The sequence below is a fragment of the Pseudomonas sp. EZ-C24 genome (genome assembly GCF_014525325.1).
Classification (GTDB): Bacteria; Pseudomonadota; Gammaproteobacteria; order Pseudomonadales; family Pseudomonadaceae; genus Aquipseudomonas; species Aquipseudomonas shirazensis.
Map to the genome: position 1 here is coordinate 110,127 of NZ_JACDIU010000006.1, position 57,671 is coordinate 167,797.

Annotated in this window: 47 protein-coding genes, 1 tRNA gene and 1 pseudogene; 25 read left to right on the top strand and 24 right to left on the bottom strand. The window is 60.9% G+C overall.

Translation table 11 applies throughout. From position 1 onward, the window contains the following. Positions 1 to 52 precede the first annotated feature (52 nt). The 4 genes from IDM28_RS02875 to IDM28_RS02890 are packed head-to-tail and all read left to right on the top strand — an operon-like array spanning position 53 to position 2,608. Positions 53 to 835: an energy transducer TonB gene (locus tag IDM28_RS02875; RefSeq protein ID WP_181108172.1), complete on the top strand. Its 783-nt coding sequence runs from the start codon at positions 53 to 55 to the stop codon at positions 833 to 835. Next, on the top strand, positions 832 to 1,287 hold the full coding sequence (rimI, locus tag IDM28_RS02880; RefSeq protein WP_101316416.1) for a ribosomal protein S18-alanine N-acetyltransferase: 456 nt from the start codon (positions 832 to 834) through the stop codon (positions 1,285 to 1,287). The genes IDM28_RS02875 and rimI overlap by 4 nt, the downstream gene beginning before the upstream one ends. Positions 1,288 to 1,338: 51 nt before the next feature. Then, complete coding sequence (can, locus tag IDM28_RS02885; RefSeq protein WP_101316418.1) at positions 1,339 to 1,977, top strand: carbonate dehydratase; 639 nt, start codon at positions 1,339 to 1,341, stop codon at positions 1,975 to 1,977. A 46-nt stretch (positions 1,978 to 2,023) separates the two neighbouring features. Then, a complete protein-coding gene (locus IDM28_RS02890; protein ID WP_188035325.1) occupies positions 2,024 to 2,608 on the top strand; it encodes a D-Ala-D-Ala carboxypeptidase family metallohydrolase in 585 nt (194 codons plus the stop codon). Here IDM28_RS02890 and IDM28_RS02895 read toward each other — a convergent pair. Continuing rightward, positions 2,548 to 3,465 (bottom strand): LysR substrate-binding domain-containing protein, encoded by a 918-nt coding sequence (locus IDM28_RS02895; protein WP_188035326.1) that lies wholly within the window; start codon positions 3,463 to 3,465, stop codon positions 2,548 to 2,550. The genes IDM28_RS02890 and IDM28_RS02895 overlap by 61 nt on opposite strands. A 142-nt stretch (positions 3,466 to 3,607) precedes the next feature. On the opposite strand from IDM28_RS02895, the gene IDM28_RS02900 reads away from it, so the two are divergent. Further along, complete coding sequence (locus IDM28_RS02900; RefSeq protein WP_188035327.1) at positions 3,608 to 4,225, top strand: LysE family translocator; 618 nt, start codon at positions 3,608 to 3,610, stop codon at positions 4,223 to 4,225. Positions 4,226 to 4,227: 2 nt separating this feature from the next. Here IDM28_RS02900 and IDM28_RS02905 read toward each other — a convergent pair whose 3' ends face one another. Both IDM28_RS02905 and IDM28_RS02910 read right to left on the bottom strand, forming a co-directional pair. Then, positions 4,228 to 5,589 (bottom strand): sensor histidine kinase, encoded by a 1,362-nt coding sequence (locus IDM28_RS02905; RefSeq protein WP_188035328.1) that lies wholly within the window; start codon positions 5,587 to 5,589, stop codon positions 4,228 to 4,230. Further along, the gene (locus IDM28_RS02910) at positions 5,586 to 6,248 is read right to left on the bottom strand and encodes a response regulator (RefSeq protein ID WP_150570026.1); all 663 of its coding nucleotides are present in this window, start codon (positions 6,246 to 6,248) and stop codon (positions 5,586 to 5,588) included. Before IDM28_RS02910 ends, IDM28_RS02905 begins: the two co-directional genes overlap by 4 nt. Positions 6,249 to 6,395: 147 nt before the next feature. Between IDM28_RS02910 and IDM28_RS02915 the strand changes: the two genes are divergently transcribed. The 5 genes from IDM28_RS02915 to IDM28_RS02935 are packed head-to-tail and all read left to right on the top strand — an operon-like array spanning position 6,396 to position 11,115. Then, complete coding sequence (locus tag IDM28_RS02915; RefSeq protein WP_188035329.1) at positions 6,396 to 6,662, top strand: PepSY domain-containing protein; 267 nt, start codon at positions 6,396 to 6,398, stop codon at positions 6,660 to 6,662. Further along, positions 6,662 to 7,207 carry a cytochrome b/b6 domain-containing protein gene (locus IDM28_RS02920; protein WP_188035330.1) on the top strand — a complete coding sequence of 182 codons (546 nt, stop codon included), beginning with the start codon at positions 6,662 to 6,664 and terminating at the stop codon, positions 7,205 to 7,207. Before IDM28_RS02915 ends, IDM28_RS02920 begins: the two co-directional genes overlap by 1 nt. 22 nt (positions 7,208 to 7,229) lie before the next feature. Beyond that, on the top strand, positions 7,230 to 8,498 hold the full coding sequence (locus IDM28_RS02925; protein ID WP_188035331.1) for a sialidase family protein: 1,269 nt from the start codon (positions 7,230 to 7,232) through the stop codon (positions 8,496 to 8,498). Further along, positions 8,498 to 9,097, top strand: coding sequence for a hypothetical protein (locus IDM28_RS02930; protein WP_188035332.1), 600 nt, complete (start codon positions 8,498 to 8,500; stop codon positions 9,095 to 9,097). Before IDM28_RS02925 ends, IDM28_RS02930 begins: the two co-directional genes overlap by 1 nt. Next, positions 9,097 to 11,115, top strand: coding sequence for an LTA synthase family protein (locus tag IDM28_RS02935; RefSeq protein WP_188035418.1), 2,019 nt, complete (start codon positions 9,097 to 9,099; stop codon positions 11,113 to 11,115). Before IDM28_RS02930 ends, IDM28_RS02935 begins: the two co-directional genes overlap by 1 nt. A 98-nt stretch (positions 11,116 to 11,213) precedes the next feature. Here the strand turns inward: IDM28_RS02935 and IDM28_RS02940 are convergent, their stop codons facing one another. From IDM28_RS02940 to IDM28_RS02965, 6 genes are all read right to left on the bottom strand, one after another. Then, positions 11,214 to 13,676 (bottom strand): TonB-dependent siderophore receptor, encoded by a 2,463-nt coding sequence (locus tag IDM28_RS02940; protein WP_188035333.1) that lies wholly within the window; start codon positions 13,674 to 13,676, stop codon positions 11,214 to 11,216. A gap of 102 nt (positions 13,677 to 13,778) precedes the next feature. Then, positions 13,779 to 14,726, bottom strand: coding sequence for a FecR domain-containing protein (locus IDM28_RS02945; protein ID WP_188035334.1), 948 nt, complete (start codon positions 14,724 to 14,726; stop codon positions 13,779 to 13,781). Beyond that, positions 14,723 to 15,235, bottom strand: a complete 513-nt coding sequence (locus tag IDM28_RS02950; RefSeq protein WP_150572722.1) for a sigma-70 family RNA polymerase sigma factor — start codon at positions 15,233 to 15,235, stop codon at positions 14,723 to 14,725. Before IDM28_RS02950 ends, IDM28_RS02945 begins: the two co-directional genes overlap by 4 nt. Positions 15,236 to 15,298: 63 nt before the next feature. Then, positions 15,299 to 16,525, bottom strand: coding sequence for an MFS transporter (locus IDM28_RS02955; RefSeq protein WP_188035335.1), 1,227 nt, complete (start codon positions 16,523 to 16,525; stop codon positions 15,299 to 15,301). A gap of 313 nt (positions 16,526 to 16,838) precedes the next feature. Then, positions 16,839 to 16,915, bottom strand: a tRNA-Met gene (locus IDM28_RS02960). Positions 16,916 to 17,011: 96 nt separating this feature from the next. Next, positions 17,012 to 17,947, bottom strand: coding sequence for a FecR family protein (locus tag IDM28_RS02965; protein WP_262499969.1), 936 nt, complete (start codon positions 17,945 to 17,947; stop codon positions 17,012 to 17,014). A 181-nt stretch (positions 17,948 to 18,128) separates the two neighbouring features. Between IDM28_RS02965 and IDM28_RS02970 the strand changes: the two genes are divergently transcribed. From IDM28_RS02970 to IDM28_RS02980, 3 genes are all read left to right on the top strand, one after another. After that, positions 18,129 to 19,343: an MFS transporter gene (locus IDM28_RS02970; protein ID WP_101316450.1), complete on the top strand. Its 1,215-nt coding sequence runs from the start codon at positions 18,129 to 18,131 to the stop codon at positions 19,341 to 19,343. Between the two features lie 160 nt (positions 19,344 to 19,503). Next, a complete protein-coding gene (locus tag IDM28_RS02975; RefSeq protein WP_188035336.1) occupies positions 19,504 to 21,579 on the top strand; it encodes a TonB-dependent receptor in 2,076 nt (691 codons plus the stop codon). 381 nt (positions 21,580 to 21,960) lie between these two features. Further along, positions 21,961 to 23,121: an MFS transporter gene (locus tag IDM28_RS02980; RefSeq protein WP_150570037.1), complete on the top strand. Its 1,161-nt coding sequence runs from the start codon at positions 21,961 to 21,963 to the stop codon at positions 23,119 to 23,121. Between the two features lie 15 nt (positions 23,122 to 23,136). Here IDM28_RS02980 and IDM28_RS02985 read toward each other — a convergent pair whose 3' ends face one another. From IDM28_RS02985 to IDM28_RS02995, 3 genes are all read right to left on the bottom strand, one after another. Further along, a complete protein-coding gene (locus IDM28_RS02985; protein WP_188035337.1) occupies positions 23,137 to 25,596 on the bottom strand; it encodes a TonB-dependent siderophore receptor in 2,460 nt (819 codons plus the stop codon). A gap of 95 nt (positions 25,597 to 25,691) precedes the next feature. Next, positions 25,692 to 26,648 carry a FecR domain-containing protein gene (locus tag IDM28_RS02990; protein WP_101316459.1) on the bottom strand — a complete coding sequence of 319 codons (957 nt, stop codon included), beginning with the start codon at positions 26,646 to 26,648 and terminating at the stop codon, positions 25,692 to 25,694. Further along, positions 26,635 to 27,150 (bottom strand): sigma-70 family RNA polymerase sigma factor, encoded by a 516-nt coding sequence (locus IDM28_RS02995; RefSeq protein WP_101316461.1) that lies wholly within the window; start codon positions 27,148 to 27,150, stop codon positions 26,635 to 26,637. The genes IDM28_RS02990 and IDM28_RS02995 overlap by 14 nt, the downstream gene beginning before the upstream one ends. A gap of 126 nt (positions 27,151 to 27,276) precedes the next feature. Here IDM28_RS02995 and IDM28_RS03000 point away from each other — a divergent pair, with 126 nt between their 5' ends. The 3 genes and pseudogenes from IDM28_RS03000 to IDM28_RS03010 all read left to right on the top strand — a co-directional run bounded on the left by IDM28_RS03000 (position 27,277) and on the right by IDM28_RS03010 (position 31,299). Beyond that, positions 27,277 to 27,909, top strand: a complete 633-nt coding sequence (locus IDM28_RS03000; protein WP_188035338.1) for a DNA-3-methyladenine glycosylase family protein — start codon at positions 27,277 to 27,279, stop codon at positions 27,907 to 27,909. A 128-nt stretch (positions 27,910 to 28,037) separates the two neighbouring features. Then, positions 28,038 to 28,841 (top strand): annotated as a pseudogene (gene ada, locus IDM28_RS03005) (bifunctional DNA-binding transcriptional regulator/O6-methylguanine-DNA methyltransferase Ada); the annotation flags it as partial. A 55-nt stretch (positions 28,842 to 28,896) separates the two neighbouring features. Continuing rightward, entirely contained in the window at positions 28,897 to 31,299 is a 2,403-nt protein-coding gene (locus IDM28_RS03010) for a DUF3772 domain-containing protein (RefSeq protein ID WP_188035340.1), read from the top strand. A gap of 42 nt (positions 31,300 to 31,341) precedes the next feature. On the opposite strand, the gene IDM28_RS03015 is transcribed toward IDM28_RS03010, so the two are convergent. The 3 genes from IDM28_RS03015 to IDM28_RS03025 all read right to left on the bottom strand — a co-directional run bounded on the left by IDM28_RS03015 (position 31,342) and on the right by IDM28_RS03025 (position 34,778). Continuing rightward, complete coding sequence (locus IDM28_RS03015) at positions 31,342 to 32,772, bottom strand: aldehyde dehydrogenase family protein (protein WP_188035341.1); 1,431 nt, start codon at positions 32,770 to 32,772, stop codon at positions 31,342 to 31,344. A gap of 14 nt (positions 32,773 to 32,786) precedes the next feature. Further along, entirely contained in the window at positions 32,787 to 34,289 is a 1,503-nt protein-coding gene (locus IDM28_RS03020) for a purine-cytosine permease family protein (RefSeq protein WP_188035342.1), read from the bottom strand. Between the two features lie 99 nt (positions 34,290 to 34,388). Next, complete coding sequence (locus tag IDM28_RS03025; protein WP_188035343.1) at positions 34,389 to 34,778, bottom strand: YybH family protein; 390 nt, start codon at positions 34,776 to 34,778, stop codon at positions 34,389 to 34,391. 235 nt (positions 34,779 to 35,013) lie between these two features. On the opposite strand from IDM28_RS03025, the gene IDM28_RS03030 reads away from it, so the two are divergent. The 7 genes from IDM28_RS03030 to IDM28_RS03060 all read left to right on the top strand — a co-directional run bounded on the left by IDM28_RS03030 (position 35,014) and on the right by IDM28_RS03060 (position 42,190). Beyond that, the gene (locus tag IDM28_RS03030; RefSeq protein ID WP_188035344.1) at positions 35,014 to 35,256 is read left to right on the top strand and encodes a hypothetical protein; all 243 of its coding nucleotides are present in this window, start codon (positions 35,014 to 35,016) and stop codon (positions 35,254 to 35,256) included. Positions 35,257 to 35,411: 155 nt separating this feature from the next. Next, complete coding sequence (locus tag IDM28_RS03035) at positions 35,412 to 35,735, top strand: YceK/YidQ family lipoprotein (RefSeq protein ID WP_262499973.1); 324 nt, start codon at positions 35,412 to 35,414, stop codon at positions 35,733 to 35,735. A gap of 1,364 nt (positions 35,736 to 37,099) precedes the next feature. Beyond that, on the top strand, positions 37,100 to 37,678 hold the full coding sequence (locus tag IDM28_RS03040) for a fimbrial protein (protein WP_188035346.1): 579 nt from the start codon (positions 37,100 to 37,102) through the stop codon (positions 37,676 to 37,678). A gap of 60 nt (positions 37,679 to 37,738) precedes the next feature. Beyond that, the gene (locus tag IDM28_RS03045) at positions 37,739 to 38,443 is read left to right on the top strand and encodes a molecular chaperone (RefSeq protein WP_188035347.1); all 705 of its coding nucleotides are present in this window, start codon (positions 37,739 to 37,741) and stop codon (positions 38,441 to 38,443) included. A gap of 24 nt (positions 38,444 to 38,467) precedes the next feature. Then, positions 38,468 to 41,068: a fimbria/pilus outer membrane usher protein gene (locus tag IDM28_RS03050; protein WP_188035348.1), complete on the top strand. Its 2,601-nt coding sequence runs from the start codon at positions 38,468 to 38,470 to the stop codon at positions 41,066 to 41,068. Between the two features lie 119 nt (positions 41,069 to 41,187). Then, a complete protein-coding gene (locus IDM28_RS03055; RefSeq protein ID WP_188035349.1) occupies positions 41,188 to 41,667 on the top strand; it encodes a fimbrial protein in 480 nt (159 codons plus the stop codon). A 16-nt stretch (positions 41,668 to 41,683) separates the two neighbouring features. Next, positions 41,684 to 42,190, top strand: coding sequence for a fimbrial protein (locus tag IDM28_RS03060; protein ID WP_188035350.1), 507 nt, complete (start codon positions 41,684 to 41,686; stop codon positions 42,188 to 42,190). Between the two features lie 157 nt (positions 42,191 to 42,347). Here IDM28_RS03060 and IDM28_RS03065 read toward each other — a convergent pair whose 3' ends face one another. From IDM28_RS03065 to IDM28_RS03085, 5 genes are all read right to left on the bottom strand, one after another. After that, positions 42,348 to 42,995, bottom strand: a complete 648-nt coding sequence (locus IDM28_RS03065; protein ID WP_188035351.1) for a response regulator — start codon at positions 42,993 to 42,995, stop codon at positions 42,348 to 42,350. Between the two features lie 40 nt (positions 42,996 to 43,035). Further along, positions 43,036 to 45,930 (bottom strand): ATP-binding protein, encoded by a 2,895-nt coding sequence (locus tag IDM28_RS03070; RefSeq protein ID WP_188035352.1) that lies wholly within the window; start codon positions 45,928 to 45,930, stop codon positions 43,036 to 43,038. A 117-nt stretch (positions 45,931 to 46,047) separates the two neighbouring features. Beyond that, entirely contained in the window at positions 46,048 to 47,244 is a 1,197-nt protein-coding gene (locus IDM28_RS03075; protein WP_150572742.1) for an EAL domain-containing protein, read from the bottom strand. Beyond that, the gene (locus IDM28_RS03080) at positions 47,241 to 50,063 is read right to left on the bottom strand and encodes an ATP-binding protein (protein WP_188035353.1); all 2,823 of its coding nucleotides are present in this window, start codon (positions 50,061 to 50,063) and stop codon (positions 47,241 to 47,243) included. The genes IDM28_RS03075 and IDM28_RS03080 overlap by 4 nt, the downstream gene beginning before the upstream one ends. Before the next feature lie 93 nt (positions 50,064 to 50,156). Continuing rightward, a complete protein-coding gene (locus IDM28_RS03085) occupies positions 50,157 to 50,492 on the bottom strand; it encodes a hypothetical protein (protein ID WP_188035354.1) in 336 nt (111 codons plus the stop codon). Between the two features lie 368 nt (positions 50,493 to 50,860). Here IDM28_RS03085 and IDM28_RS03090 point away from each other — a divergent pair, with 368 nt between their 5' ends. Next, a complete protein-coding gene (locus IDM28_RS03090; protein ID WP_150572745.1) occupies positions 50,861 to 52,186 on the top strand; it encodes an HDOD domain-containing protein in 1,326 nt (441 codons plus the stop codon). Between the two features lie 106 nt (positions 52,187 to 52,292). Continuing rightward, entirely contained in the window at positions 52,293 to 54,395 is a 2,103-nt protein-coding gene (locus tag IDM28_RS03095; RefSeq protein ID WP_150572746.1) for a putative bifunctional diguanylate cyclase/phosphodiesterase, read from the top strand. A 161-nt stretch (positions 54,396 to 54,556) separates the two neighbouring features. Here IDM28_RS03095 and IDM28_RS03100 read toward each other — a convergent pair whose 3' ends face one another. The 4 genes from IDM28_RS03100 to IDM28_RS03115 all read right to left on the bottom strand — a co-directional run bounded on the left by IDM28_RS03100 (position 54,557) and on the right by IDM28_RS03115 (position 57,578). Beyond that, the gene (locus IDM28_RS03100) at positions 54,557 to 55,114 is read right to left on the bottom strand and encodes a histidine phosphatase family protein (RefSeq protein WP_150572747.1); all 558 of its coding nucleotides are present in this window, start codon (positions 55,112 to 55,114) and stop codon (positions 54,557 to 54,559) included. Positions 55,115 to 55,196: 82 nt separating this feature from the next. Further along, complete coding sequence (gene ychF / locus IDM28_RS03105; protein ID WP_188035355.1) at positions 55,197 to 56,297, bottom strand: redox-regulated ATPase YchF; 1,101 nt, start codon at positions 56,295 to 56,297, stop codon at positions 55,197 to 55,199. 22 nt (positions 56,298 to 56,319) lie between these two features. Beyond that, entirely contained in the window at positions 56,320 to 56,904 is a 585-nt protein-coding gene (pth, locus tag IDM28_RS03110) for an aminoacyl-tRNA hydrolase (RefSeq protein ID WP_101316482.1), read from the bottom strand. Between the two features lie 77 nt (positions 56,905 to 56,981). After that, complete coding sequence (locus tag IDM28_RS03115) at positions 56,982 to 57,578, bottom strand: 50S ribosomal protein L25/general stress protein Ctc (protein ID WP_150570046.1); 597 nt, start codon at positions 57,576 to 57,578, stop codon at positions 56,982 to 56,984. Positions 57,579 to 57,671 lie beyond the last annotated feature (93 nt).

A 57,671-nucleotide genomic window follows, 5' to 3' on the forward strand; every position in this document is an offset into this window, starting at 1 on the left:
GGCGGTCAACGGCGTTAGAATGCGCGACTGACTTTTCCCGGATGACCGTGCTGTGCTGATCGAGTCCCGCCGCCGCGCTTACCTGTCCGCCATGCAAGTGGTGCACTGGCTGCCGCGTGCCGAACTGCCGTTCGCCGCGCCGTCGCGCCCCGAGCTGCTGCTGCCGCAGGCGCCGGTCGAGGAGGTCGAACTCGAAGCCCTGGCGCCAGCGCCCGCCGCCGCACCGATCGCGCCGCAGGCACGCAGCATCGAACGGCCGAAAATCGAGATTCCGCGCCCAGCCAGCAGCGTCAAGCCAGCGGTCAAGCCGACCGAGACCGAGGCTGAGCCAGTGGTGGCCCGTGCGGCGCCGGTGCCACCGCCACGGTTTGCCCTGCAGTTGCTGCGCGCCGGCAGTTGCCTGGTGCTGGTCGAGCTGGCCACCGGGCAGCCGTTCCAGAGCCGCGACCCATCCTACCTGCTGCTCAAGGACATGCTCCGCGCCGCCGGCCTGCCGGATGCGCCGCAGATCATCGGCGAGCCGATCCGTTGGCCGCTGCTGGTGCGCGGCAACATGGACCAAGGCCCCGAGGCTGCGCGTGACTTCGTCCAAGGCTTTATCCAGGCACGCCTGGAAGAATCACCCTGCACCTGCCTGTGGCTGATCGGCCTGCCGGCGCTGCGCTTTGCCGCCCAGGCCGAGGCACCGGCCTATTACCAAGAACTGCAGGTCGAAGCGCTGGGCACTGCCTGGGCGCTGCCTGGCCTGGAACTGTTGATGGACGAGCCGCAGCGCAAGGCGGACGTCTGGCAAGCGATGCGCCAGCTGATGGCGCGCTGGAAGAGCGTTGAATGAGTGATTCGATCAGTTTCCGCCCGATGACCGAGGCGGACCTGGATGCGGTGCTGAAGATCGAGTACGCCGCGTTCAGCCATCCCTGGACCCGCGGGATTTTTCTGGATGCGCTCAAGTCATACCAGATCTGGTTGATGTTCGATGGCGCCCAGCAGGTGGGTCACGGCGTGATCAACGTGATCATTGACGAAGCGCACCTGCTCAACATCACCGTAAAACCGGAAAACCAGGGCCGCGGCCTGGGCCTGCGCCTGCTGGAAAAACTCATGGCCGAGGCCTACAAGCTCAATGGTCGCGAGTGCTTCCTCGAGCTGCGCGCGAGCAACCAGTCGGCCTATCGTCTGTATGAACGCTTCGGCTTCAACGAGATTGGCCGGCGCCGCGACTACTATCCAATGGCTGGTGGCCGCGAAGATGCCCTGGTAATGGCCTGCACCCTGTTCGACGAGTGACCTTGCGCCGTCAGGTCCAGTCACACAGGCATAACCTGATGAGGCAAGACCATGCACGACCTGCAGGAACTGATCGACAACAACGAGCGCTGGGCAGACGCGATCACCCAGCGTGACCCGGACTTCTTCGCCAAGCTGGCCCGTCAGCAGACGCCGGAGTTTCTCTGGATCGGCTGCTCCGACGCACGCGTGCCGGCCAACGAGATCGTCGGCATGCTACCGGGCGATCTGTTCGTCCACCGCAACGTCGCCAACGTGGTGCTGCACACCGACCTTAACTGCCTGTCGGTGATTCAGTACGCGGTCGAAGTGCTCAAGGTCAAACACATCCTGGTCACCGGCCACTATGGCTGCGGCGGCGTGCGCGCGGCCATGCAGGACCGTCAACTCGGGCTGATCGACGGCTGGCTGCGCTCGATTCGTGACCTCTACTACGAAAAGCGCGGTGAGCTGGCCAAGCTCGACACGGACGAGGCGCGGGTCGACCGCATGTGCGAGCTGAACGTGATCCAGCAGGTGGCCAACGTTGCCCACACCAGCATCATCCAGAACGCCTGGCATCGCGGTCAGGAGCTGTCTATCCATGGTTGCATCTATGGCATCAAGGATGGCCGCTGGAAGAGCCTGGACACCACCATAAGCGGCTTTGCCCAATTGCCGCCGCAATACCGCCTGCGCCCGCAGGAGTAGGCTTAACTCTAAGCCAGTAGCCGCCAACTGGCTGAAGGGGTGAGCAATGAAAACTGCAAGGATGCTGCTCTGTGCAGCTGGCTTGAGCATCGCCAGTGTTGCTCAGGCCGACCCGCGCGACCTGTGGATGTTCGCCCAGTGGGCCGGCGACCATCAGACCCGACCGTTTCGCGAAATGCTGGTCGAGGCACGGCTGTATGGTGTGGTGCCTATCCATCAACTACTACGCTCGGCATCGGACTGGCGCCAGTGTCGTGCCTCGCCGTTCGCGGTGCCGCCACAGGCGCAATGGCCGGCGGTGCGCTCGACCCTGGCATTGCTGAAAACCTTGGGTGGGCAGGGCGCCCTGGGTCAGTTCGAGGTGGTCTCGGCATACCGCAATCGGCAACTCAACGCCTGCGCTGGCGGCGCGGTGGACAGTGCCCACATGCGCGCCTTTGCCGTTGATCTGTTGCTGCCGGTATGGGCCGACCCCAATCCGCTGTGCCGCTTCTGGCAGCAGCATGGTCAGGCTTGGAACATGGGCCTGGGCCGCTACCCGTCGGGGCGCATCCATATCGACACGGCCGGCTATCGCACCTGGGGCGGTGATGGCCGCTCGGGTTCGTCGTTTTGTGCCAAACCCAGCTGAGCCAGGCAGGCCTGAGATTGGCAGCGCACCCAGTCGGCAAAGCGCTGGCGCTTGCAGCCGGGCAGAAACGCCTGCGGGCTGAGCAGGTGATACGCCGAGCCATCCGCGATAAACCCGGCGGGCGCGTGCAATTGGCCGCTGGCAATCTCGTCGCTGACCATCAAGGCTGACGCCATGGCCAGCCCAAGGCCGGCGCTGGCCGCCTGGATCGACAGATAGAAGTGCTCATACTCGCTGCCTGCGCGGTGCCGTACCCCTTCGCCGCGCAACCGATGCCAGTCAGACCAAGCCTTGGGACGGGTGCGGCTGTGCAGCAAACGAGGGTTTTGCGCCGCTTGCTGGCTGCTCGCTCGACAGACCGGCCCCATCCATTCATCGCAGATCTTCACGCTGTGCAGCGTGCGTTCCCAGTGAAAATCGTCACGCCGCAAGGCCAGGTCAATGCCGCTACGGGCAAAGTCCACCGCTCCGCCAGCTGCGACCAGTTGCAGCTGGATATCCGGGTGCGCGGCATGAAAGTCCGGCAGCCGTGGGATCAGCCAGCGCATGGCGATGGTCGGCTCGCAGGACAGCACCAGCACGTTGTCCTGAAGCGGTTGTTGCAAGCGCTGCACGGTGTCTTCGATCTGCTCGAAGATGGCCTGGGTGGTGCTCTGCAGGGCGCGCCCGGCGGCTGTCAAAAACAGCGCCCGGTTGCGCCGCTCGAACAGTTCGACCCCCAGACTTTGCTCTAGCAAGCGTACTTGCCGGCTAACCGCGCCATGGGTGACGTGCAGGCGCTCGGCCGCGCGCACAAAGCTCTCGGTCTGGGCGGCAACGTCGAAAAAACGCAGGGTGTTGAGCGGCGGCAGTTTCATTGAAAATCTCGGCGCAAGTGAACGCTGCATATCTGTGAGAAAAACTAGCGGATCTGCACGACTATAAATCGATTTTGACCTGTGGATAAGCCCTCGATAATCGACGATCTGTGGATTTTCATCGTCTATCGAGGTTGCCTGAGTGAATGAACTGATTGCCGTCGCCGTGTTTACCGTACTTGCCGTGATCAGCCCCGGCGCTGACTTTGCCATGGTCACCCGCAGCAGTTATGCACAGGGGCGCAAGGCCGGCCTGGCCGCTGCGGTCGGCATTGCCTTGGGTGTGCAGGTGCATGTGCTGTACACGGTGCTGGGCATTGCCGTGATCATCAGCCGAAGCCCGGCGCTGTTCATGGCAATGAAGGTGCTGGGCGCGGGCTACCTGATTTATCTGGGCTACCAGTCGCTGACCAATACCAAGCGGATCCACCTCGACGACGTCGGCCAGGGGCAGGGCAGGGGTAGCTTGAGGGCGTTACGCACAGGATTTTTCACCAACGCGCTGAACCCCAAGACCATGCTGTTTGTGATCAGCGCCTACACCCAGGTGGTGCAGCCGGGCAGCTCGCTGGCGCAGGACTTTGCCTACGGCGCATTCATGTCCTTCGCCCATTGGCTGTGGTTCAGCCTGGTGGCGGTGTTTTTTTCCAGCGCAGCGCTGCGCCTGGCAATGATCGAGCGCCAGCGAGTGGTTGATCGGCTGATCGGCGTGGCGCTGATCAGCCTGGGTCTGACCGTGCTGGTGGCGGGCGTGCGCTGAGCTCAGCTGGCGCGCGCCTGGCTCAGCGTCAGTTCGGCGCAGAGCCCGCCTTGGCGCAGGTTGTACAGACGCAAGTCGCAGCCGATCTTGTCGACAATCATTTCCACGATCGCCAGGCCCAGCCCGGCGCCATTGGCGTTGCCCCGGCTGTAGAAGCGTTCGAACAGGCGCTCCATGTCTGCCTCGTCAATACCCGGGCCCTGATCCTCGACGCTGAGGCGGTTGTCGCCGATCACTACCTTCACTTCGCTGCCCGGCGGGGAGAAGTTGAGTGCGTTGGTCACCAGGTTCTGCAGGGCGATGGCCAGTGCCACCGGCTCGGTCTCGACCCAGCACTCTTCGTCACCTTCGAGGACCAGGTCGACACCCTTGTTCAGCGCCAGCGGGGTCAACTCGGCCAACTCTTCACGCACCAGCTCGGTCAATTGCACGCGGCTGCGCTGGGGGTCGCTCAGTTGCGGCTCGATACGGGCCATGGTCAGCAACTGGCTGCCGATGCGGGTAGCGCGGTCGACGCCGCTGACCAGAAAATCCAACGCTTCGTGGCGTTGCTCGGCGGTGGCGGCGTTGCGTGCGTTTTGTGCGTGAATGCGCAGAATCGCCAGCGGCGTGCGCAGTTCGTGGGCGGCGTCGGCGATAAAACGGCGCTCGCGTGCGAGCAGCTCTTCGACTTGCAGCAACAGCCGGTTGAGCGCGGTCTGCATCGGTTCCAGATCGCTCGGCAGCGGCTTGAGGCGCAGTGGATGGAGGCTGCCGGTCTGCCGCACGCGGAGCTTACGGGCCATGCTGCGCAAGGGCTTGAGGCCCCAGCCGATCACCAGCCAGATCACCAGCGTCAGCAACGGCACGCCGATCAGGGTTGGCCACAGAGTGTGACGCATGATGCGCTGGATCAGGTCCTGACGAATGTCGTCGCGCTCGCCCACCCAGATCAGCAAGCCTTGCTGCGAGTCGGCGAGGAGAAACGCGCACCACTCGTTGCCGTTATCGAGCAAGTCATGGGCACCGAGGGTCGCGGGCGGCGCCGCCAGCACCGGCGCCTCGGCCGAGCGCACCAGCAACTCGCCATCGCTGCGCCAGACCTGGAAGGTGAGGCGGGTTTCGTAAGGGTGGGCGACGCCGTCGACACCGACCCGGCTCATGGCCTGGTCGAAGGCCTGATACAAGCGCTCCCAGTCGGCCTCGCCAGCATCGCCCTGGCGCAGTACACCCTGCAGCAGACGGGCGCTCTGGGCGAGCTGGGCGTCGTAGACTTCTTCGATTTCGTGATGGCTGTCGCGCAGCACCAGCCAGCTGATCAACGCGTCGCCGAGCAGGATCATCACCAGTACCGGGACCAGAATGCGCGCGCGGACCGAGATCATGCCTGCACCGCCAGCACATAACCGACACCGCGTACGGTGCGGATCAGCTCGCTGCAGAGCTTTTTGCGCAGGTTATGAATCAGCACTTCGAGGGTATTGCTCTCGACCCGATCCTGCCAGCCATACAGCGCACGGGACAGGCGCTCGCGGGTGACGACCTTGCCGGGGCGCACCATCAGTTGATGCAGCAATTGGTACTCCATGGGCGTGACGATGACCTCGGCGTGCAGGTAGTGCACTTGTTGTGTGGCTGGGTCGAGGCTGATCCCGGCGTGCTCCAGCAGCGGTTGCGCACGGCCCTGACTGCGGCGCAGCAGGGCGCGCACGCGGGCCTTGAGTTCGTCGACGTCGAACGGTTTGATCAGGTAGTCGTCGGCGCCGGCATCCAGCCCGGCGATACGCGCGGCGGTGCCATCGCGGGCGGTCAGGATCAGCACCGGCAGGTCCTGCTGCTCGGCGCGCAATTGCTGCAACAGGTCGAGGCCGTCCAGGCGTGGCAGGCCGAGGTCGAGCAACAACAGATCGAAGCTCTCGGTGCGTAAAGCGTGCAAGGCGGCCACCCCATCCTGCAGCCAGTCGAGGGTATAGCCTTCGGCGCCCAAGGCCACGCGAATACCCTGGCCGAGGGCTCGATCATCTTCGACGAGGAGTAGGCGCATGGTGCAGTCTCTGAAGTAATCGGCGGCATCATGCCGGGTTCTGCACAGGCGGATTTCAGCAAAGATGTAACTGCTCGTTACCGGCTAAGGTTGGCCTAAGGTTGCTTTTGCATTGTGGGCCCACCCACATCTGCCGAGAGCTTTTCCATGCGCAAAATTCTTCTGCTGTCCCTGATCATCGCCAGCCCCCTGGCCGTCGCCGGCCCGCAGTGCACCACCGCCGAACGCTCGCAGTGGCAGGACCAAACTGCCTTCCAGGAAAAGCTCAAAGCCGAGGGTTACCAGATCAGCAAGTTCAAGGTCACCGACGGCAACTGCTACGAGATCTACGGCTTCGACAAGGACAAGCGCAAGGTCGAAATCTACCATGACCCGGTCACCGGCAAGGCAATCAAGACCGAGATCAAAGACTGATGCAGGGCGAATCCCTGCGCCTGTGGGACCCTTTGGTAAGGCTGTTTCATCTGTCTATCGCTGGGGTCTTCGTCGCCAACTACTTCTTCAATGAAGCCGGCGACGACTGGCATGTCTGGCTCGGCTACTACGCCACGGCCTGGCTGCTGGTACGCAGCGTGTGGGGATTCGTCGGGCCGCGCAGTGCGCGCTGGGCAGACTTCTGGCCGACCCCGCAACGGCTCGCCGCGCACCTGCGCTCACTGCTCAAGGGCAAGCCGCAACACCGTCTTGGCCATTCGCCTATTGGCGCGCTGGTGATGTTGTTAATGCTGCTGGCGCTGCTGGTGATTGGCAGCAGCGGGTTCCTGATGCGAGAAGTCGATGCCCTGTGGGGCGCCGATTGGCCGCTGCAAGTCCACGAGACTGCCGCCGATGTGTTGTTGGCGCTGGTCTGTGTGCATGTGCTGGCCGCAGTGTTTGAAAGTATCCAGGTGCGGGACAACCTGCCGCTCTCCATGCTCACCGGCCGCAGGAAGCGCCTGCCGGAAGAGCGTGCGCAGTAATACTCCCATCGACAGGTTCTCTATGCGCTCTGCCTTAATGATCTGCGGCGTGCTGGCGGTGTTTTTTGCTGCCTGGCAAAGCCATCCGCCCCATGTGCTGGCGCCGTTTGCCCAGCTCAGCTCGAACGACACAGGCACGCCGGCCCCGGCGCAATTCAGTAGCCGCTTCGTTTCCAGCCAGCTGACCGACTTTGTCCATTCATCCTCGGTCACGGCCATGCCCGATGGTGGCTTGATGGCCGTGTGGTTTGCCGGTTCGCGCGAAGGTGCGGCCGATGTTCAGGTGCGCACGGCGCGCTTTGATCCGCGCACTGACGAGTGGGGCGCCGAACAGGTGCTGGCCACCCGTGAAAGCACCCGCGACGGCACCCAGCGCTATATCCGCAAGCTCGGCAATCCGGTGATCGCGCTCGGCCCGGACAACCGCTTGTGGATGTTTTATGTCTCGGTTTCCGTGGGTGGCTGGGCCACCAGTGCGATCAACCTGATGGTCTCCGATGACCTCGGAAGCAGCTGGTCGGCGCCACGGCAACTGGTGACTTCGCCGTTTTTCAATATCAGCACCCTGGTGCGCGCCGCGCCGGTGTTTCACGCCGATGGCTCGATCGGCCTGCCGGTGTACCACGAGTTCATGGGCAAGTTTGCCGAGTACCTGTACTTGAGCGCCGAGGGTGAGGTGGTCGACAAATTCCGCATAAGCCGCGGCAAGCACTCGCTGCAACCGACCATCGTCCCGCTCGATGGCCAGCGCGCCGTGGCGATGTTGCGCTATGCCGGCGAAACCCATCACCGCGTGCTGGCCAGCCGTACCGAAGACGCCGGCCAGACCTGGAGCGAACCGTACCCGCTGGAACCGGCCAACCCCAATTCGTCGCTGGCCGCAGTCGGCACTGACGACGACGGTCTGCTGGTAGCCCTGAACGACCTGCAGGATGGCCGCTTCAAGCTCAGCCTGTACGGCACTGATGCCGACCTCAACGAGTGGCGCAGTGTGGTGGAGCTGGACCAGTCGCCGGATCCGCTTGGCCAGCCGTTCTCGCCCGAGGCCTATAAAGCGATCATTGGTGAGGGCTTTCGCGCCTCCAGCGGTGCGCGCCGGCTGCCGCTCGAACAGCGCTTCCTGAGTAACCTCGACTACCGCGTATGCAAACCGCGTGGCTGCGATTTCGAGTACGAGTACCCGTACTTCAGCCGCAGTGCAGATGGCATGTACCACCTGGTCTACTCGTGGAACAACACCTTCATCAAACATGTCAGCTTCAACCAAGCCTGGCTGGCGGGGCGCCTGTGATGGTTTCGGTATGGCAGGCCCACTTGAGTTTCGTCCTGATCGGCTTTGTCGCGTTCAGCGCGCTGCGTTTTACCGCGCCGTGGCGGCCCTGGCTGCTGCCGCTGTTGGTGGTGGCCAGCTTCATTCCGCTCAGCCAACTGTCGCTGGCAAGCTATGTGCGCAGCTTTACCGATGATCTGGCGTTCAGCACGCTGGTCCTGCTGGCCTGGGTGAGCCTGACCCGCCTGGGTCTGCTGCAACCACTCGAGCGCACGCAGCGGATGCAGTTGCTGCTGGCGTTCACGCTGCTGAGCCTGCTGCTGTACCCGGCCACGCTGGGGCTGACCTATTTTGATCCGTACCGCTGGGGTTTCAATCCGCGGCCAATGATTGTGCTGGTGGCAGGGCTGGCGTTGCTGATGCTGTGGCTGCGCAACACGCTGGCCGTCGCGATGCTGGCACTGGGCACCCTGGCGTTCGCCCTGCGCTTGAAACCTTCGGAAAACTACTGGGATTACCTGCTCGACCCGTTGCTGACGGGGTACTGCCTGATCGCCGCAACCGCGCTGCTGATCGGCAGTGCATGGCGGCCCTTGATGAAATGGCATAGAGGTCAATGATGGGAGTGTTGCAGTCTCGCCGCCTGCGCTACGGCGTGGGCGCAATCGGTTTGGTGTTCGCGTTGCTGGTGGCCTTGCGGCTGGTGTTTCTGCTGGGTTTTTCCGGGTTTGAACTGACCACCCCGGCGCTGCTGGAGACCCTGGGCATCGGCCTGCGCTTCGACCTGCGCCTGGCGCTGCTGATCCTGCTGCCGCTGGCCGTGCTGGCGTGGCTGCCACGCTGGAACCTGACTACCCTGCCGGCCATGCGCTGGCTGGCGCGGGTTTATCTGGCCGTGGTGCTGGCCGCGGTGGGCCTGGTCTATATCATCGACTTCGGCCACTACGCCTACCTCGGCGTGCGGATCAACGCGACGGTGCTGCGCTATCTGCAGGACGCGCAAATCTCGCAGCAGATGGTCTGGGAAACCTATCCGGTGCTGTGGATAACTGCCTGTTGGCTGGCAGCAGTCGGCTTGTGGGTATGGGCCTTGGTATGCCTGGAACGGCTGACCCTGGACGCTGTGCGCAAGCCGATCAAGCGCTGGGCGCTGGCCTCGGTTTCGTTGATTGGGGTAGTTGCAGTGCTGCTGGCCCTGCTCGGGCGGGTTGCCAACCTCAACCTGGAAAACCCGGTGCCTTTGCGCTGGAGCGATGCATTCTTCTCCGGCAACAGTCAGGTTGCAGCGGTGGGTCTGAACCCGGTGCTGTTCCTCTATGACACGCTAAAGGCCGGCCAGGCTCAGTACGATGAAGCCAAAGTGCGTGAGTACTATCCGCAGATCGCCCAGTACCTGAGCGTGGATCAACCAGACGCTGGCCGTCTCGACTTCATCCGCAAGCAGCCGGTGCAGCCCTACAAGCTGGCCGGCGAGCGCCCGCCGAATGTCATCTTCGTCATGCTCGAATCACTCGGCACCAGCGCCGTCGGCGCCTACGGCAACCCGCTCAATCCAACGCCGAACCTGGACAAGCTGGCCAGCCAGAGCTGGTTCTTCAAACACTTCTATGTGCCCGTTACCGGCACTGCAAAAACGGTGTGGGCGAGCATCACTGGCGTGCCTGACGTCACCCGGCAAGAGACGGCCACGCGCAATCCGCTGATCACTCGGCAACACACCTTGATCAACGCCTTCGAGGGTTATCAGAAGTTCTACATGATCGGCGGCAATGCCGGCTGGGCCAACATCAACGCGCTGATCCGCCAGAGCATCGACGGCGTGCAGTTGTATGAAGAGAGCGACTGGCAATCGCCGCGGGTCGACGTCTGGGGGATTTCCGATCTGGATCTGTTCAAGGAAAGCGACGCGCTATTGCGTGCCGTGCCCAAGGACCAGCCGTTCTTCGCCTATCTGCAGACCTCCGGCAACCACCGGCCCTTCACCATCCCCAGGCACAACGACGGTTTCCAGGTGGTCGACGTAACCCTTGAGCAAGTCAATGCTGCCGGCTCGCGCAGTGTCGAGCAGTACAACGCCGTGCGCCTGCTCGACTACAACATTGGCCGCCTGATGGAGATCGCCAAGGCCGGTGGTTACTACGACAACAGCATCTTTGTGTTCTTCGGTGACCACAACACGCGCATCAGCCAGATCCCGCACATGGCGCCGGCGTTTGAACAGCTGGGCCTTGAAAGCAACAATGTGCCGTTGCTGATTCATGCCCCAGGTCTTGAGCCGCGGGTGATCGAACAAGCGGTGGGCCTGGTTGACCTGTTGCCGACCGTAGCCGGCATGGCCGGCGTGCCCTTCGTCAACGGCGCGCTGGGCCGCGACATCCAGCAGCCAGCGCCGGAAGGCGAGCGGGTGGTGCCGCTGGTATTGCGCGAGGGCACCTTCCCGATCATCGGCGGCGTGACCAGGGACTTCCTGCTGCAGATGCAGCACGACGGCAGCGCACCGACCCTGCACGATCTGGCCTCGGCAACGCCGCGTGATGATGTCGCCGCGCAGTATCCCGAGGAATTCCAGCGTTTACGCACGCTCACCCATGGGCTGCATGAAAGCGCGCGGTTGATGCTCCATCGCAATGTCCGCTAGCTGCGCCCAGCGCTGTACCGGCCGCTCCAGGCAGATCGGCGCTGCGCCGGGCAAGCGCTGTCAGAACTTGGCCCGCACATCGCCAGCGCGCTTCTGACTCAAAGGGACCACTTCACGGTCAATGCGGCATTGCGCGGTTCGCCATAAACGTTGAAACCGTTCCAGGTATTGCTGTTGATGCTCTGGTAGTACTTCTTGTCGAAGACGTTATTGACGTTCAAGCGCAGGTCGACGTTGTCCGAGACTTTGTAGCCGGCCATCAGGTCGAGCACCTGGTAGGCCTTCTGCTCGATGCGGTAGCCGCTGCCCTGGTTGTAGATGGTGTTCTGCGCGCTGATGGCGCCGCCGACACGCCAGCGTTCGAGCGTGCCAGGCAGTTGGTAGGTAGTGCTGGCCTTGAACAAATGGCGGGGCAGGTCGCTGGCGAACAGCCGGCCTTCGTTGTCCGGGTTGGCATCCTTGCGGTACTTGGCGGCGTTGTAGGTGTAGCCAGCCGCCATTTGCCAGCGCTCGTTCAGTGCGCCGCTGACTTCGAGTTCCAGGCCTTGGCTGCGCACTTCGCCGGAGGCCTGGTAGCAGGCGACACCGGCGGGTGTCTGGCAGACGCCTGGGGTATTGATCACCGAGGCGCGGTTTTGCTGGTCGATCCGGAAGACCGCGGCGCTGGCGTTCAAGGCGCCGTCGAAGTATTCGGCCTTGATACCGGCTTCATAGTTCTTGCCGACGATTGGTTGGATGGCCTTGTTCTGGCTATCGACCACACCTTGCGGGGTGAAGATATCGGTGTAGCTGACGTACACCGAGTAAGTATCGTCGAGGTCATAGATGAGCCCGGCGTACTTGGTCAGGTTGCGGCTGACGTCGTATTGGCTGGAGGTCGGCTGGACTCCGGCAATATTGCTCGAGTTGTCGATCTGGTAGTCGTACCAGTCCAGGCGTGCACCCAGAATCAGGTGCAGCGGTTCGGCCAGGCTGAAGCGGCCAGTGAGGTACGCGCCGGTTTGTTCGGTTTCGCTTTGTTGCTGCCAGGCGCCCATGTTGAACGCTGGAATCGCGGTTACGTGGGGGTTCCAGTTGTAGATGTTGATATCGGCAGCCGACAAGACTGTGGTGCCGTTGCCGTGGAAGGTTTCCTTGCGGCGGCTGGCGCCGATCACCAGTTCATGTTCGCGCTCGAACAAGCTGAACGGGCCGCTGGCAAATACGTCATAGCTGCTCTGCTCATTGCTGTATTTGAACTTGCCGGTCATCTGGTTGAAGCTGCCGTCGACTGCACCGGCGCTGACGTAGGACGCCAGCAGATCAAGCTTGGACCACATCCTGGTCGCTGCCAGGCGCAGCTTCCAGCCATTGTCGAAGCGCTGTTCGATCTCACTGAAGAGGCTGTTGTTGTCCTGATCCCAGCGGCCCCAGTCATTGCCCAGATAGGTCGAGCGCGACAGCTTGAGGTCGCCGCCATCGCTGGCGGTGGGCACGCCGCCCCAGGCGGTGTTGTTGTTCAGGTTCTGATTCGAGGCGCCTACGGTCAGGGTAGTGCTGTCGCTCAGGTCTGCCTCGGCGATGCCGTAGAACAGTGCGTGCTCTTTGTTGACCACGTCCTGGAAGCTGTCCTTGACCTGATAGCTGGTGACCGCCCGGCCGCGCAGGCTGGCGCTGTCGTTGAGGGCGCTGGAGGCATCCAGCTCGCCGCGATAGTTGTCCCAGCTGCCGGCAGTGGCAGTCACGCTGACCTGAGCGTCCTTGGTCGGGCGCTTGCGCACCAGGTTGATTGCCGCAGAGGGACTGCCGGAACCACTCATCAAGCCGGTGGCGCCGCGTACCACTTCGACCCGATCGAGCATGGCGGTGTCGGCGGCGGCGATGGTGTCCCGGGCGGTGTAGCTGGACACGGTGGTCGGCAGGCCGTCGTACATGATGTTGTCGACCTGAAAACCACGGGCGTAGTAGGTCGGGCGCTCGGGGCCGTCCTTTTCCACGGTGACCCCGGGGACGTCCTTGATCACGTCGTGCAGGTCCTGCATGCCACGGTCATCCATGCGCTGGCGGGTAACTACCGAGACCGACTGTGGCGTCTGGCGCATGCTCAAGGCCAGCTTGGTGGCGGTCTGCATAGGGCCGGTCGTATAGGAGCCGGTATGTTCGCTGGTGGCGCCAAGAGTCGCGCCGGTGATGGTGGTGGCACCAAGTTCCAGCGCTGCATCGCTTGGCGCGCTGACCAGGGTGTAGCGTTGCGGCCCTTCCTGGCGTGCCTGTAATCCACTGTTGGCTAGCAGCCGGGCAATACCCTCGGCAAACGTGTGACGACCGTTCAGACCGGGGCTGAACAAGCCTTCGGTTTGAGTCGACGCGAACGATAACGTCACCCCGTTGCTGGCGGCAAAGTGGCTGAGCGCGGTATCCAGAGGCCCGGCTGCAATTGCATATTCACGTTGTTCCGCAGCTTGTTGCGACCAGGCCGGAGTGGCTACCGCGCCAGCACAAAGCGCACCGCCGAGGCTGATGCGCAGCAGTGTGGAGTTGAGGCGAAAGCGCAAAGCTGCGAGAGGGGTGGGGGGGCTCATGCGTGACTTCCTATGCCGTTGCAGTAATGGCGGCTGAATGACCGCTCTACTGATGAGCCGAACGAAACTCGCAATCGGCAAGCTGCAACGGGTGAAATCTGTTTACGCTTCTATCCGTACCCAGTACCGCGAAAGCTGGCGCACCTTCACCGGCAACGAAACCTGCAGGTTGGCCAGTACTCCATCGATATCATCCAGGCGAAACGCGCCGGATATTCTCAAGTCCGCGACCTGCTCGGCGCAGCCCAGATAGCCCGCACGGTAGCGCGACAGCTCGCCAATGAAGTCCGCCAGGCGCCAGTCAATCGCCACCAGCACGCCTTGGGTCCAGGCGCTGTTGCCGGCAGAGCCAAGGCGTAGATTGCCCATGTGGGCCGCGCCAAAGGTTAGCGCCTGGCCGTGCTCGACCCGTTGCACCTGACGGGGCGCGTCGCGGCTGCTGACCTCGACTGCATGCTGCTCCACCTCAACCGTGCTGAAACCTGACAGCACGCGGACATCAAAGCGGGTTCCTAGCGCAAGAACCCTTCCGTGAGGTGTCTGCACTGCAAGCGGTCGCGCGGGCGCCTGCTCGGACGCAGTCGTCACAAAGATTTCGCCCTGACGTAGAACGATCAATCGCTGCTGTGCGCTGTAGGCAATATCAACCTGAGTGTCGGTGTTCAAATCCAGGCGGCTGCCATCAGGCAACTTCACGTGCCGGCGCTGGCCAGTACCAGTGGCGAAGTCGGCGCTGTAGGGCGAGCTGCGATAACCGGCGAAAGTTGCGGCGCCAGTGGCCAGCAGGAGCAGCAGCTTGAGACCTTGGCGGCGCTGCACGCCCATCTGCGACAACACCGGCAAGGCCAGCTCACCAGGCACGCCGCGCAATTGTTGCTGGAGCTTTTCTATCCGCGCCCAGGCATTGACGTGTGCAGGGTCAGCATCGAGCCAGCGTTGCCAGGCCTGATGCTGGTCTGGCGTGACCTCGTTGTCATTGAGCGCGAGATACCACGCTACTGCCGCCTGCAGATGATTTTTGTCGGGCACAGAGGCGGGTGCGCTGGTCATGCGTCCATCAACACAATGCACTGCATCAATGCCTTGCTCAGGTGGTTCTTGACCGTTGTCACCGAGAGGCCAAGACGCTTGCCCACCTCGACATAGCTCAGGCCTTCGAGTTGCACCATGAGGAAGATCTGCCGGGTGCGCTGGCCCAGGCCATCGAGCAGGGTGTCGATGGCCAACAGCGATTCGATGATCAGATGGTAGGTTTCCGGCGAAACCTCAAGCGGCTCCGGTCGCGCCGCCAATACCTCCAGGTACGCCCGCTCAAGGGTTTGCCGACGGGCTTTGTCGATCAGCAGGCCTCGAGCGATAGTTACCAGGTAATGACGGGGTTCGCGCAGAGCAGGCATTTGCCGCAAAGTCAGCATACGCATGAAGGTATCCTGAGCCAGGTCGGCTGCATCGGCGCTGTTGCAAGTGCGCGTGCGCAGCCAGGCTTTGAGCCAGCCATGGTGCTCGCCATAAAGGTGGCCGATATTCAGTGAGTTTGAAGCCTTGAGCCCTGCGTCCATGACTGATCGCTACGGATGATAATATATCTCATTATTATCCAGGCGAGGGTGCATGACAATCTGCTATTGGCACTGGAGCGGTGGTGAGCCCACATCAGCATTTGCAGCCCTGTGCTCAGCTAGGCATATACCGAGCGCCAGCAGCAGGGCAATAGTTGCGAACCCAGCCGCCAGCCAAAGATTCCCTGTAAGGCCTACCTTGTCCAAAACCAGGCCACCGGCCCATGCCCCCAATGCGATGGCAACATTGAAAACCCCTACATAAAGCGCCGTAGCGACTTCCACGGCACCTGGTGCGGCCTTCATCATCCACGTCATCAGGCCTACCGACACACCGCCATAGGCCAGCCCCCAGACCAGCAACAGCATGCCGCCGCCGAGGTTGGAATTGCCGATGAGCAGGAACAGCACCGGCGTCAGCAACAGCCCGGTCGAGATCGCCAGCAACGTGCGTGCTGTGCGCCGCGCGGCGATGACGCCGGCAAGGAAGTTGCCGACGATGCCGGCGAAGCCATAGGCGAACAGCAGTGCGCTGACCCATTGGCTATCGAAGCCTGACACCGACATCAGCAATGGCCGCACGTAGGTGAACAGCATGAAGTGCCCGGCGACCAGTGCCAGCGTCAGCAGCAACCCCACTTGCAGTTTGCGGCTACCCAGCTGCTGGGCAAACTGGCGCATGGTCACCGAACTGGTTACCGGTAGCCCGGGGATCACCGCAAGGTGCAGCGCCAGCACCAATGCGCTGAACAGGGCCATGCCGGCAAAGGCCCAGCGCCACCCGGCATAGTCGCCGATCAACGCACCCAGCGGCACGCCCAGCACCGAAGCAGCGGCCACCCCGCCGAAGATGATCGAGGTCGCCAGGCCAACCGAGTGCGCCGCCACCAGCCGCCCCGCCAGCCCCCCGGCGATCGCCCAGATCCCCCCCATGCAAAAGCCGACCAGTACACGCGCGGCCAGCATCCAGGCCATGCTCGGGGCCAACGCCGAGGCGATGTTGACGATCACCAACAGCCCCAGCAAGCCGCAGAGGATCCTGCGCCGATCAATGCCGCCGGATGCGATGACCACCAGCGGGGCAAAAAACGCTGCCAGTAGTGCAGGCAGTGAGATCATCAGCCCTGCCGTGCCGGTGGAAGTATTCAGCGATTCGGCAATCGGTGGCAGCAGCCCGACCGGGAGCATTTCAGTGGTGACCACGGAAAATGTCGCAAGGCCGACTGCGCTGACGGCCAGCCAGGGGTGCTGCGCGGAGGTTGCTGTGAGTTTGGGTGAAGACGTGCTCATGGTTCAGGTCCTTTGAATTTTCAAGCAAGCCTTGTCGTCTGGCAGTGTTACCTGGAGCAGAACATACGCGGCGTATGAAAGGGACCCTATATTGATACGTGGTGAATGTAAATAATCATACGCACTGAATGTAAGTGCGTTGACTTCTCGCGGCATCGGCACTGAGAGGGCAGGCGGGGAAATTTGCCCAGAGGAATACGCAGAGGAGTTGCAGGGCGATTCAAGGACAGAACGCCAGAAACAAGAAAGCCCGCACTAGGCGGGCTTCTTGTTAGATCTACAGACCTCGTGAGAAATCTGTAGATCTGAAGGGTGGTGGCTACACAGGGACTTGAACCCCGGACCCCAGCATTATGAATGCTATGCTCTAACCAACTGAGCTATGTAGCCAACTGGCGCGCATTATTCGCTTCAGACGCCCCTCTGTCAACACCCGGATCAAAAAAAATTTACACGGTTTCAACCGCTTAGCCGGCACGTGCGGTTTCAGCGGGCGATCAGCCACTGGCCGAACAGGCTATACAGCTGCAATTGCTGCTCGGCGGCGAGCTGATCGAGGCTGGCCTGGGCGCGGTCGAGGTTGAAATCACCGCTGACCCGGCGATAAGCGGTTTGCTCATCCATCAGCCAGACGCGCTGGCCTTGATAGCCGGCCAGGCGCTCGAGCACGCTGGCCAGGGACTGATCCTTGGCCTGCAAGTGCCCGCTGCGCCAGGCCTCGACGCGCTGCACGTCGATTTTTTGCACAGGGTCGATGCGCTGTTCGGTGAAGGTTACCCGTTCGCCGGCCGAGAGCAGGCGTTGATCGCCGCCTTGAATGATCATGGCTTTGCCGTTGAGCACGACCAGTTCGTCATGTTGGCTGCTGCGGGCGATCATCAGGCGAGTGCCATAGACCTGAATGCGCGCCTGGCCGACTTGCACTTCCAGGGCGCGGCCATCGAGCACCACTTCGAGCGAAACCTGACCTTGCACCAGTTGCAACTGGCGGGTGCGCCCGCGCAGGTCGGCGTTCATCGCGCTGGCGCTGTCCAGGTGCATCGTTGAACCGTCGGCCAGGCGCACACTGCGGCGCTCGCCGCTGGCGGTGTGCAGTTCACTGGCCAGGCGCTGCATCAACGGCCAATACAGATAGGCAAGGGCGGCGAGGATCAACAGAAACAGCGCGGCGAGGGTTTTGCCGAGATAGCTGCGGCGGGTTTTCAACTGACGCGGGCGCGGCCTCGCTGGAGGCGGAGTGAGCTGCTGCCAGTAGGCTTCCAGTTCAGCGTAGGCGCGGGCGTTGGCTGGGTCCTGCTGCTGCCACGTGGCGAACGCCTGCCGCTGCTGCTCATCGCAACCTGGCTGACGGAGCATGGAAAACCACTCCAGTGCCTCGCGATCGGCGTCGGGCGTGGGCTGCTGGGCGGGCATTGGGTTCATTAATCGGTCTGCTCGCAGGTGAGGCGGAAGCGGCGAAAGGGAGTGGGGCAATGTGCCATGGATGCTAATTATATTGAGAACCATTTACAAGTACGTGTCGGACCGATGGTAAAAAAGCTAGCTATGTATCGATTTGTTTCCCGATAATCGGATCCCAAACCCGCGGACGGATGTCGAGCCCATGGCCATCAGCAGTTCTCAAACCACCTCCAGCGCAACTACGGCTTCAGGTGCCAACCCTCTGGTGATGCGCATCATCGGCTTCTGTGCGCTGGCGCATCTGATCAACGACCTGATCCAGGCCGTGCTGCCGGCGATCTACCCAATGCTCAAGGCCAATTACAACTTGAGCTTCGCCCAGATCGGCCTGATCACTCTGACGTTCCAGATCACTGCGTCGCTGTTGCAGCCGTGGGTGGGCTTTTTCACCGACAAGCGGCCGACGCCGAATCTGCTACCGCTGGGCACCCTGTGCACCTTGGTCGGGATCGTAATGCTGGCATTTGTTGGCAGCTTCCCGATGATTCTGGTGGCTTCGGCGCTGGTCGGCATCGGTTCGTCAGCATTCCACCCCGAGACATCGCGGATTGCCCGGCTGGCTTCGGGTGGGCGCTTTGGCCTGGCCCAGTCGACCTTCCAGGTCGGCGGTAATGCCGGCTCGGCGCTGGGCCCGCTGCTGGCAGCAGCGATCGTCATTCCGTTCGGCCAGACCCATGTCGCCTGGTTCGGCCTGGCTGGCTTGTTCTTCTTCGGCGTAACCCTGCTGCTGCGCCGCTGGTACAAGGAGCACCTCAACCAGGCCAAGGCGCGCAAGGCGGTAGAAGCGACTCATGGCCTGTCGCGCCAGCGCGTGATTGGCGCATTGGTGGTGTTGGGCTTGCTGGTGTTTTCCAAGTACTTTTACATGGCCAGCTTCACCAGCTATTTCACCTTCTACCTGATCGAAAAGTTCGACGTTTCGGTGGCCAGCTCGCAGTTGCACCTGTTCCTGTTCCTTGGCGCGGTGGCGGCGGGGACGTTCTTTGGTGGGCCGATTGGCGACCGCTTCGGGCGCAAGGCGGTGATCTGGTTCTCGATTCTCGGAGTAGCGCCGTTCACTCTGGCGCTGCCGTACGCCGATCAGTTCTGGACCACCATCCTCAGTGTGGTGATCGGCTTTATCCTCGCCTCGGCATTCTCGGCCATCGTCGTTTACGCCCAGGAGCTGGTGCCGGGCAATGTTGGCATGATCGCCGGGATCTTCTTCGGCCTGATGTTCGGCTTTGGCGGCATCGGCGCGGCGCTGCTGGGCTATGTGGCCGACCTGCGCGGGATCGAATACGTGTATGCGCTTTGTTCGTATCTGCCGCTGTTTGGCCTGCTGGCAATATTGCTGCCGTCTACCGGCAAACGCTGACAAGTGCAATGGGGTCGCAATGCGGCCTCACTGCAAGTTAATAAGAGTCATTATCAATCTTATTCCTATAACGCTCACTTTCACTTAGAATCCGCCCCGCTGGCCGCAACGAGCTGTGGGCCTGCGCAAAACAACAATATCTGGCGTAGTGGAGCGGGTCGTGAATTTCAAGAAGAATACGCTTGCCCTGGCTGTGGGCGCTGCCGCGTGCCTGGCCAATAGCGGCTGGGCCGCTGAAACATCGAACGCTGGATCACCAAACGTGGTCGAGATGGCGCCAATCACGGTGACCGGCGAGAAGATCGACCGCACCCTCGAGCAGACCCAGTCCAGCGTTGTGGTCGTCACCGAGCAGCAACTGCGCGACAAGGCCGATCACAGCCTGGTTGATGTGTTTGCGCGAACGCCTGGGGTATACAGCCAGGCCGGCAACGAGAACTGGGGCATCCGTGGTGTGCCGGTGTCCGGTTTCGATGACCAGGGGCCGTCGACCATGAACGGTGCCGTGTCGGTCTATATCGATGGCGCTGTGCAGCCCAACCGGGCGCTGACCTTGAGCCCGAACCCGCTGTGGGATACCGAGCAGGTCGAGGTGTTTCTTGGCCCGCAGTCCACCACTCAAGGGCGCAACTCGCTGGCCGGTGCAGTGGTGATCAAGACCAAGGATCCGACCTTCGACCCAAGCTTCTCTGCCCAGACCAACGTTGGCAACTACGGTGAAAAAGGCCTGGCCGTTGCTGGTGGTGGCGCCATTGTCGAGGGCAAGGTCGCCGGGCGTATCGCTGTGGACCGCCAGGACGGCGACGGCTATATCGACAATATCGCGCTGGGCAAGGATGCCAACCCGCATCGCACCAGCAATGCCCGCGGCAAGTTGCTGATCCTGCCCAATGACGATCTCGATGTACTGCTGACTTATGCCCACAGCGAGCACCGTCAGGGCGACAACTCGGTCATGCGCGAGAACGACAAAGTCCGCTACTACAAGGTGTCGTCCAATACCCAGGCCTTTGACAACCTCAAGCAGGACACCGTCAGCGCCAAGGTCGACTATCGCCTGAGCGACGCCTGGTCGCTGACCAGCATGACCGTCAACACCCGCTCCGATTACAGCAACCGCCTGGACTTCGACCAGACCGCCGAGAGCAACGACGTCATCCTCCGTGCACACGATGGCAATTTGTTCAGCCAGGAACTGCGGCTGAACTACAGCTCGGATGACGTGAAGAGTTTCATCGGCGCCTATTACGGCCACAGCACCAACAAATTCCATGACCGCCTGTTGTTCGATGACACCTTGTTCGCCACCGTCAAAGGCGACACGACAATCGATAACAAGGCTATATTCGGTGAGGTCAACTGGACCTTCGCGCCGCGCTGGACGTTGATCACCGGCCTGCGTTACGACCACGAAACCAATGACACCGACGTCAAGCAGGATGACCTGTCCAGTCCGGGGCAAGTCAGCGAATCGTTCAACGCCCTGTTGCCCAAGCTGGGTCTGAACTATGAACTGGCGGCCAATCAGTTCCTCGGCTTCATGGTGCAGAAAGGCTATCGCGGCGGCGGCGTCAACGTGCGCTCCGGCAGTGGTCACGAGTCGTATGACCCGGAGTACACCACCAACTATGAGCTGTCCTATCGCGGGACATTTATGGAAGGCAGCCTGCGCACTCGCGCCAACCTCTATTACACGGACTGGAAAGACCAGCAGGTCAGCGTACGGCAGGACAACAGCAACGTAATCAATGTGTATAACGCCGGTCGCAGCACCATCAAAGGCCTGGAAGTGTTTGTCGAAAAAGACCTCAGCGAGCAACTGACGCTGACCTTGGGTGGCTCGGTCACCGATGGCAAGTACAAGGACTTCGTTGCCGGCAACGGCCAGGACCGCAGTGGCGAGGCGTTCCTCTATGCGCCCAAGTACAAGATGTCGCTGGGCGCGCTGTATCGGGTCAATGAACGCCTTACCTTCAACACCGACCTGACTTACCAAAGCACGGCGCCGTCGCAATACGACTTCAATACCGCGGGCCAGGTTATCGGTGAGCGCAGAAGCGACAACTACGTGCTGGCCAACTTCAGCAGCGAGTACAAGGTCACCAAGAACATCGCGGTGTCCGGCTTTGTCAAAAACGCCTTCGACAAGGAGTACGTGACCAACAACCGTGGCGGCGACATCATCGATGCCGGTGCGCCACGTACCTTTGGCCTGGCGCTGCGTTACGACATGTAAGCCTGGAGGCGGTGAAGCGCACGGTTCGTTTCACCGCCCTTGCATGCCCCGGATTGACGCGCTCGCTAGCCTTGGCCTAGAGTTCTGCTTCCTCTTTACCTGCGTAGTCGATGCAATGCGCCGTAGTCAGCGTCTCCTCCAAGCCCTTCAGCCTGCAGCCCAGGCCTGTCGGCGTGCCTGGCCGAGCGACACGGTGCTCAAGCGGCGGCGCAGCGTGCTGTTTGCCTTCACCTTCTCGCCACACCTTGCCCTGAACTGATTCGCGCCGCTGCGACCAGCGCCCTTTGCGCCTGGCCATGGGCGCCTGTGTGCAGTCATTTTTCAGGGTTATCAGCCGACGCGGCCGCAGGTGCCGCCGTGCCGGCATGCAAGGAGTGGGTAATGAACATGCGTTTGCTGGCGGGCCTTCTGTTCGCCGTATCGGTCGTGGGTTTCAGCCTCGGGGCGAGCCTGCCGCTGGTGTCGTTGCGGCTGCAGGACAGCGGTGCCAATACCCTGCAGATCGGCATCATGGCGGCGATACCGGCGGCGGGGATGATGCTCTCGGCGTTTCTGGTCGATGCCTGCTGCCGCTACCTGACCCGACGCACCATCTATTTGCTGTGCTTCAGCCTGTGCGCGCTGTCCATCGGCCTGTTGGAGTGGGCGTTCTCATCGATCTGGCTGCTGGCCTTGTTGCGACTGGGGCTTGGCCTGGGCATGGGGATCGCCATCATTCTGGGTGAATCGTGGGTCAACGAGCTTTGCCCGGAGCACAACCGCGGCAAGATCATGGCGCTGTACGCCACCAGTTTTACCGGCTTTCAGGTGCTTGGCCCGGCGATGCTGGCGCTGGTCGGCGCGCATAGCCCGTGGATCACCGGGGTGGTCACGGCCTGTTATGGCCTGGCCCTGCTGTGCATCGTGCTGACCGTACCCAACGACCACGTCGAACACGCTGAAGAAGACGACAAGAGCTTTACCCTGGCTGGTTTCTTCCGGGTCGCGCCGGCGCTGTGTGTGGCGGTGCTGTTCTTCTCGTTCTTCGATGCGGTGGTGCTGTCGTTGCTGCCGGTGTATGCCACCACTCATGGCTTTGCCGTGGCCGTAGCGGCGCTGATGGTGACCGTGGTGTTTGCCGGGGACATGCTGTTCCAGCTGCCGCTGGGCTGGTTGGCGGATCGGGTCGAGCGCACCGGCCTGCATTTGCTGTGCGGGGTGGTAGCAATGCTGATCGGTATTGGCTTGCCGTGGTTGCTGCAGATGAGCTGGCTGTTATGGCCGATGCTGGTGCTGCTGGGCGCAGTGGCTGGCGGCATCTACACCTTGGCGCTGGTGCTGATCGGCCAGCGCTTCAGGGGCCGCGACCTGGTCACGGCCAATGCCAGCGTCGGCCTGCTGTGGGGCGTCGGCAGCCTGATCGGGCCGCTGCTCAGCGGCGCCGCGATGGGCGCCGCACCGCATGGCCTGCCGATGGCGCTGGCACTGATGGCAGGGCTGTTCGTGTGCTTTGCCCGGCAGTCGTACCGCCGCGCCGGCAAGCTCAAGGCAGCCGCCGAGTAAGCCCTCGGCGAAGGCTCAGAAGCTGCCGCGCAGGGTCACCGAGACGTTGCGCGGATCACCCCAGTAATAGCCGGTTGGCGTCGGCGCGACCTGGCGGTAGTACTTCTTGTCGAAGATGTTGTTGGCGTTGAGCTGCAGCGAGTACTGCTGGTTGAAGCGGTAGTTGACCATGCCGTTGTACACCGCATAGCCCGCCTGTGACGCTTCGGCAGTGCCATTGCGGTTGTAGATATCGCTCTGCGCCTGCACCCCGCCGCCAATGGTCCACGCCTCCAGCTCGCCCGGCAGGCGGTAGCTGGTGAACAGGCGCAACATGCGCTTGGGGTCGGTGGTACGGATCGGGTTGCCGGTGCTGTTGCTGGTGTCCTTCAGGTACTCGGTGGTGTTGTAGGTGTAGCCACCGCCAACGTTCCAGCCCGGCAGCACTTCACCGGAAATCTCCAGCTCGAAGCCCTGGCTGCGGTTCTTGCCGGCAGCGACCTTGCAGTAGCCGCTGGTGTAGTTGGGCAGGCACGGGTTAGGGCCGCTGATGTCATCCAGGGCGTTGCCGACCTGATAGATGCGGAAGAACGCCAGCGAGGTATTCAACCGCCCTTCGTAGAACTCACCCTTGATCCCGGTCTCGTAGGCTTCACCAGTAGTCGGCTCGAGCACCGCGCCGCTGACCCCGGTGGCGGTCTGCGGGTTGAAGATCTCGGTGTAGCTGGCGTAGGTACTGAAGTTGTCGTTGATGTCATAGATCAGCGCGGCATACGGCACGATCTTGTTGTCGACGGCGAACTTGCCGTTGGATTTGACGTTGTTTTCCTGCTCGTAGTCGTACCAGTTGTTGCGCGCACCGATGATCGCCGTCAGCGGCTCGGCCAGCGAAATGCGCCAGGTGGCATAGGCCGCCTGCTGGGTGGTACGGGTGCGCACCGGGTGCGCGAAGATGGTGATATCCGGCTCCGGCAGGCTGGTCTTCGGGTCCCAGTCGCGCAGATCGAACTGCCCCGAGGCGACGTTGTTGGTGGCCGAAGCGTAGGAGTCGTTGCGGATGCGTTCGACGCCGAGCATCAATTCGTGGGTGCGACCGAGCAGCTCGAACGGGCCGTTGAGGGTGGCGCTGAGGTTGTTCTGGATGCTCTCGCCGCCATCCCCTTCGGTGACCTGGTAATTCATCAGGTAGGGATTGCTGGTGCCAGTGGGCCGGCTGAAGAAGGTCTGCTTGAAGCCGTGGTCGTCAAGCTCAAAGTGTGTACGCTGGGCCATCAGCTTGAGCTTCCAGTCGTTGTCGAAGCGGTGCTCCAGCTCGGCGAAAGTCTGCAGATTGCTGCGGTCCCAGCGGTTCCAGTCCGACCCCAGGTAGGTGCTGCGGCCAAACGGCAGCGGCTTGCCGTCGAAGTCGGCGGGCAGGTTGCCCCAGGCGCCGGTGGCGTCGAGCTTGGTCCATTCCAGGCCGGTGGTCAGCGTGGTGCTGTCGCTGAGGTCGAAGGCGAGTACGCCGTACAGCACCTCTTTGCGCTCCATGCGCGAGTTCTGGAAGTGATCCTTGTCGTCGTGCACGGCAATCATCCGCCCACGTACGTTGCCGGTTTCGGTCAGCGGGCCGGACACATCGGCCACATAGCGCTGGGCATCCCAGCTGCCCAGGGTCACGCTGCCTTCACCCTGAAACTCGGCAGTTGGGCGCTTGCGCACCAGGTTGACCGTACCGGACGGGTTGCCGGCACCGCGCAGCATGCCGGTGGCGCCGCGCAGGATCTCGGCGCGGTCGATGATCGCCGAGTCGCTCTGAATAAACGAGCCACCGCCGCTGCCTTGCACCACGGTGGCGCCGTCGTACTGAATGGCGTCGATCGCGTAGCCGCGGGAGTAGTACTGCACGCGCTCGCTGTCGGTCATGTTGACCACCACACCCGGGGTCTGCTCGAGCAGGTTGGTCAGGTTGGTGATGTTCTGGTCGTCGATCCGTTGGCGCGTGACCACGGTGACCGATTGCGGGGTGCGGCGGATGCTCTGGGCGGTTTTGCCGATGGTCACCGCGCCGGTGGTGTAGGAGCCGGAATGCTCGGTGGTCTCGCCCAGGCGGTCGCTGGAGATGCTGGTCGCGCCCAGCTCGAGCGCGCCACCGGCGTCGATTGCCGGGATCAGCAGGAAGCTGCTGGGGCTCTCCTGCTGGACCTGCACGTCACTGCCCTGCAGTACGATCGACAAGGCCTGGGCACTGTCATACCGGCCTTGCACGCCTCGGGTGGTCTTGCCTTGCAGGCTGTTGGCGTCGAACGACAGACTCAGGCCGCCTTGCCGGGCCAACTGGTCCAGTGCGCTGGCCAGCGGGCCGGCGGCGATGTCCCAGTCACGTTGCTGGTTCTGACTGACGGGGGCGGCCTGGACCAGCACGGGCAGAGCGGCGGCGCTCAGGCCGAGGCCGAGCAGGGCGGCCTGGACGGCATGCCGCAGGCGATCGGGGCGGTGGGGACGGCGGTGAATCATGCAGCGCTCCTGAAGATGATCAAGTCCACTTTTCGGGCTTTGTTCCTTCAGGCCGAGCGAGAATGAGATTCCACCTCATTTATTTTCAGTTTTTTTCAGGCCGCGCCGATGCTGACCCAGTAGCGTGTGCGGTAGTCGATCCGCACCGGCAGGGTGCGCGCCAGCAGCAACAGAATTTGTTCGGTATCGGCCAATTGGTAGGTACCGGACACCCTCAACCGAGCAACCTCATCTGCACAGCGCAACAGCCCTGGCCGGTAGCGCGACAGCTCGCTGATGAACTCGCCAAGGGGCATCTGCTGCACGCTGAGCACGCCGTCGGTCCAGGCCCAGGGATCGCCATGCAGTTGCACCGCTGACGCGGCGCCAGACATCGACAATTGCACTACCTGGCCCGCCTGCACCTGTCGCAACGGGTTGCTCTGCGAGTCAACAGTGACTGAGCCACGACGCACCGCCAGCAACAAGCCGGCGTCGTTTTCGCGCAACAACAATTGCCCGTTCTGCGTGCTCAGCTGACCCACCCGAGTACTGACGATGAAAGGCCGGTTATCGGCGCCATTGCTGTCCAGCGTCAGCTCGCCACGCAGCAGGCTCAACTGGCGCTGATCGCTGCTGTAGCGCAGGTCGATGGCGCTGGCGGTGTTGAGCTGGATTGTGCTGCCGTCGCTGCCTTGCACCTGGCGTTGCTCGCCGGTGCCGGTACTGCTGTCGGCGAGCAGTGCCTGCAGGCCGAGGGGTTCACGCGCCGCCCAGCCGAGGCTGCCGCCAACCGCCAGCACGGCCATCAGCTTGAGCTGATCGCGGCGGCTGATGCGCTGCCGACGGCTGCCATCGAGGGTACGCCGGCTCAAGTCGCTGGGCAGGCCGGCCAGCTCTTCGCTCAGCTCGCTGACCCGTTGCCAGGCCAGGGCATTATGCGGATGGCTGGCAAGCCATTGCTGGAACTGGCGCTGGGTGCGTGCACTTGGCTCGTCGAAACGCAGCTTGACCAGCCAGTCGATGGCCTGATCGACCTGGGCCTGCGCCGGCGTGCGCTCAGAGGTCGGCATAGCGCAACCGGTAGCAGACGCCAAGTGCCTTGGCCAGGTCGCGTTCGATGGTGGCGCGGGAAACCTCCAGGCGCAGGGCGATTTGGGTAATGCTCAGGCCATCCAGCTGTGCAAGCAAAAACGCCTGGCGCACCCGCGGCTTGAGTTGCTGCAGGGCGCGATCCAGGCGTTCGAGGGTATCGAGAATGATCAGCCGGTACTCTTCGCTGGGCGCTTCGCCCTCGGGCAGGCAGGCCAGGCTGTCCTGATAGGCCCGCTCCAGCGCACGGCGGCGAAACTGATCGATCATCAGGCCACGGGCGATGCTGCTCAGATAAGCGCGGGGTTCCTTCAGCGGTGATACCTGGCGTGCCCGCAACAGGCGGACGAAGGTGTCCTGGGCCAGGTCGGCAGCGTTCTCCATGCAGCCGACTCTAGTCCGCAGCCAGCCACGCAGCCAGGCGTGGTGGGTTTGATAGAGCAGATCGACCTCGGACGGCTTGAGCGTGTCGTTCATCTGCATCGGATCAATGGCCCTGAACTAGAGTTATATGCGTTTGTTAATGGTTCTCAATTCTATGGGTGAAGTAGGGTTCAGGTAAAGGCCTGGGCTAAGATGGGCGATCAGGCTCAACACAGGTTTTTGCCAATGATTGTGTCCGACCTCAGCGCGGCGGGGCTGCAGCAGGCCAGCGCTCATCTGGCCAGCATTGATGCTGACTGGGCCCGCCATGTTGCGACGATAGGCCCTTGCCTGCATCGCGCTACGCCCGGGCGTGAGCCCTATGAGGCGTTGGTGCGGGCGATTGCCTACCAGCAGTTGCACGCGCGCGCGGCCGAGGCGATCTTGCAGCGGATGCTCGCGTTATACCCGGAGGCGGCGTTTCCCAGCCCTCAGCAGTTGCTGGCGACCACCCCGTTGGCGCTGCGCGGGTGTGGTTTTTCGGCGAACAAGTTGGCCACTGTGCAGGGCATCGCCCAGGCCCGCCTCGACGGCGTGGTGCCAAGCCGGGCCGAGGCGCTGGGTATGGCCGATGACGAATTGATCGAGCGGCTGGTGACGTTGCGTGGGGTCGGCCGCTGGACGGTAGAGATGCTGCTGATCTACTGCCTGGAGCGCTCGGATATCCTTCCGGTCGATGATTTTGGTGTGCGCGAGGGTTATCGGCGCATCAAGGGTCTGGACAAGGCGCCGACGCCTGCGCAGATGCGCGCGTTGGCACTACCCTTGAGCCCCTATCGGACCGCTGCGGCGTGGTATCTGTGGCGTGCGGTAGGCTGACCAGTGGAACAAGCGCAAGAATCGGAGTGAACGCTGGCAGAGGCTCTGCCACGCTTTGCCCATCCCAGCCAGGAGACTGCGACATGCAGCCTGTCGACACTACCAGTACCCGGCGTACCGCATTGATTGCGCGCGCCTGCCGCCTGATCGAAACCAGTGAGAGCCTGCCCAGCCTTGACCAACTGGCGGCCGAGCTCGCGGTCAGCCGGTTTCATCTGCACCGCCTGTTCAAGGCCGAGACCGGCCTTACCCCCAAGGCCTATGCCTCGGCATTTCGCGCCCAGCGCCTGCGCGAGCGCTTGCAAGGCGAGGCGGCGACCGTGACCGAAGCGCTGTTCGATGCCGGCTACAACTCCAACAGCCGCTTCTACGAAGGCGCCGGCCAACGCCTGGGCATGTTGCCCAAGCAGTACCGCGCACGTGGTGCAGGCGCGACCATCTACTTTGCCGTTGGGCAGTGCGCGCTGGGCGCGATTCTGGTGGCACAGAGTGCGCGTGGGGTCTGCGCGATATTTCTTGGCGATGACCCTGCGCAGTTGCTCAATGACCTGCAGGATCAGTTCGCCAACGCCGAACTGATCGGTGCAGACAGCCGCTTCGAGCAGTTGATCGCGCAGGTAGTGGGCTTTGTTGAACAACCCGCGCTGGGCCTTAACCTGCCGCTGGATGTGCAGGGCACGGCGTTTCAGGAGCGGGTCTGGCAGGCCTTGCGTGAAGTCCCGGCAGGCCAGCGCGTCAGCTATACCGATATCGCCGAGCGCATCGGTGCGCCAAAAGCCGTGCGGGCAGTAGCACTCGCTTGTGCAGCCAACCGCATCGCCGTGGCCATCCCCTGTCATCGGGTCGTTCGCCGTGACGGTGATCTGAGCGGCTACCGCTGGGGAGTTGAGCGTAAACGGCAGTTGCTGGAGCGAGAAACGGCACTTCCCTAAGCCGGCAAGCGGCGTAGAATTCGCCGCCAGCAGAGTCTGTCTATAGGTGATTTCGATGAGGCGTGTAAGCCTTGACCGTTTGTGTGTGGGGTTACTGGCCCTGCTTATGTGGGTGGCGACTCCGGCCTGGTCGGCGGGCGCTACGCCGGTATCGCAACTGCTGGCCGGGGAAATGCCGGCGCTGGAAGAAAACGCCAGCCTGGAGCAGTTGACCGATCGGCTCGACCAGATCCGCCAGGGCGTTACCAGCAATGCCAATGACGACCAGCTGTCACAGCTGCGTCAGGCGGCCATGCAGGTGCAGCGCCAGGCCGATGCGCTGACCACCGTGCGCACCACCGACATTACTCGCCTGGATGATCAGCTCAAGGTGCTTGGCGATGTGCTGCCCGACGAGGGCGAAAGCATCACCCGCCAGCGTCAGCAGCTCACCAGTGACAAGAAGAAGCTACTGGCCGAGCAGAAGAACGCCACCCAGCTGACTCAGTCAGCGCGTGACTTGTCGACCCAGATCGTCAACCTGCGCCGCAGCCAGTTCAACTCGCAGGTCACCAGCCGCGCCGCCAGCCCGCTGAGCCCGGCGTTCTGGTCAAGCATGATTCGCCCAACCGACGATGACGTCGCCCGCTTGCAGGCCTTGAAGACCGAGGCCAGTGATGCCCTGGCCAGCGCGCTCAGCCCTGAACACCGCTGGTTGTTCATCGCCAGCCTGGTCGCCGCGCTGCTGGTATGGACATTGGCGCGTTTGCTGGTCGAGCGTCTGCTGGCCGATGCGATGGTCCGTTGGCTGCCTGAAGGCCGCCTGCGCCGCAGCGCCCTGGCGCTGGGCGTCAGCCTGGCCACGCTGGCGACCATTGCCGGTTCGGTGTCGCTGGTGCGCTGGGGGCTGGAGACCAGCGCCGAGCTGGGCGCCGATATCGCCAGCCTGATCAACCACGTGCTGACGCTGGTGGTGTTCAGTGCCTTCATCACCGGCCTGGGCCGGGCCATGCTGATGCTGCAGCGGCCGTCCTGGCGGCTGCCGCCGATCCCCGACGAAGTGGCCAGCGCGCTGGGCTGGTTTCCCAAGGTGCTGGCCGTAGCGCTGATGGTGCTGTTGACCCAGGAGCGGATCAACAGTGTGATTGGCACCAGCCTGGCGTTGACCGTTGCCACCAATGGCCTGACCGCTTTGGTGGTGTCGCTGGTGTTCTTCGCCGCCCTGGTGCGCTACCGCCGCACCCGACGCAAGCACCAGATCGAGCGACCAAGCGGCCTCGCCGGGCTGATCCCGTTCGTGATCGTGGTCTGGGTGTTGCTGATCCTGCTGGCATTGCTGGCGGGCTACCTGACCCTGGCGTACTTCCTCGCGGCGAAAATGCTCTGGATCAGCGTGGTCGTCACCTGCGCCTACCTGCTGGTGACGGTATTCGGCGACCTCTGCGAAACCCTGCTCTCGCCACGCCAGCCTGGTGGTCTGGCGTTGGCTTCGACGCTCGGCTTGAAGCCGCGTCATCAGGCCCAGGCCAGCACTGTTCTGGCTGGCATCGGACGCACCCTGTTGCTGTTCCTCGCCGCGCTGCTGGCGCTGATGCCGTCCGGCACCAGCCCTAGCGAGCTGCTGATGAGCTTGGCCGATTGGGACGGCAGCGGCGGCAAGGTGCTCGGCAATCTGAACATCGTGCCGCAGGATATTTTCATCGCTGTGGCGATGTTCCTCGGTGGGCTGTTTGCCATTCGTGTGGTCAAGCGCTGGCTGAGCGAGCGTCTGCTGCCCGAGACCGATATGGACGCCGGCATGCGTGCCTCGCTGGTGACCCTGGTCGGCTATCTGGGCTTCCTGTTCCTGGCGATGCTGGTGATGACGACCCTGCGCATCAACCTGACCAGCCTGACCTGGGTGGTCAGTGCGTTGTCGGTGGGTATCGGTTTCGGCCTGCAGCAGATCGTGCAGAACTTCATCTCTGGCCTGATCCTGCTCACCGAGCGCCCGGTCAAGGTCGGCGACTGGGTCAGCCTGGCTGGCGTCGAAGGCGATATCCGCCGGATCAACGTGCGCGCCACCGAGATCCAGATGTCCGACCGTTCGACGGTGATCGTGCCGAATTCGCAGTTCATCTCGCAGAACGTGCGCAACGTGACCATGGGCAATGCGCTGGGTGTGGTGGGTATCACCCTGACCCTGCCGCTGGAAACCGACCCTGATCAGGTGCGCGACCTGCTGATGGCGGCGTACCACGAGCACGAGGCGATTCTGGATGCGCCGGCGCCCTCGGTGACCTTCAAGGACCTTACCGCCAGTGGCATGACGCTGAGCGTCAGCGGCTATGTGGCCAGCCCGCGGCAGGTCTCCGGCACCCGCAGCGACCTGCTGTTCACCGTGCTCGGCCGCTTGCGCGATGCCGACATTGCGCTGTCTTCGCCGCAGAGCATGGTGCTGGTGCAGGAAGCGCCCAAGCCCGCCGACGAACCCGCCTGATCGCGCTAGCAGCGCGCCCCTTGCTGCCAAGGGGCGCGTCGGCTAGCCCAGGCAGCGGGTCACATGCTTGACTGCCTGATAGGCCGACAACCCCCATGGCCCCAGCTCGCGGCCAATGCCGCTGGCCTTGGTACCGCCCCAGGACGTTTCGACGAACACCGCTTGCACCGAGTTGATCCAGACATGGCCGACTTCAAGGCTGTCGGCGACCCGTTCGGCGCGCTGCAGGTCGCTGGAGCATACCGTGGCTACGAGGCCGAAGCGGCTGTCATTGGCTAGCTCGATTGCCTGCTGTTCGGTGCTGAAACGCCGCGCGCAGAGTACCGGGCCGAAGATCTCTTCCTGCCACAGGCGGCTGCTCGCGGGCACATCGACATACAGCGTCGGGCTGACAAACCAGCCGTCGCGGTCCAGCGCCTTGCCGCCGGCCAGGCAGCGCAGGCCTTCATCGCGCGCGCTGGCAAAGTAACCTGCCACTTTTAGCCACTGCGCCTGGCTGGTCAGCGGGCCCATGTCGACTTCTTCGCGTGACGGATTCCCCACCCGCAGTTGAGTCAAAGCACGCTGCAAGTTGCTGAGCAGCGCGTCGGCGATGCCTTCCTGCACCAGCAAACGCGAGGTCGCCGAGCACATCTGGCCGGCGTTCCAGGTGATGCCGGCGATGATCCAGTCAACTGCCTGCTGCACGTCGCAATCGTCGAACACAATGATTGCCGACTTGCCGCCCAGCTCCAGGGTCAGCGGCCGGCAGTGCGCCGCTGAGGCACGCATGACCTGGCTGCCAACGCCATTGCTGCCGGTGAATGACAGCTTGTCCAGGCCGGGGTGGCCGCTCAGTGCGGCACCAGTCTCGGCCTTGCCATTGACGATGTTCAGCACGCCTGCGGGCAGGCCGATCTGACTGGCGATTTCGCCGTAGGCCAGCTCCACCAGTGGCGTGACTTCGGAGGGCTTGAGCACCACCGTGCAGCCTGCCGCCAGGGCCGGGGCGAGCTTCCAGGCGCTGGTCACCAGCGGGAAGTTCCACGGCACGATCAAGCCAACCACACCGATCGGTTCCAGCCGCGTACGCGAGGTGAAGCCTGGCACTGCCAAGGGTACTTCGCGGTTGCTCGCCGGCGATTGCTCGGCCAGCGCTGCGTAATAGGTGAAAGTCGCAACGGCGTCATCGAGGTCGACTTCAGCCTCGTGGCGGGGCTTGCCGTTGTTGCGCATCTGCAGGGCGACCAACGCTTCACGACGCGCCGTCAGCTGCTCGGCGAAGCCGTGCAATAGCCGGGCGCGTTCACTTGCCGGGGTGGTTTTCCAGGCAGGCAGCGCCTGTCGCGCGGCGGTAACCGCCAGGTCAACCTGGGCCGTGCTGGCGGCCATCAGCTCGGCGAACGGCACGCCCAGCGCGGGGTCGTGGACGGTGAAGCAGTCAGTGCCTTGGCCTTCGACCCAGCAGCCATCGATATAGTGAGAGATGTTCATGGGGGGGATTCCAGTCAGGCTAGTTTGGCGGCAGAGGTTACTGGTTGGGGCGTAGTGCTTTTGCAGCGCACCCAGCGCGGACCATTCGGCCCGTACACGCCAGCAGGTTCAGGGAACAGCCTGAGCAAGCCCAGGTAGAGCAGGGCGGCCACGCCCAGGGTTACCGGCAGGCTGACGTCGATGCCGCCGGCCAGTTCACCCAGCGGGCCGACAAATTGCCCCGGCAGATTGACGAAGCACAGGCCCAGCGCCGCGCTGGGCAGCCAGGCGCCCATGCCGCGCCAGTTCCAGCCATGCAGAAACCAGTAGTGGCCGCCACGCTGGCCACGGGTGAACACTTGCAGGTCGTCGGCATGGTAGAAGCCACGGCGGGTGATCAGGCCAAGAATCATGATCACCATCCATGGGCTGGTGCAGGTGATGATCAGCACGGCGAAGGTTGACACGCTCTGCACCAGGTTGAAGGTAAAACGGCCAAGGAAGATAAAGCCGATTGCTGCCACGCCAATCAGCAGCGTGGCCGCCGCGCGGCTGAGCAGCCGCGGGAACACGCTGGACATGTCCAGCCCGGTGCCATACAGCGCGGTGGTACCGGTCGACATGCCGCCGATTACCGCAATCAGGCACACCGGCAAGAAGAACCAGCTCGGCGAAATCGCCAGCAGGCCGCCGACATAGTTGTTGGCAGCGATGTAGTCAGGCGCCTGGCTGGCGACCAGTGTGGCCGTGCACAGGCCGAACAGAAACGGGATCAAGGTGGCGGCCTGGGCGCCAATCACGGCCAGCATGATCCGCGCTTTTGGCGTTTCGCGCGGGATGTAGCGTGACCAGTCGCCGAGAAACGCACCGAACGACACCGGGTTGCTCATGGCCAGGATCGCCGCACCGACAAATGCCGCCCAGAAGCCCGCCTGGCCGACATTGACGCTACCCGCGTAGCCCGCATCGAAGGACCCGGCGAAGGCAAAGATGCCCAGCAGAAACAGCAGGCTCGAGGCCCACACGGCGATCTTGTTGACCCACAGCATGAAGCGAAAACCGTAGATGCACACCACCAGCACCAGCACCGCGAACAGGCCATAGGCCAGACCCAGAGTCAGGTCGGTTTCCGGCAGCCCGATCAGCCTTTTGGCGCCGCCGACCAAGGCATCGCCGGAGCTCCACACCGACAGGGAAAAGAACGCGACGGCGGTCAGCAATGACAGAAATGAGCCGACAATGCGCCCGTGTACGCCAAAGTGTGCACCGGACGATACAGCGTTGTTGGTGCCATTGAGTGCTCCGAACAGGCCCATGGGCGCAAGGATCACGGCACCGATGCCAACGCCCAGCAGAATCGCCCAGACGCCGGCCTGGAATGACAGGCCGAACAGCACCGGGAAGCTGCCGAGCACGGCAGTGGCAAAGGTATTGGCGCCGCCGAAGATCAGGCGGAACAGGTCCAGCGGGGTGGCATGGCGTTGCTCGTCGGGGATTTGCTCGACGCCATTGCTCTCGATACCGGTCGAGTGGCTCATGTTGATGCTCCAGCGCGGTTGTTGTTGGTCGGCGCAAGGCGCGGACGCTTTTGTGGGTGCGTTGGCAGAAGCGGCAGGGCCGCAAGGTGTGCTGCTGGGTCAGGCTGGCGAAACGACCGAGAGATGCTCATGGCACGCCAGCCAGCGGCAGTCGTGACGGCGGAACAGGATGGTCTCGCGCTCGGCCAGTTGTTGTTCTTCACCGTTCAGGCTGATGCGCGTGTCGACATCGTGGATGAAGATTGCCAGGTCGCCCTGAAGGGTGATGCTGGCGTTGCTCGATTGGCAATCGAGCACTTTGAAGCCATCCGCCTGCCACTGCTGCCAGAGGGTTTGGTATTGCTGACGCGAGAACAGAGGCTGGGGGAGGGTGTGGAAGACGAAACTGGCGTCTTCGCTGAAGCAGGCGAAGTAGCGCTGGGTGTCGTTGCTGGCAAAGGCGGCTACCAGCTCGGCGGCGGCCTGGCTTACCTGGAGGGTCTGGTCCACTGCGGTGGCCTCACGGTTATTGTGATTATGGTGGGCGGATTTTGCGCAGGGTTTGCGGGGCGAAGAATCTGCTGGGAGAAATAATTAGTTCAGGGATTTGTGAAGTGATTCAAGGGGCGGCAGAGCGCCTGCGGTTCCTGTGGGCGCATTTAGCGTACGACAAGCGTCGCGAAGCTGTGGCGCGCCGTCGGTGAACCAAGCACGCTCTGTTCAGATCTGAAACTGGTGTGAACCCTTGACGAAGCTGCTGCGCTGGCTGGCCTTTTGCGGCGATGAAGTCCGTTGTGTCAGTGCAAGTTGGGATCCAGGATTTAGCCCCTCCAACGGGTGGACAGGTGCAGCCTTCAATTCTCACAGTTGGGAGATCATCTCATTTGATGGTTCTTTGACTTTAGGAATCGTCCTATTAAAAGCAGTTGATGGTAACGCTATGGTGGGGCGAGTGTGTGATCTGATGGCGGGTTTTTTCTGCTCGTAAACCAGACCCGGACCAATAAATTTTAGTGGTCCTGCAGTAGGGGTGGTGTGGGGTAATGGGCCGCCAGTAGGTCGCGATAAGTTAAGTTGCGCGGTAGTCGTGGTTGCAAAAAATCTCCGCGTTACAGTGTTTTCTACCAGGCGCAGTTAATGATGATGAGAGCTGTATTTGTTGCGACAGTGGGGTTGACACTATATGGATGCGGTACCATTAATACGGTAATCAGTTCGGATGCAAACGCGATCAGCAAGTTGAGAGTTGCTAAAACCCGATGTGAAGCGATTCCGCGAATCTACAGCGGTGTCTCCTACGACTTGTGTATCCTACATGGTCCGCCTCAGGTAGGTGAACATGACCCTGCGGCTCCGGCACTGATACCCTTGCAAGTACTCGATCTCATACCTTCCGGTATAGCCGATACGGTGTTACTTCCTTACACGATTTATCTTCAACACTCAGAGGGCTCCCTCGACTTATAGGGTGGCCGTCGGCAGTACGCTGTCGCAGAAAGTGGTTCAAGAGGCGCTAAGTTTAAGACTATGTATAGATTCGTTGAACGGCTGGGCAGAGGCGCGTGCGCTTACCTAAAACTCACCCTGCTTGGGATGGTGCTGTTTTCATTTCATGGGGCTGCGCAGGCATTTGTCGAAAATAACATCACGTGTTCGAGCAATGTTCCGGGGCTTAATGATCTAGGGACTGTCGCCCCAGGTGAACGAATCCTGATATCGACCAGTACCAGTTGCAGAATGCTCAGGCGTTTTCCACAGGGCGCTGGCATAAGTTACACCGCTCAGTACGCAAATGGCCTAGGGGATCCTGCATTTTATTTCTTTCAATCGGGGACCTACATGGCCGTTCCTTATGGAGGTCAAGGAACCTTTAGTTCGACATGTGCACTTGGAGGATCGTGTGTTGATCTGCCCGTGGGTACACAGTTTGATCTTAATGTCCAGGCTGGAGGGGTGGCAAAAACTGAGCCAGGGATTTATCATCTGCAAGTCAGTCTTTGGTTTACGTCACGGGCAAACACTAACTATTCCCAGTCGTATTTGGGGCTTGTATATATTTACACCGTTGCCGCACCTGCATGCACTTTGACCTCGCCCAGTGCAGCTAATTTGTACTTCGGTACTGTCTCAAGCGATCAGCTGTCTGGGGCGAGCCAGGTGGCAGATATCTCGTTGTCTTGCCAGTCAGCGACTCGCGCGCAGGCGACCTTGGTGCCTACTCAGTCTGCTGTCACCGGTAAAACTGGGGTTTCTGCTACTACTCTGAGTGGTCTGTCGATGGCGAGTACTTGGGACGATACGCGGACGCCAGTGGCTTTCGGGACGCCGCGATCATTAAACCTCAATGCAGGCAGCAACAGCTTGAGGCTCCGCTTTCAGCCGCAGTTGACCAACCCTGGGTCAGCCCCGTCAGGAAATTTTGCTAGCCAATACACGCTTAATATCACCTACCCCTAACCGAGCGCGATGTTGAGAGGCGCTATAAACTGCGCCACCGCGCCGCGCTTGCGATATCTGACACGTAGTAGACAGCACAGATTGACAGCGCAGCCCTACACAGCGATCTGCTGTGGTCTGCTCAATCGTGCTAGGTGTCTGCCCCGCGCTACGTAGCGATCTACATGGGTTGCGCAACCATCAGCGTTGTTTGGGATTGTAATGTGCATATCTGGGCTCCGTCGCATAAGCGATGACGATCCGCTCAGTGCACACGGCACGCTTTGAGACTCGTCTTATGTTCGTAGTCAGGCCGCTACGGCGATAGTAGCGCCTCCCTGCAGTTGAAACGGAATGTGGCAGGGACTACATAACTTAAATAAGCGAGGCCTCTCATGTCTGTTCGTTCAATCAAATATTCCGCTTTGTCCTGCACCTTGTTGGCTTCACTCATTATGTCTACCGCTCAAGCGGCGGATGGGCAAATTGAGTTCACCGGTGTGGTCAATGACAACGCCTGTACCATCAATAGCCAAAGTGTAACCCAGTCGGTGGATATGGGGCAGGTGCGTATCGCGGACTTCCCTAATACTGTCGGCGCCTTGGCTACCACCGATGGCACACCGTTCAGCATCTCGCTGGAAAACTGCAGCGGCCCAACCATGCGCAATGCGACTGTGAAATTCAGCGGTCAGCCAGCAGCGACTGACGCTACCATTTTGGGCATGGTCGGTAGCAACCAAGTAGCAGGTGTAGGTATCCAGATTGCCGATGCAGTGACTGGTACCAAACTGCCTCTGAATACTGAAAGCACCGCTTACACCTTGCGCCCAGCCAGCAATACTTTCGACTTCACCGCCTCTTATGTCCGCTTGGTCGCAGACACCGTTGGCACCGACGGTGACGTCACTGCCCGTGGTATCGGCACCGGTCGGATCAATGCTGTCGCAACTTTCGATATCACTTATCGATAAGCCCATGTTGTACCAGAGACTCACGATGTCGTGAGCTCTGGTACGAGGATGCCTCACCAGATGAAATTTAAATTACTAGTGCTGACGACGGCCGCGTTTTGCTTATCCAGCCTGCTTGCACAGGCGGGAGTAAACGTTGGTGCTACTCGCGTGATTTATCAAGGTAAAGAAAAAGAAGCGAACCTCTCCATCACCAATACGGTGGACGATCACATTCCCTATCTAATCCAGTCCTGGATCAGTGAGTATGGGGAAAATGATCAGGCAACCGAAAAATTTATTGTTACGCCGCCTTTGTTTCGCCTGGATCCTGGTAGTCAGAATGTGCTGAGAATTATCGCTGTGCAGACCAGTCAACTACCGAGCGATAAGGAAAGTTTGTTTTCGGTCAACGTCAAGGCCATCCCTGCTAAGAGTACCGAGCCTGGCAAGGAGAACGTCCTGCAGATCGCAATCAAGACCAGCATCAAGTTATTTTACCGTCCTCAAGGTTTACCGGGCAGCTTGATCGAGGCCGCTAAAGGGGTTGTGTGGTCATCTGACAATGGTCGCCTGAGCTTCGATAATCCTTCGCGCTACAATATTGTGGTGAGCAAGTTGGTAATCAACGGTCGTGAACAAAATGGCATGCCGGACGTTATCTCACCGGGTCAGCATAGTTCAGTAAATATCCCTGCCAACGCTGGCGAAAGCATAGTGTTGAGTTATATCAACGAATTCGGCAGTGTGGTTGAAACACCGGCCACCACTCTGGTTAATCGATAAGTAGACTACTTAGAGGAGCACCTCATGCGTACAGGGCGCACGTGTAACTGGCTGCGCCGAATCCATGTAGTGCGTATGTCTCTGCTTGGTTTCTCTATTATCGCGTCAACCGCTCACGCCGAATTCAGTTTCGATCCGACTTTCCTGGACATCGGTGGTGGTTCTGGCGGGGATGCCGTAGCTGCGCAAGTCACCGCGCTTAGTGAAGGGCAGCTCCCAGGTATTTACCGCGTGGGAGTGGCGGTAAATGGCAAGACCGTTGATGAACGCGATGTCCGCTTTATCAGAGAACAGCCTGATCAGCCCAAGAGCCTGACGGGGCTTTTTCCTTGCTTCTCTATCGAAGCGCTCAAAGAACTGGGTGTTGATGGCGAACGCTTGGCCAAAGCGACCGTCTACGAAGATCAATGCGTGGCATTCAGTGGCTCCTTGGCCGGCGTGACCTATGACTACGCATTCAGTAAACAGTTTTTGGACGTGCAGGTACCGCAGGCGTTCATAGGGGAAGTGCCCTTGGAGGTGCGCCGCCGCCATTGGTCAGACGGTGAGCGCCTGGGCTTCGCCAATTATTCATTCACAGGCAGTCGCCAGGAAACCGACAGCTCCCGCCGACAATCCAATTTTGGCAGCCTGCACAGCGGGATCAATGCGGGCGCTTGGCGCTTCCGGAACTTCTCGACTTATCAAAAAAGCGGATCCAATAGGGGCGAGTGGAAGTCTGTCGACACCTATGTGCAACGTGCGCTGGGCGATACCATGTCAATCGCCACGGTGGGCGACGGAGCGACCAGCAGCGATCTGTTCGACACCATTTCCTATCGAGGTGTGAGTGTCGCCACTGATCTGGATATGCTGCCTGACAGCGCTAGGAACTTTGCGCCGGTCATCAGGGGCATCGCTAATGGTCGATCACTGGTCACTCTGCGCCAGCGTGGCTACGTCATCAGTGAACAGTGGGTACCCTCTGGCCCGTTTGCTCTGAAAAATCTGTATTCAACGCCCAACAATGGCGATATAGAAATCACCATCGAAGGCCCGAATGGCGATCGCCAGGTTTACACCCAATCATTCTCCTCGGTGCCTTACATGCTTCGAGAAGGCCAGCATAGCTATGAACTGACGCTCGGTCAGTACCGCTCTGCCAGCACGACCTCAGACATCCCCAAGCCGACATTTGCACAGGTGAGCTATCGCAGGGGAGTGGCGAGTGGAACCACGTTATTGGCGGGTGGGATTTATAGCGCTGACTATCACTCGGCCCTGTTCGGTGTCGCGCAGGACATTGCTGGGTTCGGCGCAGTATCGATGGACGTTACTCACGCAGTGACGCAAGGCATTGGGGATAGCGCCGCGACCGGTCAGTCGTACCGCTTCCGATACTCGAAGTCTATTGAAACCACCGATACCAGTTTTAGCTTGCTCGGCTACCGCTACTCAACAGCAGGTTATTACAGCTTCAATGAGGCCGTTAATATAAGGGCCGTGAACGCCGCGAACACTGTATACGCCGATGAGGTATTAAACAGCGGTATGCTGGCTTCGGATTACTTTTCAAGTCACATGAAAAGTGCCTTCACAGCCAATATGTCTCAGCAATTTGGGTCCTACGGAGGCCTGTTCGCCAACATCAGTAAAACGCGTTATTGGAACCAGTCGGCTAGCGCTACTTCCGTGCAAATTGGCTACAACTTTAGTGTGGGGAGCGCCTCTTATACGCTCGGCGTCGCCCAGACTCGAGGTGCAGAACAATCCACTAGAAGTATCTCACTTGGCGTCAGTTTGCCTTTGGGGGGTGTGGGTTCTTCGCGGCGTATCAGTGCAGGTGCAAGCGGCGACTCGAGTGGTAACTCCAGCCGTAACGTTTCCATGTCCGACTCGCTCATGGAAGATAATGCGCTGACCTACAGCGTCGGCCTGAACCAACGCCAGGAGCAGGATGATCGGCTGACCGGACATTCAATTTCAGCGCGCTACAACGCTGCCAACGCCATCTGGCACGGGGCCTATAGCTCGGATCAAAAAACCACCCAGATGGATTACGGCGTTGAGGGTGGCCTTGTCGCTTTGAGCGATGCATTTATGTTTACTCAGCCACTGGGTGAAACCAATATCATCGTGGCTACGCCGGGTGCTGCCGGAGTGGGTGTTCGTTCCAGAAAAGGTGTCCGGACCAATCGCTCTGGCTATACCGTCTTGCCTTCTGCCCAACCGTATCGTGGCAACAAGGTGTCGCTCAATACCGACACCTTATCTGACACGACAGATATCACTAATCTGGTTCAGGAAGTCTCCCCGACCCGTGGAGCGTTTGTGAAGGCCAACTTCGAAACGCGCAATGGCAGACGACTGTTGGTCAAGGTGGCGACACGCGATGGCACCTTTGCCCCATTTGCTGCTCAAGCCAAACTTTATGACCAAGACGGTAAATTGATCAGCAGTGCCATGGTCGCAGATCAGGGGCGCGTTTTTCTAACCGGGGTGCCTGATACGTCACGCCTAACCATTGAAGTGGATGCAAAGGACTGGTGCAGCACAACTATTGATCTCGAGCGCTTTTCTTTGAAAGGTGAGGGGATCGAGCAGATCAGCGTGAGCTGCCAGATCATTGAGTCAGGACAGACATAACCCAATCAATCATGATGTCGCTGATGCAGAAAAGTGCCGGCGTCGCGGCTGTAATGCGTGCAGGTATGCCTATTTAAACATCGTTACCTTATTCGCTAATGCTCTGGAGGCATCGACGCATGAAAAAGGCTCTCTCCCTTGCTGCAACTGCTTTACTGTTGTGTTCATCTGCTCAGGCGGCGACCGACACTGTGACGATAAATGTCAGCGGTGCATTAACCCGTCCTCCTTGTACGCTTACCAGCGCGAGAACGTTGACCGCAGACTTCGGCAGTATCGAGTACGACAAAGTCGCCGCCGCAGATGCCATCGATCTGCCTCTCGCCCTTACCTGTCCGCCCAATTCGTCCTTCACTATTGCGGTCACGGCGGCGAGCGCGCTGACCGATACTATTGCATCGGCAGGCCTAGCCAATCTCGGCTACCAGTTGACCTGGAAGGACAACAAAACTCCGATTAACGTCCGGGGCGCTATCAGGAGAATGAGCAATGTTCAGGGTGCTGTTGACCTTGGCATTTCAGCCAAACTGATTGCGCGTGGCGCCCTCACCGAGGGTGATTTTTCAGCCTCGGCAGTGGTGAACATTGTCTATCTTTAACATTATGAGGTCCGCCTTGAAGCTGATAACCACGGGATGTTTGCTCCTGCTTCTTGCTCACTCCAGCCACTGCTATGCCGGTGACTCAAGTGCACTAAACATCGTGGGAAACCTGATCCGGCCGGCGTGCAGCACCCTGTTTCCTCTCAACCAGACCGTGGCGCTGCCATCTGTCAGCTTGAAAACGCTTGTGGCCGGTCCTTCCGAATGGTCTGAGGTTCCTTTAGGCTTTCGCTGTGCAGAACAAACCCAGGTCAAGCTGCGATTCGTTCCTGCAGATTTAGCGTATGACAGCATGACGTTGCGAACCAGCCTCGACGGCTTGGGCCTGCAACTACGGTTGATGGATGCGAACCAAGCAGCGACGCCGCTTGCTTTGCGGCTCAATGAAACTGTTGCCTTCAGCGTGTCAGCATCAGGCATCAGTCTGAGCCTCGGCGCACGGCCTGTGATGATAGGGAGTCAACCTCCAATGGTAGGCAGCTATCAGTCTCATTTGCTGATGGTCATCAGTTATCTGTAATCATTGCCACTGAACCGCTGTTCTGTTGGGGCCGGTTCTAGACCAGCCCACGTCAATCACCTACGCCAAAGTTCTTTGTCTAGGCCCTTGTACCCTTTTTCCAATCTCCCTGCACCGGGCTGCCCCGCAAGACTCGCCACTGGTCAATAGCTTCATCTCATGAAAACTGCCGAGTTTCGATGCAGTAAGTCATCAATGCTTGATCGCTGTCGACATCCAGCTTGCGCATGGCTGAAATCTTCTGCGCGCTCACTGTCTTGTTGCTGCGACACAACTGCCGGGCGATGTCGCTGACGGTCAAACCGGTGACGAACAGGCGCAGCACCTCCAGCTCACGTGGCGACAGGCTCTGGAAGCGGTCCTCGACCTGGCCAGGGCTGCCCATTACCGAGCGAGCCTCTGGTGCCGGGCTCTTGTAGCGGCGTTGCGAGCTCAGTGCCGTCAACGCCTTCTCGATCTCTTGATGCAGGTGGTTTTTCTGGATCACACCGGCCACGCCCAGCTCCTGCAGGCGTGACAGGATCAGGCTGTTGGAGATCATCGTCAGCACCAGGATCTGCGTCTGCGGGAAGTTGCGCAGCACGTACTCGATCAATTTCAGGCCATCGCCATAGGTGGCATCGCCGGGCATGTTGAAATCGGTGATGAGCAGTTGCGGGCTGTGCTTGCGCAACTGTTCGATCAGTTCACTGGAACTGACCGCCTCACCTACCACCGTGTAACGCCCGTCGCGCTGGACGATTTCGCGCACGCCCAGCAAAACGATGGGATGGTCGTCGGCAATGACGACATTCAATTGAGGCATGTATGAACTCTCTCGGGGTAGATGATGGGCATCGTTGGGTTCACTCGCTCAAACACTTCGACACGGCCATCAGACGGGCACACAGGGCCCGAATCTGTTGGACCAGTAATGGCGTGAGCGGGCCGTTGTGCAGTGCTTCCTCCAACTGCTGGCTGAGTTGATAGAGCGTCTGTGCATGGACACTGGCGAGCGCCCCGCTGAGGCTGTGCAGGCGCTGGCGGACAAGGCTGGCATCCATCGCAACGAGTCCTTGTTCGATGTGCGCAATGTCGGCGATCAGGGTCTTCGCCATCAATTCGCGCATAGCGGCAGACAGCTCGATCCAACCTTCCTGATCCTCTTTTGGCGCTGGAGATGGCGGTGGTGGCATCAGGCCGTTGGCCTTTCGGCAGTGCGACATCAGTGCCTGGCGCAGCATGCCCAGGCTCAACGGCTTGACCACCCAGGCGCTCATGCCCATGGCCATGCAGCGCTGACCTTCTTCACGCATCGCGTTGGCGGTGACGCCGATGATCGGCACGGTTACACCCTGTTCGCGCAGCGCTTGGGCCAGTTCATAGCCGTTGAGCCGCGGCATGTTTATGTCGGTAATGACCAGGTCGAAACGCTGGGTGTGCCAAAGCTTGAGGGCGTGCTGACCGTCGCGGGCTACGGTGGGATGTGCGCCCAACGCCTCGAGCTGTTCGCGCAGCACCGCCTGACTGACCGGGTTGTCCTCGGCGACCAGCACTTGCACGTTCAGGCAGGGCGCATCCAGGCATGACGGCACCATCGAGGTGGGCGCTGCCGGTGGTGGCGTATCCACCACCGGCAGGGTAATGAGCAATGAAAAGCTGCTGCCAAGGCCGGGCTCGCTGACTACGCGCATGGTGCCGCCCATCAGCTCGCTCAACTTTTTGCAGATCGACAGACCCAACCCTGCGCCATTGCCATCCTGGCCAGCCGCCACCTGGAAAAACGGCTTGAACAACTGGTCCATGGCTTTTTCCGGGATGCCGACGCCGGTGTCGGTGACTTGCCATTGCAGCGAGACGCTGTCGGCGCTGCGATCTTGCACTGTCAGGCGCAGACGCACGCGCCCTGAGTCGGTGAACTTGATGGCGTTGCCCAGCAGGTTGTGCAGTATCTGCCGCAGTCTCCCGGCATCGCCGATGATCTGTTTGGGCACTTGCGGATCGACTTCAGCCTCGATGTCCAGGCCTTTGTTGGACGCGGTTGCACTGAAGCCCACCACGGCGTCCTCCACCAACTGGGCGGGATCCAGAGGCGCCTCTTCCAATGGCATCTGCCCCGATTCGATCTTGGACACGTCCAGTACGTTGCTGATCAGTTGGAACAGTACCGTGGAAGAGCCCTGAATGACTTCCAGGTAGTGCCGCTGACGCTCGGTCATGTCGGTGAGCGATAGCAGCTCCAGATTGCCCAGCACGCCATACAGCGGGGTGCGGATTTCGTGGCTCATGGTCGCCAGGAACACAGTCTTGGCTTCGTTGGCGGCGGTGGCGCGGCGGTGCGCCTGATTCAGCATCAGGGTTTCGTCCACGTGTCGGGTGATGTCGTTACAGCCGCACAGGAACACGTCCTGGCCCTCGTAGCGGGCTGCCACGACCACCACCTGCACATAACGACCGCCAACCATCAGGCAGATTTCCCCAGGAGCCTGCTCGCCGTCATGGCTTTCGAGCAGTTGGATCACCGCCGGTGTCGCACCCAGTTGTACGGCGCGTTGATTATCCAGCAGCAGTTTCCGATCACTACGGCGCAGCACGCACAGCCCGACTGGCGCGTTATGCAGCATGAGCCGATTGAACGCCTCATTTTCGAACAGACGCTCCTGAGCACGTTGCGCAGGTATGACAATCCGCGACTTGTACCAGTGGTTTATCCATATCCCGATCAGGATCGCGACGAAGAAGGTCAGCATCAAACCGACAAGTGGCCACTTGGCGTAGCGCAGGAAGTCCTGATAGCTGATCGCATACAGGCCGGTCCAGCGCTCGCCGTTGGGCGAGATTAGCTTGAAGCGCAGTCCTTGCCTACTGAAGCTCAGGCCCAGGGGCGCCGTATCGTCGGCACTCAGCGCGCCCATTACCACCTCGCCGTCGGGCGAGATCAGAGTGAATTGGTTGTAAACAGAGAGCTGCAGCACGCGCTCGAATTCGTCGACCTGGGCTGTATCCACAGCTGCGGCCAGGACCAGCAGACCCTGCTGCTTGCCTGCCGGAAGCAGGGCACTGGCTGCGTCCAGGCCAATCATCGCGACCATGCTGCGGCGGTCCTGATACAGCTGCGCAGGTGCGCGCACCCAGTGAACCCGCTGATCGTTGACAAGCGAAGCGGCCGGTTTCAGTTGCTGCAAGCGGCTGACCACCGTGGCGTAGTGTTCCAGCGGCAGTGGCAAGTGCTGACGTGGCGCATCTGCGGCAGGTATGGCCAGGCTGGCGTCGCCGCCAGGGGCAAGGATGAACAGTTGCGGCGAAGCATAGAACGAGCTGGCCCAGAAGCTGCCGTAGTAATCGGTCATCCGCACGCCCATGGCCAGCGCTCTGCTCTCGTCTTCTTTGCTGAAGCCGGCGCCATGGGCCAGTGAGAACGGCAGCGAAAGTTCGATGCCTCTCGCCTGGAGCAGCACCTGATCACCGAGCGGCTCGGTCTGGGTCACCAACACCGACTGCTCCGAGCGCAACGGGGGTGAATGGTTGTGCCGGTAGCTCGTCGCGACATTGCGCAAAAAGGATTCATGCTCATGGATGATTTCCACAACGCGGGCGAAGTGGAATTCGACACGCTGTTGCTCGGCTTCAAGCAGCCGTGAAACCGCCCAGTAGCAGGTGCTGGTCAGTACCATCAGCAGGCCAGCCATCAGCAACAGGGCTTTGTTCAGGCGCTGGGAACTCAGCGCTAGCGCATCGAGGCGCAGACTCGCATGTTTCATGGATTGTGCTCGGCCAAATTGAGGTAAGAGGACTGATGCAAGACTTAGGCAACAGCGTCGAACGCCCTTAACAGGGCCGCACTTCCATGAGCTGAAACGTTTGACCAGATCATTCTACTAAAGTGCTGGCCGTGGGCCATCCTTCCTCAGTAAAGTCGCTAAATCATCCCTGGCAACCGCTGGGGAAAGGATAAAACCCTGAACGTGGTCGCATCGAACGCGGCGCAGCACCGCCAGTTCAGCTTGGGTTTCGGCCCCTTCGGCTACGGTGGTCAGGCCAAGCTTGCGGCCTAGCTCCGTGATGCTCAGCAATGCCGATGCCAGGCCGTCGTTTTCGCCACAACCCGACACCAGTGAACGGTCGATCTTGAGCTCCGTGAACGGTGTCGACACCAGGTTGAAATAGGAGCTGTAGCCTTTGCCGAAGTCATCTTGGGCCAGGCCGAATCCCATCAACCGCAAGCGGCATGCCCCAGCGTAGTAGTTACTGGAGAGCTGGGTGGTCGAGGTTTCGGTCAGCTCGAAAGTGATCTGCCTTGGGTCGGCCTGGTTGACCCGTACCTGGGCCAGCAAACGGTCGACCAAGTCAGTGTCATCGAGCAAATGAGTGGGCAGATTGATCGACACAGGTAACTGATGCCCCATCCTTGCCCATTGCGCCTGGGCGCCGAGCGTTTGCCCGAGCATGCTGGTCAGCAGCTCGATTTCCAGCTGGGTGTTTTCGATGTCGTCCAGAAAGGCGCCAGGCATCAGCAATCCTTCGGCAGGGTGAACCCAGCGCGCCAAGGCCTCTGCACCGACGATGCCGCCGTCATGCAACGACATCTTTGGTTGGAACCACGCCTGGATTTCACCGCTCTCCAGGGCCTTGGCAAGGGTGCTTCGCGAGCGACAACCACGCGGCCTGCTGCTGAAAATCCGGGCTTGCTCAGTAAGGTCATCAAGGCGTTCACGCAAACTGACGACCTCAGCCTCACGCACCGGTTTGGAAATCAGGCCGGCAACCCGCAGTCCGAGATTCTTCGCCACCTGGCCGGAGCCAACCAGCATGCGTCGCGAAGCTGCGGTCATCAACGCAAGGGCAGGGGGGCGATGCAGTTGGGCCAACTGTTGAATCAGTTGCACGCCATCCATCTGCGGCATCATCAGGTCGGTCAGCAGCAGGTCATAACGACCGCGGGAGAGGCGCTGCAGGGCAGTGGCGCCATCCCAGACCAACTCGACCTCAAACCCGCCTGCCACCTGAAACACGGTTGTCAGGTACTGGTGTTGGAAGGGATGGTCCTCGACTATTAGCACGCGATAGACGTTCAAGGCACGCTTCTCTGATAGGGCTGCAAGCACTGGTAGAGGGCATGCAGCGTGAAGGGTTTGACCAGCAGGTGCTCCATGCCCGCGCCCAGGCAGCGCTCTGCCTCGTCGAGCATGGCATTGGCGGTGGCACCGATGATCGGCACACTGCAGCCTTGCGCGCGAAGCTCCCCGGTTAGCTGATAGCCGTTCATGCGGGGCATATTCACGTCGGTCAAGATGATGTCGAAGTCGGCGTCCTGCCATAACGCCAGAGCTTCGAGGCCGTCGCGCGCGAGGACCACGCTGCAGCCCAGTTCTTCGAGCTGGTCACGCAGGATCAGTTGATTGATCACGTTGTCTTCGGCCACCAGCAGGTGCAGATTCAGACGTGTTTCTTGCGCCGCACGCGGCTGCACCGGTGCGTCCTGCACCTCGATGCCCAGCGCCTGGCTGACAGCGCGATTGAGTGCGTGCAAGTTGTTCAGGCCTACTCGCCAGGTGCGCTCGTCGCTCTGCACAATGCCGTGGACGTCCTGCGCAACCACTAGCCGATTGCCGACCCAGTCATCTTTCAAGGCGGTGCTTGCCTGACCGGGACACAGCTCCACCAGCACGGCATCGGCATCGAGTTGGCTGGCGTCCTGGCCGATCAACTGTGCCCGTGCACCCCAGCGGCGGAGCCAGCCTGCGGTATGCTCGGCGAGTTCCTGAACCTGCGAATGTACATAGATGCGTTCGCTCAGCAACGGCCTGGCCCAGGCATGCTGCAGGTTCGCTGTGACTTGCTCGAGCGGCAGCGTGAAGGCAAAGCTGCTGCCCAGCCCAGGCTCGCTGAATACCCGCAGCGAGCCATTCATCAGGTGCACCAGGCGCTTGCAGATGGATAACCCAAGGCCGGTCCCGGCGACGACATTGGCAGTCGGGTTGCTCTGGAAAAATGGCTCGAACAGTTGCCGTTGATCCTGGGTCGGAATGCCCTTGCCGGTGTCGACCACCTGCCACTGCAACATCGCTCGCTCGCCTTCACGCGATACCAGCTGCAGGCGTACCACGATGCGACCGGTCTCGGTGAACTTGACCGCGTTGCTGAGCAGGTTGCCGAGAATCTGACGAATCCGAGTGACGTCCCCCATCACCTGCTCGGGCAAAGAGGGGTCAATGCAGGCGAACAGCTGTAGCGCTTTGCTCTGGGCGGCGCCGGTGTAGCTCTGGATAACGTCCTGGGTCAGCTCCAGGGGAGAGAAGGTGGTGAGTTCCAGGGCCAGTTGGCCGGCTTCGATCTTCGATACATCCAATACATCGCAGATCAATTGCAGCAAAGATGCTGACGAGCCTTCGATCGCAGTCAGGTAGCCGCGTTGCTGGGCGTCCAGTTGCGTACGCGACAGCAGTTCGAGGGTGGCGAGCACGCCGTACAGCGGCGTACGGATTTCGTGGCTCATGGTTGCCAGGAACAGGGTCTTGGCTTCATTGGCAGCGTCGGCCAGAGTGCGCGCCTGCTGCAGGGCGATTTCAGCGGTTTTGCGTTCGGTGATATCGCTGAACGCGCAGATCAGGACATCTTCACGTTGATAGCGGGTGGGTGCGTAGCTCAGATAAAGATGACGGCCATCTGCCATTTGCAACTCATCGCTGCTGCTACGCAGCAGCTCGGCGCCAAATGCCCGCTCGATCCAGCGATGGCACAGTCGCGTGCGCTCGTCGCCTGTTGCCAACCATTGCGCTGACAGCGGGTTTTCCAGTACCACCGCGCCGTCGCTGCGGCGCAGAACGCACAGGGCAACCGGTGCGATGCGAATGACCGCGCTGCAGAACGCTTCACTTTCAATCAACGCGTCGATTCGCGCAGCTGCCGGCCCGATCAACCGCTGGTTGACACGCCTGACCAACCAGAGCATGAACAATGTGGCCAAGAGGCAGATCAGCAGTGCTGCAGTCAGTGGTGCGGCCAAGGCCGGCAGCAGGGACGACAACTGCACGCTGTAGACAATCTGCCAGTTTGAGTAGTCCAGCCGCTTGCGGATGGTCAACCGCTCCGGCAGCCAGTATCCACCTTCCCAGCCGAAGCTGGCTGCGCTTGGCGCGCTCTGCGCGGAGTTCTCTGCCCCAGGCGGTAGCGGGGTGCTGCTCAAGATCAGTTGGCCGTTGCCGTCCAGCAGTTTGAAGTCGCCCGCTTGCTCGTGCTTGAGGGCCTCGGTCAGATTGGGGCCCGCGACCTCTAGTCCCAGCCAGCCCGACGTCACGTTGCGCTCGTCCATGCGGATAAAGATGTACAACGGTGAGTCCAGCCGCCCGAGATCGGTTAGCCAGAGCTCGTCCTGCGGCGCCTGGCTGTCGTTGACCGAGCGCACCCGCTCCAGCACGCGTGCAGGCACCCGGTCATTGTGGTCGGCAGCGGTGAACAAGCGCTGCACTGCTTCTTCGGGGCTCTGCGGAACGTAGATCAGGCTGACCTGGCTGGAACGCAGATAGTCGAGCATGCGGCGGGTCAGCCACAGGCTCCAGATTTCGTGAGCCTGGCCGAGGATGATATGGATTTCTTCTTCCGGCACGTTGTTGGTTTCAGCCGCAGCAAGCGTCGGCTGCCTGACCGTCGACAATCCCAGCCCCTTGAGCAGTGTCTGGCGGCTGACGAAGAAACTTTGAGCATCGAAGACCGCTTCGTTCATGTAACTGCGGCGGGATGATATCTCCTCGTTCAGCGTCACGCGCATGTAGCTGTAAGCGCCGATGTAGACGCCTGCTACCAGGCTGAAGGCCAACAGGCAGAGGAGCCTGCGCGCCGCCTGGGGCGTCGAAAGCGAGGAGTAGGTAGTCTGAATGAGGTGGGCAGGTTTCATCGGCGCCAGCCTAGTTGGCGCCTGTCTTGTTCTGAATAGGACGGATCTCAATCTCCAGTCGGCGGGCGCTGGCCGGATAGCGGGGCGATCTGATCAGAGTATGGTCTGGGTAATCACATAGTGGCCTTGGGTGATTTGCCGGCCTGCGGCGTTCACCAGACTGTACTGCGCAGTGCTTCGGTTCGCTGCCAGGACCTGAATGTGCGCGGTCTGCTCGTTGATTGAAGTTTGCACGCTGAGGCTGTGCGCAACTGCGTCCAGTGGGCAGGAAGCCTTCACGGCCGCCGTAGCATGGGTCGTCAGTGCGCAGCCACTGCCGACAACACTGCCGGAGAAGTGAATGGTGCCGTGCACAGGCGCGTTGACGGCGGCTTGGCATAACGAAGAAAGCGCGGATAGCAAGACCGCTGCAACGTAAAGTCCTTTCATGATTGCGTTCCAATTCGAGGGGGCAATCGGGTTATCGGCAGGTCCCTAATTTTGCTGATGCTGAATCGTTTTTTCCCGACCAGTGGTCACGATCCCGGGGCGGCCTTCTGCGCCGAACGCAGGCAGTATGCCCTCGGCTGTTTCGAGGCCCTTTCCCTGGAGCTCTGAGCAACATGCCTGAGCAGGGCATCTCATCTTTAAGATCCGCCTTATGTCAGGCGTAATCCACCTTGCTCACAATATCCCCCGTCTGGCCCATTCAGGATTGCCGGATCCTCGTCATCATCGAGCTCCCACTACGTCATGTACCAGCCCTGATGCCGCTGCTGTTTAACGGGATGACCTGTTCGGATACTTGAGAGTTACCCATGAACGCTATAGATGACCTTGCTCCACGAATACTTGTCGCAGAAAGCGACCCCTCGGTGCGCGAGACGCTCCGGGAACTGCTGTTGAGCATTCGCGGCGATGCCAATCTGGAAGTTTGTGAGGACGGCGCTCAAGCCCTTGGTGCATTGTCGACCGAGCCGGATGTGATCATTGCAGGGCGAGAGCTGGCGGGTATCAGCGGCCTGGATCTGTTGCGGATCGTGCGAGCCAATAGTGACAGACCACAGCTGCCGTTCATGCTCATGAGCGAGCGTATTGACATCGCCAGCGTGCGCGAAGCGTTGCCGCACAGGCCCACGGCTTACCTGGGTAAACCGCTCAAACTCGGCAGCTTGCGTAAACGCCTGGAGGATCTTCTGCTTGAAGTCGAGCAGCAGATTCGCAGCCCGGCACCGGCATTGCAGCCGGGCGTCAGCCTGTCGGCCTTCCTGACCCAGCGCCGCGCAAGCGCCGATGGCGGCCCGCTGTTTGCCGATGTGAAATTGCCCTTGCTCGATAGGTTGGGTGGCCAGGACGTGGACCTGCACAGGCTTGAGCAGCAGTTGTGCCAGGACCCGCAGCTAACCGCGGTACTGATAGCTGCCGCCAACAGTGCGGCAGCAGACTGTGATGCCTGTGTCCAGACCTTGCCCCAAGCCCTGAACAGACTAGGCAGTGCCCAGAGCCTGAACCTGATCATGGGCCTCGAGCTGAAATCCAGCGCGCGCCTGAGTGATCCACTGCTGGCGCGGCATGCTGAGCACTTTCTGAATCTATCACTGCAGGTTGCCGAGTTTGCACACACTCTGGCGGGCATATTCAAAGTGGACCAGCAGCGTTGTTATTACGCAGGCCTGCTGCATTGCCTGGGCGACCTTGCGGTAATTCGCAGCCTGCAGGAATGGCGCACGCTGGGTGGCGAACTGGACGACGAACGGGTGCACGCATCGCTCAGCGCGTTTGGCGCGCCATTCGGCTCGGCTTTGCGCGCTCGCTTGCGTCTGCCTTTTCAACTGCGCGAGCTGATTGCCGCGATCTATCATCTGAGGGGCGGCGTGTACGTTCGTGACTGCCTGGTGATGAACCTGGCCGCTCAGCTCGCATGCGCGTCACCCACCCAGAGCAACGCGGCGATCGCCAACAGTACTGCTGGGCGCCTGCTCAAGGTGGATCTGCCGACGCTCGATCTGCTACGTGAACCACACGCAGTGGATTTTCAGAAGCATGCAGGCGTAGCGCGCGAAGAAGGCCCTCCCAGTGACCCGGCGGCAGTAGTGGCCGGGGCATGGGCGGACAATCGTGTTCGGCTGGCCAAGAGGGCGTGATCTTGCCATGTACGGTGGCAGGGAGTGCGCGCGACTCCGAAAGCCTTTTTACACACCATCATCAAGCCAGCTTCTGGAGATAATCTCGCTAGGCTAGGGGGACTGTATGTCGTTGGTTGAAAGCTCTGATGTGATGTATCGGTTGTTGGTACAAAGTGTGGTGGATTACGCGATCTATCTGCTCACGCCCGACGGAGTGGTCGCCAACTGGAATCCCGGCGCGCAGCGTGCAAAAGGTTATGAAGCGCGCGAGATAGTCGGGCAGCATTATTCGATTTTCTTCGCCGAGACGGATCGCACCGCCGGCGTACCGGCAGCCAATCTTGAACACGCGCGCATTTTTGGTCGATTCGAGGATAATTGCTGGCGTGTACGCAAAGATGGCAGCCTGCTGCGCGCCCATGTCGTGATCGAAGCGGTGCGGGACGATGATGGGCTATTGGTCGGGTTTGCGAAGATCACCCGCGACATCTCCGAGCGCCATCGCAATGAGTTGGAAGTGCTGCAGGCCAAACAGTTAGCCGAGCAGTACAGCCTGGAAATGACCAACCTCTCGCAGTTTCTCGACTCTGTGATCGCCAACATCCCCGCCTGCGTCATCGTTCAGGACCTCGCCAGCCGCCGCATTCTGCTGGCCAACAAGCATGCCGATCGGCTTTTTGGCGGGCAGGGTGAGCCTTTGGAGGGGCGCTTGCCGCGGGAGTGTGCGTTAGCGGGCGCGGCTGAGTTTCTCGAAGAGCAGTTGGTGCGAGGTGCCTGCACGGTCAAGGGCTACGCTGCCGAGACCCGCATACAGACGGCCATCGGTTCACGCACATTGAGAAGCCGTGCGCTCCTGAGTCAGAACATGGGCAAGCAGGCAGATTACGTCCTGTTCATCGCCGAGGATGCCACCGATGAGCTTGCCGCGCACGCGCAGATACACCACATGGCCCACCATGATGCGCTCACTGGACTGCCCAACCGCACACTGTTCAACGAGCGCCTCAAGAAGGCGCTCGCTCAGGGAGCAGGCCGCGGCAAGTTCACAGCGACACTGTGCCTGGACCTCGATAACTTCAAGAATATCAACGATTCGTTTGGCCATGCCTTCGGGGACAAGCTGCTGCGAGCTCTGGGCAAGCGCCTGCGCGATGAGCTGCGCGAGGCGGACACGCTAGCCCGGCTGGGTGGTGACGAGTTTGCGGTGGTCCTTGCAGAACTGGATTCTCCGGAGCCTGCCCGTGCTACGGCCCAACGTCTGATCGAAGTGATCGAGCCGCCTTTCCATATTGAAGGCCACCAGTTCTCCGTCGGCGTGAGCATTGGTATTGCGTGTGCGCCGCAGGACCATGATAGCGCTGAGCAGTTGCTCGGTTTCGCCGACATGGCCCTTTACGAAGCCAAACGCAATGGTCGTAACCGCCATGAAAGCTTCAACGTCGGACTGTATGACGCCGCGCACAAACGCCGCCTGGTCGAAACCGACCTGCGTACGGCATTGCACCTAGGACAGTTGCAGTTGTACTACCAGCCGATCATGGACCTGCGCAGCAACGTCATCTCTGGCTATGAGGCGCTGATGCGCTGGGAGCACCCGAGCCGCGGCATCATCATGCCAATGGATTTCATTCCTATAGCCGAGGAGACGGGGCTCATCCACGAGCTTGGTGCCCGGGCCTTGAACCTTGCCTGCCAGGAGGCTGTTACCTGGGAGGGACAGCAGAGCGTGTCGGTCAACTTGTCGCCTGTGCAATTCAAGAATGCCGGGCTTGTGCGCACCGTGGCCCTGGCACTGTCAGACTCCGGGCTGGCGCCGCAACGGCTGGAACTGGAAATCACCGAATCGGTACTGCTGGGTAACAACGACGAAAATGCGCGTGTTCTACGCGAGCTGAAAGACCTTGGGGTAGCGATTGCCCTCGACGATTTTGGCACCGGCTATTCATCGCTGGGTTACCTGCGTGCTTTCCCGTTCGATCGGATCAAGATCGACAAGTCGTTTGTTCACGACATGTGTGAAAGTGCCGAGGCGATGTCGATCATCCGGGCCATTACCGAGCTTTCCAGAAGCTTGATGATCAAGATTACTGCCGAGGGGGTAGAATCTGCCGAGCAGATGGAGCGGCTGGTGGCTGAAGGGTGCTCACACGTACAAGGGTACTTCTGTGGGCGGCCGGCACCGGCCAGCGACCGTATGAAGCAGCTGATCAGAGTGGAGAAGGATTGACCAGGGCAATCCTGGCCACGCCGAGCATGGCGAGGTAAAGCGTTGCCACAGCCTCTTCAGTGCACACAGCCCCCTGAGTGAAGTTCTACTGGGGGTTGCGTGTCAGAGCTGTCCACACAAATGTCGGATAAGCCCCCACTACAACCGTAGGCAAAACCCACTCAGCAGCGGCGATACACCACAGCACTCCAATACCCGCTATTACCGGACGCCTGTGGCACCCAGCCTGCTGCCCGCAACCGCTTGCCAATCAACCGATTCATGATCCCGTGCCCAACCAACAACACCGGCCCACCCTCAGCCATCGACTGCAACCGTCGAGCCCCGTCATCCGCCCGCGCCCCGGCTGCCTTGGCCGACTCAACTCCCGCCGAATAGCCGCACAACCACAGCACCCGCAGCACAGCCGCCCAGGTAAACGGCGAAAGCTTCGCCAACCGCCCACGGCCACCCGGCAACTGCGCCTCGCAGAACACCGCATCAACCACAGCAGGCTCGACCCCAAGCGCCTGCGCCGAGCTCAGCGCACGCGGCGCGCTGCTGCAGGCAATTACCTGCGCACCAGCCGCCAACTGCACGCTGGCAGCAGGTGCAGGGTCTTGGGTGATGACTGAGCGATCATAGTCTTCGATCCAACCCCGCATGTCACCGAGGGCAACTCGACTGGTCACAGCCAGTTGCGGCTGGCCATGACGCATAAGAATAATCTGCTGTTCCATGCTGCTCTGCTTCCTTGTTGAATTCGCCACAAAAAAAATCCGACGCCAAGGCATCGGATTTTTCACATCAACCTGAAACCAATCAGACGTTGAAGCGGAAGTGCATCACATCGCCGTCTTTGACGATGTAATCCTTACCTTCCAGGCGCCACTTGCCTGCTTCCTTGGCGCCGCTCTCACCTTTGAACTGAATGAAGTCGTCATAGGCGACTACTTCAGCACGGATGAAGCCTTTCTCGAAGTCGGTGTGGATCACGCCAGCCGCCTGCGGTGCGGTAGCACCGATGCGCACAGTCCAGGCGCGTACTTCCTGCACACCGGCGGTGAAGTAGGTCTGCAGGTTGAGCAGCTCGTAACCGGCGCGAATCACCCGGTTCAGGCCAGGCTCTTCCAGGCCCAGGGCTTCGAGGAACATGTTCTTCTCTTCGCCGTCCTCGAGCTCGGCAATCTCGGCCTCGATCTTGTTGCACACCGGCACCACCACTGCGCCTTCTTCTTCAGCAATCGCGCGCACTACATCCAGGTGCGGGTTGTTGTCGAAGCCGTCTTCAGCAACGTTGGCGATGTACATCACCGGCTTGCTGGTCAGCAGGTGGAAGCCACGGATCACGGCCTTCTCGTCGTCAGCCATGGTCTTCATCAGGCTGCGCGCTGGTTTGCCTTCAGTGAAGTGCGGGATCAGCTTCTCGAGGATGGCCTTCTGCGCGAGGGCCTCCTTGTCACCGCCCTTGGCATTGCGGGTGACTTTCTGCAGTTGCTTCTCGCAGCTGTCGAGGTCGGCGAAGATCAGCTCGAGGTCGATGATCTCGATGTCACGCTTGGGGTCGACGCTGTTGGAGACGTGAATCACGTTCTCGTCTTCGAAACAGCGCACCACGTGGGCGATGGCGTCGGTCTCGCGAATGTTGGCGAGGAACTTGTTGCCCAGGCCTTCACCTTTGGAGGCACCAGCAACCAGGCCGGCGATGTCGACGAACTCCATGGTGGTCGGCAGGATGCGGTTCGGCTTGACGATTTCAGCCAGAGCCGCGAGGCGCGCATCCGGCATCGGCACGATACCGCTGTTCGGCTCGATGGTGCAGAAGGGGAAGTTCTCAGCCGCGATGCCGGACTTGGTCAGCGCGTTGAACAGGGTGGACTTGCCGACGTTGGGCAGGCCGACGATGCCGCAATTGAAACCCATGGAAATTCCCCTCTTGGTGAGATCAGGCCTTCTGGCAGTGCAGCTCGCGCATGGCCTTGGCGAAGTCGCCGGCGAGCACGTCCGGCAGCACGCCGAGGGCAAAGTCGATGCTGGCGTCGAGCTTGTCCTGTTCGGCGCGCGGTGCGCGGCCAAGGACGAAGTTGGAGACCAGCTTGGCGTCACCTGGGTGGCCGATGCCAAGCCGCAGGCGATGGAAATCGTTCTGGTTGCCGAGTTGCGCGATGATGTCGCGCAGCCCGTTGTGCCCACCGTGGCCGCCACCTCGTTTGAGTTTGGCGACGCCCGGAGGCAAGTCGAGTTCGTCGTGAGCCACCAGAATGGCCTCCGGTTTGATCCGGAAGAAATTGGCCAAGGCCGCCACGGACTGGCCGCTGCGGTTCATGTAGGTGGTGGGGATCAACAGACGAACGTCGTTGCCCTGATGGCTGAATTTTGCCGTCAGGCCGAAATATTTGCGGTCAGCAGTGAGTGAAACCCGCTGGGCGCTGGCAATGCGTTCAACGAAAAGAGCCCCTGCGTTATGCCGGGTCTGTTCGTATTCGGGGCCGGGGTTACCCAGGCCGACGATCAACTGGATGGCGGTCACGTAGGGGCTCTTCCTTGGAGTTGGTGGGGCACAGTGCTGGGCACTGTAACCCGGTCAACACCGGCGCGCCGAGTAGATTACTCAGCAGCGCCTTCTTCAGCGTCAGCAACAACGCGCGGAGCGTGAACGTTGGCAACAGCTTTGTCATCACCGTGGGCCAGAGCTACGAACTCTACGCCTTTAGGAGCTTTCAGGTCCGACAGGTGGATGATGGTGCCGATTTCAGCGTTAGCCAGGTCAACTTCGATGAACTCTGGCAGGTCTTTGGCTTCGCAGGAAACTTCGATCTGAGCTTCAACGTGCGAGATCTCGCCGCCTTTCTTGATCGGTGCTTCTTCGTTGATGAAGTGCACTGGAACCTGAGCGGTCAGTTTCTGGCCAGCGACAACACGGATGAAGTCGGCGTGCATGATGAACTGCTTGACCGGGTGACGCTGCAGAGCCTTGACGATGACGTTCTGCTTGGCGCCGTCAACGTTCAGCTCGATCACGTGGCTGAAGGCAGCTTCGTTTTCGAACAGCTTGGCGATTTCCTTCAGAACGAAGGTCACGGACTCAGCTTCTTTGTTGCCACCGTAGATGACGGCAGGGATGCTCTGCGTGTGACGCAGGCGGCGGCTCGCACCTTTCCCCAGGTCAGTACGCTTGATTGCGTTCAGGGTAAAATCAGTCATTTTGTTTCTCCAAAATAGCCAGCACCCGCAGGCGTTTGCGACCAGCGCCAAACGGGGTGGGCAAAAAAGCCCCGCCCCGACATAAGGGTCGGG

Coding starts and splice junctions, on each gene's coding strand:
- rimI (WP_101316416.1), top strand. CDS start 832: ATGAGTGATTCGATCAGTTTCCGCCCGATGACCGAGGCGGACCTGGAT.
- can (WP_101316418.1), top strand. CDS start 1,339: ATGCACGACCTGCAGGAACTGATCGACAACAACGAGCGCTGGGCAGAC.
- IDM28_RS02890 (WP_188035325.1), top strand. CDS start 2,024: ATGAAAACTGCAAGGATGCTGCTCTGTGCAGCTGGCTTGAGCATCGCC.
- IDM28_RS02895 (WP_188035326.1), bottom strand. CDS start 3,465: ATGAAACTGCCGCCGCTCAACACCCTGCGTTTTTTCGACGTTGCCGCC.
- IDM28_RS02905 (WP_188035328.1), bottom strand. CDS start 5,589: ATGATCTCGGTCCGCGCGCGCATTCTGGTCCCGGTACTGGTGATGATC.
- IDM28_RS02910 (WP_150570026.1), bottom strand. CDS start 6,248: ATGCGCCTACTCCTCGTCGAAGATGATCGAGCCCTCGGCCAGGGTATT.
- IDM28_RS02915 (WP_188035329.1), top strand. CDS start 6,396: ATGCGCAAAATTCTTCTGCTGTCCCTGATCATCGCCAGCCCCCTGGCC.
- IDM28_RS02920 (WP_188035330.1), top strand. CDS start 6,662: ATGCAGGGCGAATCCCTGCGCCTGTGGGACCCTTTGGTAAGGCTGTTT.
- IDM28_RS02925 (WP_188035331.1), top strand. CDS start 7,230: ATGCGCTCTGCCTTAATGATCTGCGGCGTGCTGGCGGTGTTTTTTGCT.
- IDM28_RS02930 (WP_188035332.1), top strand. CDS start 8,498: ATGGTTTCGGTATGGCAGGCCCACTTGAGTTTCGTCCTGATCGGCTTT.
- IDM28_RS02935 (WP_188035418.1), top strand. CDS start 9,097: ATGGGAGTGTTGCAGTCTCGCCGCCTGCGCTACGGCGTGGGCGCAATC.
- IDM28_RS02940 (WP_188035333.1), bottom strand. CDS start 13,676: ATGAGCCCCCCCACCCCTCTCGCAGCTTTGCGCTTTCGCCTCAACTCC.
- IDM28_RS02945 (WP_188035334.1), bottom strand. CDS start 14,726: ATGACCAGCGCACCCGCCTCTGTGCCCGACAAAAATCATCTGCAGGCG.
- IDM28_RS02950 (WP_150572722.1), bottom strand. CDS start 15,235: ATGGACGCAGGGCTCAAGGCTTCAAACTCACTGAATATCGGCCACCTT.
- IDM28_RS02955 (WP_188035335.1), bottom strand. CDS start 16,525: ATGAGCACGTCTTCACCCAAACTCACAGCAACCTCCGCGCAGCACCCC.
- IDM28_RS02965 (WP_262499969.1), bottom strand. CDS start 17,947: ATGAACCCAATGCCCGCCCAGCAGCCCACGCCCGACGCCGATCGCGAG.
- IDM28_RS02970 (WP_101316450.1), top strand. CDS start 18,129: ATGGCCATCAGCAGTTCTCAAACCACCTCCAGCGCAACTACGGCTTCA.
- IDM28_RS02980 (WP_150570037.1), top strand. CDS start 21,961: ATGAACATGCGTTTGCTGGCGGGCCTTCTGTTCGCCGTATCGGTCGTG.
- IDM28_RS02985 (WP_188035337.1), bottom strand. CDS start 25,596: ATGATTCACCGCCGTCCCCACCGCCCCGATCGCCTGCGGCATGCCGTC.
- IDM28_RS02990 (WP_101316459.1), bottom strand. CDS start 26,648: ATGCCGACCTCTGAGCGCACGCCGGCGCAGGCCCAGGTCGATCAGGCC.
- IDM28_RS02995 (WP_101316461.1), bottom strand. CDS start 27,150: ATGCAGATGAACGACACGCTCAAGCCGTCCGAGGTCGATCTGCTCTAT.
- IDM28_RS03000 (WP_188035338.1), top strand. CDS start 27,277: ATGATTGTGTCCGACCTCAGCGCGGCGGGGCTGCAGCAGGCCAGCGCT.
- IDM28_RS03010 (WP_188035340.1), top strand. CDS start 28,897: ATGAGGCGTGTAAGCCTTGACCGTTTGTGTGTGGGGTTACTGGCCCTG.
- IDM28_RS03015 (WP_188035341.1), bottom strand. CDS start 32,772: ATGAACATCTCTCACTATATCGATGGCTGCTGGGTCGAAGGCCAAGGC.
- IDM28_RS03020 (WP_188035342.1), bottom strand. CDS start 34,289: ATGAGCCACTCGACCGGTATCGAGAGCAATGGCGTCGAGCAAATCCCC.
- IDM28_RS03035 (WP_262499973.1), top strand. CDS start 35,412: ATGAGAGCTGTATTTGTTGCGACAGTGGGGTTGACACTATATGGATGC.
- IDM28_RS03040 (WP_188035346.1), top strand. CDS start 37,100: ATGTCTGTTCGTTCAATCAAATATTCCGCTTTGTCCTGCACCTTGTTG.
- IDM28_RS03045 (WP_188035347.1), top strand. CDS start 37,739: ATGAAATTTAAATTACTAGTGCTGACGACGGCCGCGTTTTGCTTATCC.
- IDM28_RS03050 (WP_188035348.1), top strand. CDS start 38,468: ATGCGTACAGGGCGCACGTGTAACTGGCTGCGCCGAATCCATGTAGTG.
- IDM28_RS03055 (WP_188035349.1), top strand. CDS start 41,188: ATGAAAAAGGCTCTCTCCCTTGCTGCAACTGCTTTACTGTTGTGTTCA.
- IDM28_RS03065 (WP_188035351.1), bottom strand. CDS start 42,995: ATGCCTCAATTGAATGTCGTCATTGCCGACGACCATCCCATCGTTTTG.
- IDM28_RS03070 (WP_188035352.1), bottom strand. CDS start 45,930: ATGAAACATGCGAGTCTGCGCCTCGATGCGCTAGCGCTGAGTTCCCAG.
- IDM28_RS03080 (WP_188035353.1), bottom strand. CDS start 50,063: ATGAAACCTGCCCACCTCATTCAGACTACCTACTCCTCGCTTTCGACG.
- IDM28_RS03085 (WP_188035354.1), bottom strand. CDS start 50,492: ATGAAAGGACTTTACGTTGCAGCGGTCTTGCTATCCGCGCTTTCTTCG.
- IDM28_RS03090 (WP_150572745.1), top strand. CDS start 50,861: ATGAACGCTATAGATGACCTTGCTCCACGAATACTTGTCGCAGAAAGC.
- IDM28_RS03095 (WP_150572746.1), top strand. CDS start 52,293: ATGTCGTTGGTTGAAAGCTCTGATGTGATGTATCGGTTGTTGGTACAA.
- IDM28_RS03100 (WP_150572747.1), bottom strand. CDS start 55,114: ATGGAACAGCAGATTATTCTTATGCGTCATGGCCAGCCGCAACTGGCT.
- ychF (WP_188035355.1), bottom strand. CDS start 56,297: ATGGGTTTCAATTGCGGCATCGTCGGCCTGCCCAACGTCGGCAAGTCC.
- IDM28_RS03115 (WP_150570046.1), bottom strand. CDS start 57,578: ATGACTGATTTTACCCTGAACGCAATCAAGCGTACTGACCTGGGGAAA.